This window comes from Okeania sp. SIO3I5 (assembly GCF_010672085.1).
Classification (GTDB): Bacteria; Cyanobacteriota; Cyanobacteriia; order Cyanobacteriales; family Microcoleaceae; genus Trichodesmium.
The window spans coordinates 1-57,671 of sequence record NZ_JAAHHT010000003.1 but is presented as its reverse complement, the minus strand read 5'-3'; the positions used below and the strand labels follow the sequence as shown (position 1 = coordinate 57,671).

The 57,671-nt window shown below is 34.8% G+C and carries 46 protein-coding genes (1 of these 46 running past the window's edge); 20 read left to right on the top strand and 26 right to left on the bottom strand.

The window, feature by feature from the left end; genetic code table 11:
• From F6K40_RS01235 to F6K40_RS01225, 3 genes are all read right to left on the bottom strand, one after another.
• Positions 1-178: the 5' portion of a prevent-host-death protein gene (locus F6K40_RS01235; RefSeq protein WP_293130257.1), read on the bottom strand. The gene continues 113 nt to the left of window position 1, outside the view; 178 of the gene's 291 nt are visible here — the first part of the coding sequence; it begins with the start codon at positions 176-178; the stop codon falls past the left edge of the window.
• 178 nt (positions 179-356) lie between these two features.
• A complete protein-coding gene (locus F6K40_RS01230; protein ID WP_293130254.1) occupies positions 357-599 on the bottom strand; it encodes a hypothetical protein in 243 nt (80 codons plus the stop codon).
• 36 nt (positions 600-635) lie between these two features.
• Positions 636-2,186 (bottom strand): GUN4 domain-containing protein, encoded by a 1,551-nt coding sequence (locus F6K40_RS01225; RefSeq protein WP_293130251.1) that lies wholly within the window; start codon positions 2,184-2,186, stop codon positions 636-638.
• Positions 2,187-2,823: 637 nt separating this feature from the next.
• On the opposite strand from F6K40_RS01225, the gene F6K40_RS01220 reads away from it, so the two are divergent.
• On the top strand, positions 2,824-3,003 hold the full coding sequence (locus F6K40_RS01220; protein WP_293130248.1) for a hypothetical protein: 180 nt from the start codon (positions 2,824-2,826) through the stop codon (positions 3,001-3,003).
• A gap of 375 nt (positions 3,004-3,378) precedes the next feature.
• Here the strand turns inward: F6K40_RS01220 and F6K40_RS01215 are convergent, their stop codons facing one another.
• The 4 genes from F6K40_RS01215 to F6K40_RS01200 all read right to left on the bottom strand — a co-directional run bounded on the left by F6K40_RS01215 (position 3,379) and on the right by F6K40_RS01200 (position 9,084).
• Positions 3,379-4,014, bottom strand: a complete 636-nt coding sequence (locus F6K40_RS01215) for a hypothetical protein (protein ID WP_293130245.1) — start codon at positions 4,012-4,014, stop codon at positions 3,379-3,381.
• Between the two features lie 115 nt (positions 4,015-4,129).
• A complete protein-coding gene (locus F6K40_RS01210; protein ID WP_293130242.1) occupies positions 4,130-5,011 on the bottom strand; it encodes a succinate--CoA ligase subunit alpha in 882 nt (293 codons plus the stop codon).
• A gap of 211 nt (positions 5,012-5,222) precedes the next feature.
• Positions 5,223-6,440, bottom strand: a complete 1,218-nt coding sequence (locus F6K40_RS01205; RefSeq protein WP_293130239.1) for a succinate--CoA ligase subunit beta — start codon at positions 6,438-6,440, stop codon at positions 5,223-5,225.
• A gap of 1,117 nt (positions 6,441-7,557) precedes the next feature.
• The gene (locus F6K40_RS01200) at positions 7,558-9,084 is read right to left on the bottom strand and encodes a glycosyltransferase family 2 protein (protein WP_293130236.1); all 1,527 of its coding nucleotides are present in this window, start codon (positions 9,082-9,084) and stop codon (positions 7,558-7,560) included.
• Positions 9,085-9,558: 474 nt separating this feature from the next.
• Between F6K40_RS01200 and ebsA the strand changes: the two genes are divergently transcribed.
• On the top strand, positions 9,559-9,930 hold the full coding sequence (gene ebsA, locus F6K40_RS01195; RefSeq protein ID WP_293130233.1) for a type IV pilus biogenesis protein EbsA: 372 nt from the start codon (positions 9,559-9,561) through the stop codon (positions 9,928-9,930).
• A gap of 980 nt (positions 9,931-10,910) precedes the next feature.
• Here the strand turns inward: ebsA and F6K40_RS01190 are convergent.
• On the bottom strand, positions 10,911-11,126 hold the full coding sequence (locus F6K40_RS01190) for a hypothetical protein (protein WP_293130230.1): 216 nt from the start codon (positions 11,124-11,126) through the stop codon (positions 10,911-10,913).
• Entirely contained in the window at positions 11,105-11,245 is a 141-nt protein-coding gene (locus F6K40_RS01185; protein ID WP_293130227.1) for a hypothetical protein, read from the bottom strand. Before F6K40_RS01185 ends, F6K40_RS01190 begins: the two co-directional genes overlap by 22 nt.
• A 64-nt stretch (positions 11,246-11,309) precedes the next feature.
• Here F6K40_RS01185 and F6K40_RS01180 point away from each other — a divergent pair, with 64 nt between their 5' ends.
• Entirely contained in the window at positions 11,310-12,386 is a 1,077-nt protein-coding gene (locus F6K40_RS01180) for a phosphotransacetylase family protein (protein WP_293130224.1), read from the top strand.
• Positions 12,387-13,114: 728 nt separating this feature from the next.
• Here the strand turns inward: F6K40_RS01180 and F6K40_RS01175 are convergent.
• Positions 13,115-14,572 carry a carotenoid oxygenase family protein gene (locus F6K40_RS01175; RefSeq protein WP_293130221.1) on the bottom strand — a complete coding sequence of 486 codons (1,458 nt, stop codon included), beginning with the start codon at positions 14,570-14,572 and terminating at the stop codon, positions 13,115-13,117.
• A 92-nt stretch (positions 14,573-14,664) separates the two neighbouring features.
• Here F6K40_RS01175 and F6K40_RS01170 point away from each other — a divergent pair, with 92 nt between their 5' ends.
• From F6K40_RS01170 to F6K40_RS01160, 3 genes are all read left to right on the top strand, one after another.
• The gene (locus tag F6K40_RS01170; protein WP_293130218.1) at positions 14,665-15,168 is read left to right on the top strand and encodes a DNA recombination-mediator protein A; all 504 of its coding nucleotides are present in this window, start codon (positions 14,665-14,667) and stop codon (positions 15,166-15,168) included.
• A 17-nt stretch (positions 15,169-15,185) separates the two neighbouring features.
• Positions 15,186-15,608 (top strand): MAPEG family protein, encoded by a 423-nt coding sequence (locus F6K40_RS01165; RefSeq protein WP_293130215.1) that lies wholly within the window; start codon positions 15,186-15,188, stop codon positions 15,606-15,608.
• 381 nt (positions 15,609-15,989) lie between these two features.
• The gene (locus F6K40_RS01160) at positions 15,990-16,481 is read left to right on the top strand and encodes a YajQ family cyclic di-GMP-binding protein (RefSeq protein WP_293130212.1); all 492 of its coding nucleotides are present in this window, start codon (positions 15,990-15,992) and stop codon (positions 16,479-16,481) included.
• 433 nt (positions 16,482-16,914) lie between these two features.
• Here the strand turns inward: F6K40_RS01160 and F6K40_RS01155 are convergent, their stop codons facing one another.
• Positions 16,915-17,118 (bottom strand): hypothetical protein, encoded by a 204-nt coding sequence (locus tag F6K40_RS01155; RefSeq protein ID WP_293130209.1) that lies wholly within the window; start codon positions 17,116-17,118, stop codon positions 16,915-16,917.
• A 341-nt stretch (positions 17,119-17,459) separates the two neighbouring features.
• Positions 17,460-18,635, bottom strand: coding sequence for a tetratricopeptide repeat protein (locus F6K40_RS01150; protein WP_293130206.1), 1,176 nt, complete (start codon positions 18,633-18,635; stop codon positions 17,460-17,462).
• 459 nt (positions 18,636-19,094) lie between these two features.
• Between F6K40_RS01150 and F6K40_RS01145 the strand changes: the two genes are divergently transcribed.
• The gene (locus F6K40_RS01145; protein ID WP_293130203.1) at positions 19,095-19,811 is read left to right on the top strand and encodes a hypothetical protein; all 717 of its coding nucleotides are present in this window, start codon (positions 19,095-19,097) and stop codon (positions 19,809-19,811) included.
• Between the two features lie 432 nt (positions 19,812-20,243).
• Here the strand turns inward: F6K40_RS01145 and hemL are convergent, their stop codons facing one another.
• Entirely contained in the window at positions 20,244-21,542 is a 1,299-nt protein-coding gene (gene hemL / locus F6K40_RS01140; protein ID WP_293130200.1) for a glutamate-1-semialdehyde 2,1-aminomutase, read from the bottom strand.
• A gap of 558 nt (positions 21,543-22,100) precedes the next feature.
• Between hemL and hisIE the strand changes: the two genes are divergently transcribed.
• The 4 genes from hisIE to F6K40_RS01120 all read left to right on the top strand — a co-directional run bounded on the left by hisIE (position 22,101) and on the right by F6K40_RS01120 (position 27,758).
• Positions 22,101-22,757, top strand: coding sequence for a bifunctional phosphoribosyl-AMP cyclohydrolase/phosphoribosyl-ATP diphosphatase HisIE (gene hisIE / locus F6K40_RS01135; protein WP_293130197.1), 657 nt, complete (start codon positions 22,101-22,103; stop codon positions 22,755-22,757).
• Positions 22,758-23,370: 613 nt separating this feature from the next.
• Positions 23,371-23,814, top strand: coding sequence for a lipocalin-like domain-containing protein (locus F6K40_RS01130; RefSeq protein WP_293130194.1), 444 nt, complete (start codon positions 23,371-23,373; stop codon positions 23,812-23,814).
• 535 nt (positions 23,815-24,349) lie between these two features.
• Complete coding sequence (locus F6K40_RS01125; RefSeq protein ID WP_293130191.1) at positions 24,350-25,819, top strand: alpha-amylase family glycosyl hydrolase; 1,470 nt, start codon at positions 24,350-24,352, stop codon at positions 25,817-25,819.
• A 655-nt stretch (positions 25,820-26,474) separates the two neighbouring features.
• Positions 26,475-27,758, top strand: coding sequence for a DUF7453 family protein (locus tag F6K40_RS01120; protein ID WP_293130188.1), 1,284 nt, complete (start codon positions 26,475-26,477; stop codon positions 27,756-27,758).
• Positions 27,759-27,810: 52 nt separating this feature from the next.
• Here the strand turns inward: F6K40_RS01120 and F6K40_RS01115 are convergent, their stop codons facing one another.
• The 5 genes from F6K40_RS01115 to pedR form a co-directional block, all read right to left on the bottom strand.
• Positions 27,811-28,566, bottom strand: a complete 756-nt coding sequence (locus tag F6K40_RS01115) for a cobalt-precorrin-6A reductase (protein ID WP_293130185.1) — start codon at positions 28,564-28,566, stop codon at positions 27,811-27,813.
• A gap of 331 nt (positions 28,567-28,897) precedes the next feature.
• Positions 28,898-29,743: a hypothetical protein gene (locus F6K40_RS01110; RefSeq protein WP_293130182.1), complete on the bottom strand. Its 846-nt coding sequence runs from the start codon at positions 29,741-29,743 to the stop codon at positions 28,898-28,900.
• Positions 29,744-31,489: 1,746 nt separating this feature from the next.
• Positions 31,490-32,950 carry a hypothetical protein gene (locus tag F6K40_RS01105; RefSeq protein WP_293130179.1) on the bottom strand — a complete coding sequence of 487 codons (1,461 nt, stop codon included), beginning with the start codon at positions 32,948-32,950 and terminating at the stop codon, positions 31,490-31,492.
• 543 nt (positions 32,951-33,493) lie between these two features.
• Entirely contained in the window at positions 33,494-33,772 is a 279-nt protein-coding gene (locus tag F6K40_RS01100) for a hypothetical protein (protein WP_293130176.1), read from the bottom strand.
• Between the two features lie 660 nt (positions 33,773-34,432).
• A complete protein-coding gene (pedR, locus tag F6K40_RS01095; protein WP_293130173.1) occupies positions 34,433-34,711 on the bottom strand; it encodes a photosynthetic electron transport-dependent transcriptional regulator PedR in 279 nt (92 codons plus the stop codon).
• Positions 34,712-34,948: 237 nt separating this feature from the next.
• Here pedR and F6K40_RS01090 point away from each other — a divergent pair, with 237 nt between their 5' ends.
• From F6K40_RS01090 to F6K40_RS01080, 3 genes are all read left to right on the top strand, one after another.
• Entirely contained in the window at positions 34,949-35,938 is a 990-nt protein-coding gene (locus F6K40_RS01090) for a carbohydrate kinase family protein (protein WP_293130170.1), read from the top strand.
• A 308-nt stretch (positions 35,939-36,246) separates the two neighbouring features.
• The gene (locus tag F6K40_RS01085) at positions 36,247-36,765 is read left to right on the top strand and encodes a DUF937 domain-containing protein (protein WP_293130167.1); all 519 of its coding nucleotides are present in this window, start codon (positions 36,247-36,249) and stop codon (positions 36,763-36,765) included.
• A 594-nt stretch (positions 36,766-37,359) separates the two neighbouring features.
• Positions 37,360-37,560, top strand: a complete 201-nt coding sequence (locus F6K40_RS01080; protein WP_293130164.1) for a hypothetical protein — start codon at positions 37,360-37,362, stop codon at positions 37,558-37,560.
• Positions 37,561-38,107: 547 nt separating this feature from the next.
• On the opposite strand, the gene F6K40_RS01075 is transcribed toward F6K40_RS01080, so the two are convergent.
• Complete coding sequence (locus tag F6K40_RS01075; protein WP_293130162.1) at positions 38,108-38,602, bottom strand: gluconokinase; 495 nt, start codon at positions 38,600-38,602, stop codon at positions 38,108-38,110.
• A gap of 142 nt (positions 38,603-38,744) precedes the next feature.
• On the opposite strand from F6K40_RS01075, the gene F6K40_RS01070 reads away from it, so the two are divergent.
• Positions 38,745-39,233: a CYTH domain-containing protein gene (locus F6K40_RS01070; RefSeq protein ID WP_293130160.1), complete on the top strand. Its 489-nt coding sequence runs from the start codon at positions 38,745-38,747 to the stop codon at positions 39,231-39,233.
• A gap of 2,191 nt (positions 39,234-41,424) precedes the next feature.
• The gene (locus F6K40_RS01065; protein ID WP_293130157.1) at positions 41,425-44,784 is read left to right on the top strand and encodes an ATP-binding protein; all 3,360 of its coding nucleotides are present in this window, start codon (positions 41,425-41,427) and stop codon (positions 44,782-44,784) included.
• A gap of 873 nt (positions 44,785-45,657) precedes the next feature.
• Here F6K40_RS01065 and F6K40_RS01060 read toward each other — a convergent pair.
• Both F6K40_RS01060 and F6K40_RS01055 read right to left on the bottom strand, forming a co-directional pair.
• Positions 45,658-45,897, bottom strand: coding sequence for a hypothetical protein (locus tag F6K40_RS01060; protein WP_293130154.1), 240 nt, complete (start codon positions 45,895-45,897; stop codon positions 45,658-45,660).
• A 406-nt stretch (positions 45,898-46,303) separates the two neighbouring features.
• Positions 46,304-47,623, bottom strand: a complete 1,320-nt coding sequence (locus tag F6K40_RS01055) for a 3-isopropylmalate dehydratase large subunit (RefSeq protein WP_293130151.1) — start codon at positions 47,621-47,623, stop codon at positions 46,304-46,306.
• A gap of 395 nt (positions 47,624-48,018) precedes the next feature.
• Between F6K40_RS01055 and F6K40_RS01050 the strand changes: the two genes are divergently transcribed.
• Together F6K40_RS01050 and F6K40_RS01045 are read left to right on the top strand one after the other, a co-directional pair.
• Positions 48,019-48,360 (top strand): type III secretion system chaperone family protein, encoded by a 342-nt coding sequence (locus tag F6K40_RS01050; RefSeq protein WP_293130148.1) that lies wholly within the window; start codon positions 48,019-48,021, stop codon positions 48,358-48,360.
• A 219-nt stretch (positions 48,361-48,579) separates the two neighbouring features.
• The gene (locus tag F6K40_RS01045; RefSeq protein ID WP_293130145.1) at positions 48,580-48,990 is read left to right on the top strand and encodes a nuclease A inhibitor family protein; all 411 of its coding nucleotides are present in this window, start codon (positions 48,580-48,582) and stop codon (positions 48,988-48,990) included.
• 317 nt (positions 48,991-49,307) lie between these two features.
• Here F6K40_RS01045 and F6K40_RS01040 read toward each other — a convergent pair whose 3' ends face one another.
• Positions 49,308-50,117, bottom strand: a complete 810-nt coding sequence (locus F6K40_RS01040; protein WP_293130142.1) for a DNA/RNA non-specific endonuclease — start codon at positions 50,115-50,117, stop codon at positions 49,308-49,310.
• Between the two features lie 439 nt (positions 50,118-50,556).
• Between F6K40_RS01040 and F6K40_RS01035 the strand changes: the two genes are divergently transcribed.
• Positions 50,557-50,769: a hypothetical protein gene (locus F6K40_RS01035; RefSeq protein ID WP_293130139.1), complete on the top strand. Its 213-nt coding sequence runs from the start codon at positions 50,557-50,559 to the stop codon at positions 50,767-50,769.
• 283 nt (positions 50,770-51,052) lie between these two features.
• On the opposite strand, the gene sfsA is transcribed toward F6K40_RS01035, so the two are convergent.
• The 4 genes from sfsA to F6K40_RS01015 all read right to left on the bottom strand — a co-directional run bounded on the left by sfsA (position 51,053) and on the right by F6K40_RS01015 (position 53,473).
• Entirely contained in the window at positions 51,053-51,790 is a 738-nt protein-coding gene (sfsA, locus tag F6K40_RS01030; RefSeq protein WP_293130136.1) for a DNA/RNA nuclease SfsA, read from the bottom strand.
• A 329-nt stretch (positions 51,791-52,119) separates the two neighbouring features.
• The gene (locus F6K40_RS01025) at positions 52,120-52,956 is read right to left on the bottom strand and encodes an LPS biosynthesis glycosyltransferase (RefSeq protein ID WP_293130133.1); all 837 of its coding nucleotides are present in this window, start codon (positions 52,954-52,956) and stop codon (positions 52,120-52,122) included.
• 40 nt (positions 52,957-52,996) lie between these two features.
• Positions 52,997-53,251: a hypothetical protein gene (locus F6K40_RS01020; RefSeq protein ID WP_293130131.1), complete on the bottom strand. Its 255-nt coding sequence runs from the start codon at positions 53,249-53,251 to the stop codon at positions 52,997-52,999.
• Positions 53,252-53,272: 21 nt separating this feature from the next.
• Positions 53,273-53,473: a hypothetical protein gene (locus tag F6K40_RS01015; protein WP_293130128.1), complete on the bottom strand. Its 201-nt coding sequence runs from the start codon at positions 53,471-53,473 to the stop codon at positions 53,273-53,275.
• Positions 53,474-53,807: 334 nt separating this feature from the next.
• Here F6K40_RS01015 and murJ point away from each other — a divergent pair, with 334 nt between their 5' ends.
• Positions 53,808-55,427 carry a murein biosynthesis integral membrane protein MurJ gene (gene murJ, locus F6K40_RS01010; RefSeq protein WP_293130125.1) on the top strand — a complete coding sequence of 540 codons (1,620 nt, stop codon included), beginning with the start codon at positions 53,808-53,810 and terminating at the stop codon, positions 55,425-55,427.
• Positions 55,428-57,671 lie beyond the last annotated feature (2,244 nt).

Genomic DNA, 57,671 nt, shown 5'->3' with positions numbered 1-57,671 from the left:
TATCTGCTAAGGAAGGTTTTTGACGTTGCTTTTGCCATGCCAAAAATTCCTGAAATGTTTGGGGTGAGATAATAGCTGCTACAAGTTTTTCTTGTTCATAAATCATTTGTGGTTTTTGGTTTGTTGCTTTTATGAGGTCTGATAAATTTTGTTGTGCTTCGTGTATTTCCCAATTCAATGTTTACCTCCTATATTATTGATAATGTTGTTTATATTAGCATAGTTTGCAGGCGATCGCTATCTTGTTTTTGAGATGGTAGATAATCTAAATGTGAGAATCGCTTGATCGGTGATGATCATTATCATTTTCCATCATCCGTGCTAGACACAGATTCGGGCACGGATCAACGGATTAATTATTTGGCAAAATCCGTGTATCCGTGGCAAAATCCGTGTCTAGCTCTTTTCGATTTTAGGGAAACTCCAGAAATTTTGCCGTCACGCACCTTTTTTTGAGATGGCAAATAATCTGATGGTGCGTTACTGATAACTGATAACTGATTTGATGGTGCGTTACGGTTTCCTTTGGAATGGAGAAAAACTGATAACTGATTAACCGTGCAGCATTTTGGGAGAAAAATTGATAACTGAACTATCAAAAGCTGATAACTGATAACCGATCGCTGATAAGGCAGCTAAAACCCTTTAATGTTCGATTCTACAAGTCTCTGCGCTAGAGAAGAGAATTCCATATACAACAACAAAAATATTCTCTCTATCAGTCTAAATAATTCTTTCTGCGCGGGAACCCTAGGCAAGTGTCCCACATAAGGCGTGCTGATATCCCATGTTACGTTCTGGTAACTCCATCTTCCTTTTTGACGCCATCCAACTTTATCTCCAAAAGCATCCCATACTTTTGCGTTATATACCTTCGTACCACCCAAACTCTGATAAATTTGCTTCTGAACAGAAAAGCCAAACTTACCATTGCTATATTTGACCCAAAGTTTATCAATCGTAACTAAATCCTGGCAGGGAAAATTTTCTATATCCTTAATATCCAACCATCCTTCCGACTCCCTACCCGCGACTTTTAACATTACTCTTGCTGTTTCTTCGTCCGCTTTCCTCCACTTTCCCGCCGCCAATAAATCACGCAGCGTTGTATAGTCAACCCCTTTAACAGAAACCAGAGGTACATCTACAGACAACAGAGGTTTTACCTGTTGAGACTCAACTACCCCTTGCTTTTTCCCCTCCGCATCCTGTCTTTTGCGTCCTTCATTTTCTAACTGTCTTTGCGCCTCCCTCTGAACATTTTGCACCGAACTTAACCTTTCCTCAACATCTCCTTGTCTAAGTTGATCATTCTCCAGTCGCTTTTCCAACTCCCTCGCTCTCCCTTGAGGAACAACTTGTGGCGATTGAAAAAATCTCAACCCAAAAACAATACCACCACCAAATATCGCCCCACCACAAAACAATACCCACAAACTCAACCGAGAAATATCACCATAATAAAAGTCAGACTCCCGAAAGAAATTAATAGGTACACCCCAAGAAAAAGTTAAAGGTTGAACCCCATTAACCCTTTCCAAAGCTTGCTGAAAAGTCTGCCGTTCCGACTCAGACAAAGGTAGAGAAGCAAAAGTTTGCACAACGTCAAAATCACTCATTCCATGCACTGCCACAACCTCACCCCTCTCATTCATAACAGGCGCTCCACTCATCCCACCCACAGTCAATGCTTCATAAGAAACTCCATAACCCCGCGCCAAAGTATTCAAACCCGAAACCTTACCCTCAACAAACTGAGACACCACTATCCCACCCCGAATCGGAAAACCATCAATATAAATAGAACTACCTTTTCTCAGACTATCAGAATTACCTATTTTCAACGCCCGATAATTACAATTTCCTCTCTCTGGGCGAAAAGTCACCAAAGCTAAATCTACACCATTGGAAAATATTTCCACCCCAGCAGCATCCCAGACTTCTCCATCCTCAGTCCGTAATAATCTTTCCCCTTCTTTTTTAACAACATGAGCTGCCGTTAGTACAGTACAGACACCCGGTTCTCCACGGACAAAAAAACCAGTTCCATGTCCTGGTTGACTTCTATAAAATACTTTAACAATACTACGTTCTAGTCGAGAAGCTATTTGTTCTGAGGATAAAGAACAATTTGTCAGAATTAGAGATAGGAAAGTTAGACCAAGGATGCGGGGTAGAGATTTCATTTTTTTCAGAAGTTCAGAAATTTGAAAATATGATTTTTGATTTTATTTTATAGATATTCAAGCTTAAATAATTTTTGTATTGGATAATCAAGGGTAGGGGTTTGGTCTCCAAACCCTCCTCCAAAACCTCCGTTTATTATCAAAGGTAGGGGTTTGGTCTCCAAACCCTTTTTTCAGAAGTTCAGAAGTTTGAAAATATGATTTTTGATTTTATTTTATAGATATTCAAGCTTAAATAATTTTTGTATTGGATAATCAAGGGTAGGGGTTTGGTCTCCAAACCCTCCTCCCAATTCTCCAAACCCATACAATTATTTAACCTCTAAAAAAAGAGCCACTATTTTTCTACAATACTTATTTAATTTCAAAATAGAACAAGTTTTTCTGGTTGTCAAGGAGCGATCGCTTCATTAGTATCATTTTTTTCTATCAAAGGACTTATGCAGAAACAGTTGATGTGCTAGGGGGCGAATGCCATTCGCCCCTACATAAGGTGTATGATTTCGTGTTTTGCGTAAGTCCTGTTTCACTTATCAAGAAAAAATACAACCAGAGATTCAAATTCCGTCGTTGATTCTCAAGGGGTTAGGGTTGGGAGACCAAACCCCTACGGTTACTTCAAAATTTAACAAGTTTTTTGGGTTGTCAAGGAGCGATCGCTTCATTAGTATCATTTTTTCTATCAAGTTTAAATACAACTAGAGGTTCAAATTCCGTTGTTGATTCTCAAGGGGTTAGGGTTGGGAGACCAAACCCCTACAGTTACTTCAAAATAGAACAAGTTTTTTTGGTTGTCAAGGAGCGATCGCTTCATTAGTATCATTTTTTTCTATCAAAGGACTTATGCAGAAACAGTTGATGTGCTAGGGGGCGAATGCCATTCGCCCCTACATAAGGTGTATGATTTCGCGTTTTGCGTAAGTCCTGTTTCACTTATCAATAAAAAATACAACCAGAGATTCAAATTCCGTTGTTGATTCTCAAGGGGTTAGGGTTGGGAGACCAAACCCCTACAGTTACTTCAAAATTGAACAAGTTTTTTTGGTTGTCAAGGAGCGATCGCTTCATTAGGAAATGGTAGGGTGTGTGACGGTATCCTGTTTTCCATTTTAGGGAAACTCCATAAATTTTGCCTCACGCACCTTTTTCTTCATGGTAGATAATATGATGGCGCGTTACATTTTCCTTTTGATTAGTTACTTTGAAGCTGAAACAAATAAATAACCATAAAGTTATTTATAAGCCATTTATCTTCATCTTTTATAAGCTCTACTTGAATCTGAGCTAATCCTTTTTCAAAAGCTGCTTCAGCAATATAATAATTGTTGACTATCCTTATACCTCTATACCCTCTAAATTTACCCAGATTAAAAAAATGATAATTAAAACTTCTTTCTGGCTCCCCTATTTCTAGGGAGTTAAGAAACTGTTGTGTGGCATTTATTCTCAAATATTCAGGGTTCCAGTGATATAAAATTTGTGGAATTGAATTATTAAAATAGTTCATTCCATCCTTCATATTAGTAATTTGTTTTTTGAACAAACTTCCCAAAATTGGAAAATTATAAAAAGCATCAAAAGGATCAAAATTTTCAATATCTGAGGTTATTACCTCAACATTATTCTTGCTCTGATTCAATCTCTTCTTAGATTTCCTATTAGACTTCCTATTAGACTTCCTATTAAATTTCCTTAATACACGTAATGACCATATACGGACAAGCAACAAAAAGACTGCTAGGAGAAATACTAAACCAAGAAAAATACTACCAAATATTGTCGGAACTATAGGAAATGCCAGACCAAGAAAAATAATACCAAATAGCATCAAAAGTAGGGTAAGCATAGTCATAATCAAATGTCTTTAAAACTAAACTTAATGAATATATTCTAGCTTGAATCTTCTAGCCTTGCCAACTAATAACCATTCAACTAAATAAGTATTAAAAATATCTCTTATCTAATAAATTTCTGACTAAATTTGGAATATCAGAAGGTCGTTTTGCTACTGGAATATTAACTGCTTCAAAAGCTGCTATTTTACTCTCAATTTCACCAGCAACCCTAGCACTAATTAAACAATTAATATGACTGTAATTTTGATTTATAGGAACATAAGTACCAGCAATATAAGCAATTACAGGTTTATCAATTGTTTCTGAAATATAAGAAGCTGCTACTTCTTCACTTACGCCACTAATTTCTCCCACTAACACAATTAACTCTGTACGCTCATCCTCATCTAATATTTGCAACCACTGGAGAAAAGAAGAACCTACAATTGGATCGCAACCCAGACTCACAGAAATAGACTGCCCCAACCTTGACTTCGTTAGTTCCCACGCAACTTCATAAGTCAAAGTATTACTACGACTAATAATACCAATTGGACCTGGAGTATAAAACTGAGTTGGGTGAGTACCCAGTAACAACTGATCTGGAACAATAATACCCGCACAGTTTGGTCCAACAATCAAAGTTTCTGTCGCCTCAGCTTTTCTCAATAGCTTAACCATATCCAACGGAGGCACACCTTCTGTAATAATCACAATTTGTTTAAGCCCCGAAGCGATCGCCTCTAAGGCAGCATCTAATACCTGATAAGCAGGCATAACTATTACGCTAGTATCAATCACACCTACCTTTCCGACTGCCTGTTCTACCAAACTATATACAGGAATACCATGCCATTCTTCTCCCCCTTCTCCAGGACTAATACCTCCTACCACATTTGTCCCACAAGACTTCATCATTAAGGCTATCTGGGTAGATATTTTTTCTGTAACACCCTGAACTATAACTTTGCTATCTCGAGTTAAATTCATCTTAAATAATTAATAATTAATAATTAATAATTAATAATTGATAATTGATAGTTGATAATTGATAATTAGTCCCCAGAGGTTTAAAGCGTCTCCTTAATTAAGGAGAAAAAAGAAATAAGATTTCTGTACTTGATTCAATCCGATGGTTTTAACCAGAGGTAATTATTCATTATTCATTATTGATTATCCATTATTCATTATTACTATTCCCTTATCTTGACAGAGAAACAGCCTTATTAACTGCATCCTCAAAGTTTTCCATAACTTCTACTGGTAGACCTGATAAACGTTCCCTAGCTCTGCCAATTCTACCTCCTAATAAACGCAGTACAAATTGAATTTTTTCCCGATCTATACTTTTTAATTTATTCAAATATTCATATACTATAGTAATTAACTCATCACTTGTCTGAACTATACCTATCACATTTATTAAAACCACTTTAACATTATCTTTTTGACTAACTAAATCCAAAGCTGTAAACATTTGCGATCGCAAACTATCCTTAACTTCCAAATAATCACCCAACCTAATATTCAAAAAATTAGCTGGTTTTCCCTGAGCTTGTATTACCATGTCTACAGTAGCCATTGTTAAACCCTCACCATTACATACAATTCCAATATTTCCCTGTAATTCTGTAAATTTTAGTTGATAATCAGGAATTATTTTTTCATTGTTAGCAACATTAATATTGCTCGTCGCTAATAAAGAATTATTATCTATTTCCTTAATTTCTTCCTGTTGAATTTTATAATTATTACTAAGATTTTTACCAACTAAACTAACCAAATCTGGATGACGACCTAGAGCATAATCATTAACACTAACCTTACCATCTAAAGCCATTACTTCTCCACTCGGACTAACACCCAGAGGATTAATTTCTACCAAATCTAAATCCTTTTCCACAAATAACTGATACATTTTTTCCACTATATGACTTACTGATTCTATCAGTTTTCCTTCCAATCCAATTTTCACCATTAAACGACGTGCATAAAAAGGAGAAAATTCTTGATTAACAACCACCTGCTGCATCTTTTTCATAGCTGTTTCTGCATCAATACCCCCTTGTCCTGAACCCAAAAGTACAGGGCGACGTACTATTGGATCTAAAACAACTGCGAGGTATAATTCTTGGTCAGCATTATACTTTGCCTCTGCCAATAAAACTGCTGGATACTCATCTTTAATTGGCAAATTAAAAATTGTCTGAGCTGCTGCCACAGCATCAATTGTATTTTCAACAAATTTAATACCGCCTAAGCTACTTCTTTCGCCAGTATGAACTTGAGACTTCAGTACAACTGGATAGGGAATTTTTAATCTTTTTAAATCTTTAGGATAATCTATTCTTTGAGATGGTAAAACAGGTATTCCCATCTCACTAAACAATGCCTTTGCCTGATATTCTAATAAATCCATATCAACTTAATTTTTGATTTTCTCTAGTTAATAAGGTTTTGGGATATTTGATTTTAAGTATTACCAAATTTTTGATAAATTTAGCAAATATACTTTATCTAAATAATTGCCAATTAAATTGGTTTAATAATGAGCAGTTTATTAATATTTTTTGGGTACATCTCAATGCAAGAATAAAGCCAAAAATTTATTGGTTTTAGGGAATAGGAAAATAGGAAAAAAGTATTTTTGCATATATTGAGATGCACCCTATTTTTTTTTGACTAAAATAATTTCTTTGACCAATAAATTCCTCCCTCCATCATTTAGTTATACCAATTTGATTTTCATCACTTATTTTTGTTAGAGGTATGAACACATAAACATCATTCAAATATAGCAATTCTCAATTTTTAAAATTGTTATCCCGAGCGCTTTGAGTTCCACAATTTTTATTAACAAATAGTAATTTGGGTTAATCTTTGCTACGTTAAACTGTTTCCAACAATTACAGTTTTGTAGCATTGTTTAACCCAATTTCTGTTACAGAAAATTTATATTTCACAACGTAGAAATAGAATTGCTATATATTTCATTTCTGATGCTAATCTATTAAAAAAATTATCAATAGTTATAGAAAATTGTACCATAACTATTAAACAGGAGTTCTGAGAACAAAATAATACAGTGCTTTCCGTTATCTGTAAGGTAGATTCAATAATTAATAATTAATAATTAATAATTAATAATTACCTCTTCTGTAATAGACCTCTCCGGAAAAGAGGGAACAGGGAACAGGGAACAGGGAACAGGAAGAAGTAATTGATAATTTCTGGATAAGAATTGATTCCATTTTTAATTTTCGGAGAGGTCTAATATAATGATTGGTTAAAAGGAATTTTTTTCTTCTCTTGGTCGATTGGATATGGTTAGGAAACCTATACATCCCACCCTTCGGGAAACTTTCCTTACGGAATGCTTCGCAAACGTTAACGACCGCTTTTTTATCCTTAAAAGGAGAGACTTTCAACCTTTATTTTTCAACAGTACAGAAAGCAGGTTTTGAACTAACAAGCACACAACTGACTCTGCATTTTCAATTGAAAATTCTAAATTCTAAATTCTAAATTCTAAATTCTTAACTTTCCCCATCACCTGTATGAACCGTTTTTACCCATTTTAGTCGCTTAGGTAATACAGACATCCGAGGAATAGTAACACCCATAACCAAAAACCAATGCAACATATAAAAAGTACCCCGTACGCTTTCTAGGAAAGTTAGCAATAAAGACAATGAATGTTCTTTCCTAGGAGCTAGTTCTGTCACCTTTTCCTCATTTGCTAAACTCATCTGTCCTTTCCGAGTTCTACGTAAACCTATAAACATTCCTAACAAAGATACCATCACAGTAAACACAGCTAGGGGACTGGTTATTGGTAAACGACGTAAGATTATTGACATCAAAAAATCAGGTACAGCAGCAACTGATAATAGATATTGTGTGACCAAAAATTGCCATAAGTCCCAAGTTTTACCAAATCTCATCCGATTACGCAAAATCAATTTCCAGTAGTCTAAATACCGCTGATATCCTCCTTCTGCCCATCGAGAACGTTGATGCCACAAAGCTATGGGGTTAGTTACTCCCTCCTCCATTACTGCCGGAAAAGCCAGAAAATCTATATCCCATTGATTTAAGTGTAGGCGAATAGTTAAATCTAAATCATCAGTAATAGTCTCTTCGTTCCACCCCCCACATTCTTCTAAAGCATTCAGACGCACAAACTGGCCATTTCCTCTAAGTTCTCCAATTCCACCAATAGCAATTCGTTGTTCCTGAAAAAAACCATCCACAACCATTTCTGCTGATTGTCCCTTTGTCCAAAAATTTAGACCTGCATTAGCGATCGCTTTTCTCAGTTGTACTGCTCCTACTTCTTCCCTCGCAAAAAGTGGTACTACCTTTCGGAGTAAATCGGGTGTTACTTGTGCATCTGCATCAAACACTCCTAAAATTTCTCCCCTTACAAAAGGTATAGCAGTATTTAAAGCACCTGACTTACCACCCCCAGCATCTGGACCTCTTGTTATCACTTTTAGCTGTTGATATTCCCGAGCCAACTGTTCTAATAATAGAGGAGTTTTATCTGTACTATTGTCATCTATTACCCAAAGTTCGTAATTATTAGTAGGATAATCTAAAGCACATATATTTTTTACCAATTTGCTAATTACAGCTTCTTCATTTTTAGCTGCCACTAACAGAGATATATAAGGCCATTCTGCCAAATTTTCTTCTGATAGAGGTTTTGGAGCTGATTTTGGTTTAGCAAATAGTATTCTCAAAAATTGAACTGATAGTAAACCTGTCAAACCCAGAATTATCCAATATCCCCAGGAAAGCAAATGTAGAATAATAGTAGTAGTCCAGATTAGCGATAGCATAAATGCTGCTTTACATCTACGACCACGACCATCGTAAATATTCTGATTAGTGAACTTTGTTGTTTCCACAACTTCTGTTCCTTGCTTTATTTGGTTAGCATCTGAGCTTTCCTGTTTTTTGACTATCCGAGCATTTTGATTTTCATTATCTGAGGTATAGTTTTGATAAATTTTGGTTTCCTCATAGTAATCGTTTTTTGGCCAAGAACTGTCAGGCATAATTCAACTAATCTTAAAAGATCCAACTACTAATAATTTTCTTATGTTTAAAAGACTAACCTAATTCCGCCTCAAAGACTATAGATATGATCTTTTTACCAAAAAATCAGGTCTAAAGCCTCCCCTTAGACCTGATTTTTTGGTAAGCAGTTTAATATTTGTTAATATTTCTTATAGCCGATAGATTGAGTAAATATATCGAGTCAACCATGAATTGTTATCAGATTATTTAGGATCAAAGTTAAAATATCGTTCTAATTTTTTTTAATAATAGTTGAAATTAGTCAAACCACATTAATTATGACTTGGTGAATCCTCAGACCCTAATAACATAAGACAATTCTAGAATGATAGTTGTATCAGCTCAAATCTGAAATATAATCATAGTATAAATATACTTGCTAAATTGCCTAGTCGATCGACATAAAATAACTAAACTGAAGTTTAGTAGTATTAATTACGGAGAGTATTAGGATGTCAATTAATCAATTAAAACCAGCAGAAAAAGGGGAAATAGCTGTTTATAATCCATATTACCCAGAAAAAAGACGTAAATATTTAGGTCATGCTATTAGCTTGTACAAACAAAAAAGTTTAGAAGGAGCAAGAAATATTGAAGGAGGAGACAATATTCCTTTTGTTATTACTTGGAATGTTTCTATATTACCTGCGGATATAACTCGTTGTCGAATGCAGTTTGATGGTAATCAAGAACTTAGTTATGAACTTATGATGGCTACTTATGAATTCGTTGATTTTTTAATTGATGTCTTACTGAATTATAATCGCACTCGCATAATAGATTTTTCTAAGAGTTTCTACAGCAAGCTACTCCGCTATGAATAATACCATTTATTTATCAAAAACTTTTCAACCCATATTTTGAGTGGAAGTAATGGAGTAGGTAGGGCTTGCTGAATAAATCTAAAAGCATTGAAATATCAATATTTCAGCCTTTTAAAGTCTCAAAAAGTGCCAGGTTTTAGGTGGTAATGGTTCAAAAATTTAGGATTTTAGTCAAGAGTTGAGTAGAACAATCTTGGGACAATTTTCCCGACTACCTCCTCGCTCCCAGACCCATTTCTCCTGTCTCCTGTCTCCTACCCCTACCATGCATACTTTTTCAGCAAACCCTAGGTAAGGACGTTGCTTGAGCATTAATGCGTTTAATGTCGCGTAGCGAAAACGTCCGTACGGGAGAAGTAAACATAAGAATAATTAGCACACTCCTGGCTAATAATTATTCAAAAGGTTCCATGTACCTGTGTTAATTACTTAATAATTGAAGTGTTGTCAAGTATAGCATTAATGCTTGGTCATTTCAGTTATCAGTTATCAGTTATCAGTACCTCTGCGATAAGGAAGCTTGACATAAGGAATAGTCTCTTTCTCTTGGTCGATTGGATATGGCTAGGTTTCCTCAGAATCCCACCCTACGGGAAACTGCGTTAACGACCGCTTTTTTATCCCTTTAAAAAGGGCGGTTTTAGACCACAATTTTTCGGTAATTAGTATAATTTTAAGTTGAATGGTCATTTATAAGAACTGACCCTGAACATTTGTGTTTCAACTATCACTTTTTAGAGAAAGTTTTGACTATTCTTATTTGAAACTTCACAATGTAAATTTCTGTGAATTTAATGGTTTTTAAACATCAGATCAGATAATTACCAAATAATTAATTATCAACAATCGCAAAAACCTAAGTATGTAACAAAAAGTAAAGTAGCTCTGAAACCTCTTCTCTTTTGTCTTCATCTAACGATAAATTTAACGTCTACCTACTTAAATAATTACAGCGCAATTTATTTAAGTAGACCACAAAACTATTTTGGGTTGTGCATCAGCAAAGTGTGGGATTCGTCAAGTAGAGCAGGCAAATAGAATCTAAAAGCACTGAGATATAAAGGTTGAGCGCATTTTTGGAGCGAAAAAAGTGAAAATTTTTCAGCCTTTAAGACCGAAAAGTTAAGACCAAAGGCAAACACTTCCCAAAAAGATACAGGTACAATCATTACTCCTACTTTACTCTGTCTTCCCACCCTTCACACCCTTCCCACCCTTCCCACACTCCCCACACTTCCCACCCTCCCCACACTTCCCACCCTTCCCACACTCCCCACACTTCCCAACCTATTTTGGGCCAGGAAATTTTTGGCAAACAGTAATCCTTGCCCTAAAAATGCGAGAATTATATAAAGTTTATTAATTGCAGGAGTGAGGATGTGCCATCTGCAAATTATTTGCTAATTGGATCGACTGAAGCTTACAGTGGCAAATCTACAATTACTTTAGGATTAGCCCATGAGTTACAAGCACAAGGTATAACCATTGCTTATGGAAAACCTTTAGGACATTGTTTAACTACAACATCTATTTCTACAGATACAGATGCTGATGTGCAGTTTATAACTGACACTCTTAAACTTTCAGAAAATCATGTTCGACCAACTTTGTTGATGCTCGACAAAAGTACCATAGAGAAGCGGTTGCTGGGAGAAGAAAAAACTGATTATCAAAAATCTTTAGCACAATATCTACAGATAGAGGGAGAAGGTTTAGTCATATTAGAAGGACCTAGTAATTTAGATGAGGGTAGTCTGTTTGAATTATCTCTACCACAAGTTGCTGAAATTCTTAATGCTGCGGTAATTTTGGTAATTCGTCCAAATTCACGTTCTTATATAGACTCTTTACTCTCAGCTAAACAACGTTTGGGCAGTTCTCTTCTGGGTGTAGTCATTAATGATGTGCCACTAGCAGCACAAGAAACAATGACTACTTTAGTCAGACCTTTTTTAGAAGCTAGGAATATACCTGTGTTAGGAATATTGCCTAGAAGTAATCTCTTGCGTAGTGTCTCGGTTGAAGAATTAGTAAAACAATTAAAAGCTCAGGTACTCTGTCGCGCCGATCGCCTAGATTTAATGGTAGAAAGCTTGACAATTGGTGCAATGAATGTTAGTTCAGCTATAAAATATTTTCGTAAGGCTACAAATATGGCCGTAGTTACGGGGGGCGATCGCACGGACATTCAGTTAGCAGCTTTAGAAACTTCGACCCATTGTCTAATTTTAACTGGACAACTTCCACCGGATGAGTTGGTATTACGTCGTGCTGAAGATGCAGAAGTACCTGTTTTGTCAGTGGAGTATGAGACCCTTTCTACAGTGGAAATCATTGATAAAACTTTTGGTAGTGTACGTTTACACGAACCTGTTAAAGTAGAATTCGCCAGAAAACTAATGGCACAAGACTTTGATTTTAAACCTTTGCTAAGTCATTTTCAGCTAGGAGCATAGATAGGAATTTATACTATTTCTGAAAAACTTTTCTAGACTTTCTTGAGTAGGGGAGTAGGGGAATTATTCAACAATTAATAATTAATAATTAATAATTAATAATTAGGACTTACTGATTAAATCTGAAAGTGTTTACAGATCAAGGTATTCGCGTTTTTAAGTCTTGAAAAAGTGCGCCTTTTTGAGTTAAAAAGTCTCAAAAAGTTAGCATTTTCAGCAAACCAGCGCCGAAAAATCAAGGGGCAATTCTTTCTCCTACCTCCTGTATAGTTCCCATTTCTCCGAGTCTCCTGACTCCTGACTCCTGAATCCTACCCTTACTCATAAGATTTTTTCAGCAAACCCTAATTAACTTCTTCCTAGCTAATATTTACTAATGACTAAAAAGGTTATTTGGCAGATATTAATTACTTAAGAAGCACTTAAACATTTTTGAGTTCTCAGTTCTAAAGATTACATATCTGTAACGTTGTAGTTTTTGAACCCTATTTTTGAGTTCTCAGTTCTAAAGATTACATATCTATAACGTTGTAGTTTTTGAACGCTGTATATACTCTATCTCAGTAAGTCCTGTTAATAATTGAAGAGTTGCCTAGTTATAGCATTACTTTTAGTAATAGGTATTATTTTTCGGTAGTCTTGCTAGCGTCATGGTGAAGATATATATGTTTTGTAATTTCTTCCCACACGGACCATACGGACCACACCTCCCGCACCTCCCACACCTACTATTTTTCTTTATTCCTCCAAGTACCATGAAAACCCATTGGTATAACTTCAGGTAATGCTAACCGACAAACAGGTTCAGCATCTAAGTGGGAAGCATCAAATATCCAGACCTCACTACGGTTATACTGACTGTCAAAGATAACTGTTAAGATCCATCCTTTCTGGGGGTATTCAGTATCAGCAGCATAAATAGGCTCCATTGGGTAGCAGTGAGATGATAAGTTGGTTGTAGTGAGAGTATTGGTTTTATGGTCAAAACGAGCGATCGCCCCAAACATCTCTTTACTTATATCTACTCCTGGTTTATGAACTGAGAGATAAGTAAAGCGAGATGAATTTCCTATTTCAGCAGAAGCAAGTGTGGGAAATTCGCAGGGAATATCTAGCAATTTATAACTATCAATGATCCGACCAGATAATGGTTCTAGATTTATCTGCCAGAAAATGCCTTGAGGAGCAGTATGAGTTTGACCACTAGCTACTTCCTGGAGGTAGTTATTTGTTTGGTCAAAATCTGCATAGCGGACTAAAGTAACTACTACTGTATCGTCTTTGTCTAGATAACCATTACCAAAATGCCACTGAAACCAAGGTTCAGTTTCTTGACGACTAATTAGTTGTAGGGATGAAGAGTCACAAATCAAAATTTGTGTACCTAATTCTGGTTGCCAGGTTAAAGCATCACTGAAGGTCTTTATCTTTGTCAAAGCTGGCAATAGTTGTAAACGTACAGGGGAAATGAAAAATATCAGATATGGGCCAGCTAAAACAAAATCGTGAATTAGGGGCATACCAGAGATTGGAATCAGACCTTTTTGCTGAATTTTTCCCCTACTATTACTACGGTAGATATTTAATGAGCTATTTATTCCAGGAGTAACTCCAAAATTATAGATGTCTCCTGTAATACTATCTATTTTCGGGTGAGCTGAATAGCTTTGGTGATTTTCTAAACCCTCTAAATTTTCTAGACCTAAAGTTTCTAAAGTCTGTAAGTTAAGACAATAGGGATGCCCACCTTCCCACAAAGCTAAAAGTCGATCTGGCAAAGCCAAAACTGAAGTATTGGCAGCATTTTTTACAGGTTTAGTAAGTTTATCCCAGAGGTTTCCTGGAGGGTTTGTTCCATAAGCACCAAAAATATATTTTCCTTTTTGTGTCTCAGCTTGATATTCTGCTGTTTGCACATAACGGTAAATAGCATGGGGTTCTTGACCCCCCAAAACAGATGAATTAAAATGCACAGCTAGGATAGCCCCATCTCCATCAAACCAATGTCCTACTTTTTGTCCATTGCGGGATAATCTAGCAGGCCCATTCCTATATAAAGTTCCTTTTAATCCAGGGGGTACTATACCGGAAATAATGGGAAGGGGAGTCAGGGGAAATTCTGAAGGTGCTAGTTCTAAAGCTTTGGACCATCCTGATGTTTCTATTGAGCGATTTTTAAGAGTCAATTTTGATTTTTCCGATAAAAAAAATAAATGTACAAAAATATATTTAATTGCTATAATCCTTTTGGCAGTTTTATTACGTATAGATAAAATCTTTGAGTCAATCAATTGATATACCCAAGGTAGATGATTTTTTAGAGGAACTTTTAGCAATCCAACAAACAGGTTCTAAGAGAATTGCTGTGTTGGGTTCTCGTCATGTTCCTATTACTCATCAACAATTAATTGAGTTGTTAAGTTATGCCTTGGTTTTAGGTTCAAATAATATTATTACATCAGGAGCAACTGGTACTAATTTAGCAGTAGTTCGGGGGGCAATGAGGGCTGACCCTAATTTGGTTACTGTAATTTTACCTCAAAGTCTGGAACGGCAACCAAGAGAATCTCGTAAAGAGTTAGAGAAGGTAATTCATGTGGTGGAAAGTCCTAAAAACGATCAATTATCTTTAGCTGAAGCGAGTTCTATTTGTAACCAAGAAATTGTTTCTAGATGTCAACAGTTAATTTGTTTTGCTTTTCACGATAGTCATACTTTATTGAAGACTTGTCAAGATGCAGAAGAACAACGTAAAGTAGTAACTCTATTCTATTTTGATTAGTTAATTTTACTAAAAAAATGAGTCTGTTGGAATTACCACCATCTTCAATCTTTTTAGATTGTATAGTTTTAGGATCAATACTGGTCTATGCACCTTTTTTAGTAGTAGCCTACGGTCGTGTTAAAGTAGGCTATGATTTGGGTGCGCCTCGTACTTTGTTTGAAAAGTTGCCTGATTATGCTAAGAGGGCAACTTGGGCACATCAAAATTCTTTTGAAACTTTTATTTTATTTTCAGCAGCTTCTTTTATGGCTTATTTGACAGAACAAGATTCTGTATTAGCTATAGGAGCAGCAGTTGCTTTTGTGATTGGACGATTTTTTTATTCGATATTCTATATTTTGAATGTACCTATCGGGCGATCGCTCATGTTTGCTATTAGTTCTTCTGGTACAGCTATTTTGTTTATTCTCAGTTTAATTAGTGTTAATAATTTGTAAGTATTCAGCTATTAGCTATTAGCAGTCAGCTCTCAGCTTATTGATAAATTAAGCAAGTATTAGCTTAACTTCTACTACTTTTTTTAACCTATAATAAATTGAAGCAGAAGAACGATTTGCAAAAGTTAAAGGTAATGAAGCTGATAGCTAATAGCTGACTGCTGAATGCTGAAAATAATTTTTAGTCATCTATTTTTGTGACATAAATTTTTATTAATTAAGTAAAATCTGCACCAAAACCAGAAAAAAACAAGAAACCGGGTTTATTGCCCTAATTATTGTTCTTTATTAGGAAATTTCGATAAACCCGGTTTCTACTTAGGTAAATGCTTACGATAGGAATTTTTATTAAGTAAAATTAAAATAATATCTGAAAAAATTATGGCATCTACATCATCATTTGATATAGTCAGCGATTTTGATAGACAAGAATTAGTGAATGCTATAGATCAAGCGGAGCGAGAAATTAAAGCTCGCTATGACTTGAAAGATTCTAATACAACTTTAGAATTAGGCGAAGATACAATTACGATTAATACGAGTAGTCAATTTAGTTTAGATGCGGTTCATACTGTTTTACAAACTAAAGCTGCTAAACGGAATTTATCGTTGAAAATATTTGATTTTGGTAAAGTAGAATCTGCTAGTGGTGGTAGAGTTAGACAAGAGGTTAAATTGCAAAAAGGTATTAGTCAAGAAAATGCTAAAAAAATTACTAAGTTGATTAAGGATGAATTTAAAAAAATTCAAGCATCTATTCAAGGTGATGCGGTGAGAGTTACTGCTAAGTCTAAGGATGAATTACAGGAAGTAATTCAAAGATTAAAAGCAGAAGATTTTCCCATGCCATTACAATTTACTAATTATCGTTAAAAGAGGGATTCAATAATTAATAATTAACAATTAATAATTAACAATTAATAATTACCTGTTTTTTTTAATAAGAGGATTGGTTAAAAGAAATTTCTTTCTTTTTTCTCCTTGAAAGGAGAGGCTTTATACTTTGATTTTTGGGTAAGGGAGTAAGGGAGTAGGGGAGTAGGGGAGTAGGGAACAAACAAAAAATATTTACCCCGTCAAAAGTATAGATATTTGACCTCATAATAACGCGAACCTCTGTGTTATATAATCTGATTCTATTCTAAGTTTAGAATGTCAAAAAAACTTTCTTTAAAAGTTTGCATTTTAGTCAGACAAGAGTGGAAAAATCACTCTAAAAATTCTTATTCCTATCTCCTCTAAATTCCAATTTATCCTGACTTCTGACTGCTACTATTACCAAAAAAAAATTTTGAGTAAATCCTAATTAATCATCCGGAAATTGCCAGCAAGAAATCCGTTCAATATGATTACTATTACAATTAGGGCATATTCCTTCCCAAGATGAATCTACCCACTCATGTTCACAGCTATGACAATGACAAAATATATTGTTAATATTAGCGTCTTGAATTTTTTTCTGCCAGGCTTGCAATAGAGAAATATCTTGTTGTTTGTTATTTTTTGACATTTTTACTCTAATTATCTTTTTCAAGAACTATAACGTTGCAGTTTAGGGTACAACCCCTCATTTGTTCTCCAAACCTCATATAAAATTAGGTTAAACAATTAATTATATATTTGTGGGAAGATAGGGAGATGAGGAGATTGAATCTTGAAGTTAAGTCCGAGAATTATGAATAGACTTTATATAACCAGATTCTATATCATCCAAAAATTCCAATAACTATAACGTTGCAGTTTAGGCTACAACCCCTCATTTGTTCTCCAAACCCTCATATAAAATACAGAAATCATCAATATTTTTTCCCCTTACTTTCTACTGCCTACTCTCTCTTGGAAATTTTTGGGTTAATCAAGTTTAATTTCCCTTGCCTTCTCCCAACTTTTGTTAGCCTCATTTATCAAACCCAAATCTCTCAAAACATTTCCTCGTTCATACCAACCATTATAAAAATTAGGCTTAATTTCTAACGCTTTGTCATAAGAATTAACTGCTTCTCTCAAATTTCCCAAACTAACCAAAAAATTAGCCTTATTATACCAAGCCAAATAATAACCAGAATTAATTTCTAAAGCTTTGTCACAACTAGCGATCGCTTCTTCCCATCTCCCCAATTTTCCCAAAGCTTCTCCACGGTTATTCCAGGCCAAATAATCATCAGACTTAATTTCTAAAGCCTTGTCATGGCTAGCGATCGCTTCTTCCCACCTTTCTAACTGTACTAATGCCTTGCCCCGATTGTACCAAACTTGATGATAATTAGGCTTCAAAGCTAAAGCACTTTCCCAACTATCAACCGCTCCAGCTAAATCTCCAGCTTTTGCTTGCTCCAAACCTAACTGAGCAAATATTTCCGAATTTTGCTCCGCAGACTGTTGTTGATTTTCTACTCCCACCCCAAGTTGACTAACCATTTTCTGAATAACTACTCTTGGATCGCTCGTTTGTACCCCCAACTGTTGGGCAACGGTAGCTAATAAATTAGGATTTTCCTGCAACTTAACTACCAAATTTTCCAAAGCTTCATTTTCTTGATTTTCTCCTAAAGATGGTTGAGGAGAAGGAGAGACACCACCATCAGGTCCATCATATTCCCAAATTGCTCCACTATTATCCCGACTTAAAAGTTCACTACCAATATTATTAGCCAGAGTTCCTAGAGATTCTAGAGAAGGGAGCGATCGAGTCAAACCAGCAAACCTAACCATTCTTTGAGCTAATTCATCATTGGGTTTCGGAGATGCTAATAATCTTTCTCCAAATCTTTGTAGCCATTCTTGCCAAAGTTCAGGTTTACCTCGGTCTCCCAGGTCGTCAAAAAAAATCTTTACTCTTTCAGGAGACCAACCTTGGGCAATACCTTCTAAAAGTTGACCGAAGAGAAAATCATAATCTGTATCTGTTAAAGGTGGGAGAGACTGAGATAGTGGTTGAGTTTCTGAAAGGTTTGTTTGAGGTTGAGAGAATAACCCCAAAAATTTTTCCCATAAATTTTTCAGCCATTGCCAAATTCTGCGAAACATTTTTTGGTTAGTATTGTAAAGTTTTATTAATTTTATAGAAAAACATAGGAAAACAACTAAAAATATCTTAGACTGAGAAAGGATTGCAGAACAGATCGTTAAATGTTTACAGGAGGGATAATACAGTTAATAGAACGTACTATTATTAAAAAAAATCATCTGGTGTCAAATACAATGAGTCATGTCAATGGAAGTTTAAACACCGATGCGAAAAGTAGTCCCAAACGCTTTTAGCAATGGGATAGAGGGTGTTGTAGTTCACCCCGTTAAGGTAACACTTAATTAAAACTAAGTCAAGGAATATTTTTCTATAGATTTAGTAACTATTTACAGAAATCAGTAAAGCAGTATTTCCAGAAAATCAAAATGTAAATTTTTGTTAAATATTTGAGGAAGAACACTGATATTTGATGAAGAGCACTGTTAAGAGTAACAACACGGAATAATTAGGAGCTAATCGTGAAAAAAATTAATCCATTCGCTGCAACTCTTTTTTTGATTTCAAGTTTATTAATACAGAACAAAGCCAATGCTTTTACGGTAACAGCGTATTCTCCAACAGATTTTTCTGATGAGTTGGCTGGAATCTCTGGATTTACAATTGAAGACTTTGAGGATACGACATTAATACCCGGTTTGAGCGTTGAATGGAGTGGACCACAGACAGGACCTTTTACAACTTTACCGAGAATAATTAATAATTCAGATTACTGGTTTACACCTAATAATGCTTGGGACGGAGAAAATATGTTAGGAAATTTCAACCCTAGCGGTGGATATGCTGATATTACAACACTTAATTTTGCAAATAATGCAACTTCTGTAGGAATTGGCATATCAAATTATCAATATAATGGAGCTACTCTTCAGATTAATGGCAATATCTATGGTGGTCTTTCAGATTTTAATCCGGTAATTCGAGGATTAGGTAAAAACGTATATCTCAAAATAGATGCTCAAGAAGGTGAAGTTATTAACTCAATTGGTATTGATGGTCTTTCAGGAGATTTCATCGGATTCGACCATGTAGCTGTTAATAGTAGCGATAACATTACCCCAGTCCCTGAACCATCTTCGACAGCTACAATTATAATGTTGGGAAGTTTTGGAGCGATCGCCACCTTCAACCGAAAAAGAAAACAACAAAACAACAAATTCAAATCTAATAACCTTTAAAACCAATAGGAATTACGTATGAACACTATTGGTAGGGTGTGTTTCCGCTAAGAGCGGACATGAAAAGCGCGCTTAGTAACGCACCAATACTCTACAGGACTTACGCAACAGCACTAATGATAGTGGTTATATCACGATTAACGACTAAGTTATACACTATATATAGTTGTACTGCGTAAGTCCTGACTAATTGTAAGAATTTAGTGGAAAAATAAAAATTACAGATTCCTGTAATGCTTTTGTAGCATTAACAGAAATATATAAGGAAAAAATATTTGCTTTATTTTCTTGGGTAAATTTGTAGCAGGATTCTGGAAAACCAACCTCAAACTATTGGGAATTTTTTTTATATTTACCATCTCAGATTTTACTGATAACCGAAGAAATGGGTAATAGAAAAATGACAAATCATCCATTACCCATGACAAACTCTTAAAGACTCGATATTACTTCTTTTGCAGCAGCCAAAGTCCGGTCAATATCCTCCTCAGTATGTGCTAAAGAAGTAAACCCTGCCTCAAACTGAGAAGGAGCCAAATAAATTCCACGCTCCAACATTCCTCGGTGGAACTTGCTAAACTTGCTCAAATCAGACTTTTTCGCATCTTCATAATTGTGAACAGGTCCTTGATGGAAAAACATACCAAACATTGCACTAATATTCCCACCACAAATAGCATGACCAGTGTCTTTTCCGATCGCCAATAACCCATCAGCAAGCTTCTTAGTAATCTTGTTTAATTTTTCATAAGTACCTGGTTTATGTATCAATTCCAGAGTCTTAATACCAGCAGTCATAGCCAAGGGATTACCAGAAAGAGTACCAGCTTGATACATCGGACCTGCTGGAGCTACCATTTCCATAATATCTTTACGACCACCATAAGCTCCCACTGGCAAACCACCACCAATAATTTTCCCTAAAGTTGTCAAATCTGGAGTAACATTAAATTTTTCCTGAGCGCCACCATAAGCAATACGGAATCCAGTCATCACTTCATCAAACACAAGCAAAGCACCATTATCCTCCGTAATCATCCGTAACCCTTCCAAGAAACCTGCATCTGGGGTAATAAATCCAGAGTTCCCCACCACAGGTTCCAGGATAACACCAGAAATTTGGTCAAGGTTATCAGCAAATAGTTGCTTAACTGCCTCTAAATCGTTGTAAGGAGCAGTTAAGGTATTGCTAGTCACAGACTTAGGCACTCCTGGAGAGTCTGGCAGACCGAGAGTTGCCACACCAGAACCAGCTTTAACAAGAAACATATCAGCGTGGCCATGATAACAACCTTCAAATTTAATTACTTTATCTCTACCTGTAAAAGCTCGCATCAGACGCAATACAGCCATACAAGCTTCTGTACCAGAGTTAACAAAGCGGACCATTTGGATACTCGGTACAGCATCAATAACCATTTCAGCCAAAGTATTTTCTAAAGCACAGGGGGCACCGAAACTTGTGCCTTTTTCCAAAACTTCTTTCAGAGCGTTTAATACTTCTGGGTGAGCATGACCACAGATAGCAGGTCCCCAAGTGCCAACATAGTCAATATATTGGTTGCCATCGACATCCCAAATGTAGGCTCCCTTAACTCTGTCAAATACGATAGGTTGGCCACCAACAGATTTGAATGCTCTGACTGGAGAACTAACTCCTCCAGGCATGAGTTTTTGAGCTGCTGCAAAAATTTCTTCGGATTTAGTGGTATTTAGTGTAGTAACTACCAATTTTAGTCTCCTTAATTTGTCTTTAATTTCAATCCCGATTTGGGGATTTTATGTTAACAAAATAATATAAACCTATATCTATATTTTGATAATTGTATCATTGCAGTGGGTGTTTTTTTTACAGTAAATTTTAGAGAATTATGAAGCTATTTTTTGACAATTTATATGTTTTATGATAGATGCTAAAAATGGGTGCATCTCATATTGCAAAAATACTTTTTTCCTAGAGTGTGTCATCAATTAAATCTGAAAGAGATACATGGCAAGAGTTTTGGGATGCTAGGTCAAGAAATACTTTACTTCGCTCTCTACCAAGACTTACAAAGCGTTTAACCTCTAATTGATGACAAACCCTAATTCTCTGTTCCCTGTTCCCTGTTCCCTGTTCCCTGTTCCCTGTTCCCTGTTCCCTGTTCCCTAAAAGCAATAAATTTTTGGCTTTCTTTAAAATTGAGATGCACCCCTAAAAATAAATTAAAATTTAAGATTAAACATTCAGAAAATACTTAAAAGATATCCTAAACTCCGAATATACAAATAAATTTTTTGGGGCACATAATGTCTACCTCCCAACCAGTAGCTTTAAGTCAATCAATTCCAGTGGAGCAGGTTCGTTACAATGAACGGGGACTTGTGCCTGCTATTGTCCAAGATTATTTAGATGGTACGGTGTTGATGATGGCCTGGATGAACCAGGAATCATTACGAAAAACTCTCGAAACCGGGCAAACTTGGTTTTGGAGTCGTTCTCGGCAAGAGTTTTGGCATAAGGGGGCAACTTCTGGTCATTTTCAAAATATTAAGTGGATTCGCTATGACTGCGATAGCGATACTTTATTAGTGGGAGTTGAACAGGTGGGAGATATTGCCTGTCATAAAGGGGAAAGGAGTTGTTTTCATCTGGTGGATAGGAAGGTTGTGAAGCCACCGGCGGATATGTTGTCTCAACTTTTTGATGTGATTAGCGATCGCCGTGACCATCCCCAGGAGGGTTCTTATACTTGTAAGTTGTTTGCTGGAGGAGATAATAAAATTCTTAAGAAAATTGGGGAAGAGTCGGCAGAAGTGGTAATGGCGTGCAAAGATGATGAGAAAGAGGCGATCGCTTCAGAAGTGGCAGATTTGTTTTACCATACTTTAGTTGCTCTTGCTCACCATAATGTTGAGTTGCGGGATGTCTATCGGAAATTGGATGAACGTAGACCACAAAAATAGCGTTGCTGAATACTGGGATGATTGAGGCCGAAACGGGGACGCGGGGACGCGGAGACACGGGGACACGGAGACATGGGGATTATGCTCGATGCTCGATCGACAAAATCATCCCACAATTATACAATGCCAAAAATAATTAGGACTCTGAAAAAAGTAGAGTGTTGGGAGGGTTGGGAATCGAATCTTGTCTGCTCATGGATATCAAGATACATGAACTTTAACGACTGAAAAGCTGGCTCTTTTTTTCACTCCAAAAAAGACACTTGCCTTAATTGTTGGGTTGCTGAATCATTGTATGATTTTTAGAATCACCCGTACAGTAGTCAGTAGTCAAAATAGCTTTTTTCCTTACTATCAATCTTACTTAGTAGTCAATAGTCATCTCCAGAAAAGAGGGAACAGGGAACAGGGGGGAGTAATTGATAATTTCTGGATCAGAACTGAACTTGTAATTTGTTAAATAGATCCCAAATTGGTTCTATAAATCTCCCCACACTTCCCACACTTCGCACCCTTCCCACACTCTTTTTACACCAATGCTACGGGATTTGATATTATTTCTGCCTACTCCCTCTTTTCTGTTAATTTCTGTAAAACAAAATCAGGAACTAAAATGACACAAAATCAATTTGTTGGAACTTGGCAACTGGTATCTTTTGAACTCAAAGATGTAAATGGTGAAGTAAGCTACCCTTATGGTAAAGATACGATCGGGTATCTAATGTATGCAGAAGATGGATATATGTCAGTAGTAATTATGGCTGCAAACCGCTCCAACTTTTCTTCTGAAGATTTTTTTGGAGGAAGCACACAGGAAAAAGCTAATGCTATGGAAACATATCTCTCCTATTGTGGTAGGTATGAAATTAAAGATAAAAAAGTAATTCATCATATTAAAGCCTCTTTATTTCCCAACTTGGTTGGTATAGATCAAGAACGTTTCTTTGAATTTACAGAAAATTATCTATCATTAACTACACCTTCCTTTAAGAAGAGTGACAAACGGTTGACTGCACATCTGATGTGGGAGCGTTGTACTAAAACAATACCAACTTGATATTTAGATACAGCATTAATAACCTTCTGGGCAAAAATGATTAAAAACAGATCGCTTTGCCAGTGAAAGATTTGTTTGATCAGACCTTATATCATGTTCGGATAAACACTAACTATAAAGTCATTGCGACTTACACTCGTGGAAGATATATCTCAATGGTTTGAGATATATCTTCCATCTATATCCTAATTATAACTATTCAACCGAACATGATATTAGTTATTTTCAGCTTTCCTTTCAAAATGTTATAAATAGTTTTAGGTAGTGGTGTACAAGTAATGATACTTGGAATAAAAAGTTAACTAGGGAGCTTAGATTATTATACATTAAACAGGACTTATGCAAATTGACTTTTAAAGCACCATTTGTAGGAGCTAATGGTATTCGCCCTCCCTATATGTAGAGTTTCTGCCTAAGTCCTGTTAAATCTAGAATTTAATTGCTTTTCTGTTCCCTATTCCCTGTTCCCTTCCTCCAGCTTAAATCACTACATTTATAGGACTACCTAATTTTAGACTCTCAAATATGAAATATTATGATTAATCCTTTCCTATATCAAATAAACACCCGTGTTTGGCTAAATAAATTATCCCAAGAGTTTGGTCGTCGCGCCACCTTAGATGATATTCCCGATGCAGAATTAGACCAAATAGCAAAGTTGGGATTTAACTGGGTATACTTTTTAGGAGTTTGGCAAACAGGAATAATGGCGCGAAATATCTCTCGTGCAAACCCTGATGTGCAAAAGGAAGCTATGGAACTTTTTGGTGATGAGTTCCAAGAAGATTATATTTGTGGGTCTTGTTTTGCCGTAACTGGTTATCACATCCATGAAAACCTAGGTGACAATGCAGCTATGTTCCGACTGCGCGATCGCCTCCATCAACGGGGGCTCAAACTCATGCTTGATTTTGTCCCCAACCATACCGCCCCCGATCATCCTTGGGTACAAACAAATCCTGACTTTTATGTTCAGGGAACTCACGCGGATCTAGAACGAGAACCCTACAACTATATACAGGTAGAATTGCCAGCAGGTAGCCAAATATTTGCTCACGGAAGAGACCCCTATTTTCCAGGTTGGTCTGATACTTTGCAACTGAACTACGGCAACCCTAAATTACAGGAGGCGATGTTAGCAGAGTTATTCAATGTTGCTCATTTGTCTGATGGCGTTCGCTGCGATATGGCAATGCTAATATTGCCAAATATTTTTGAGCATACTTGGGGTATTTCAATACAACCGTTTTGGTATGATGCAATTTCCCAAGTTAAAGAGCAACATCCAGGTTTTGTCTTAATGGCAGAAGTATATTGGAATTTGGAGTGGGAACTGCAACAGTTAGGATTTGATTTCACTTATGACAAACAATTATACGATCGCCTCCATCAAAAGCAGGCAGTTCCTGTTAGACAACATCTTTATGCTGGTCTTGATTTTCAAAATAAGTTAGCACGCTTTATGGAAAATCACGATGAACCCAGAGCAAATAAAGATTTTCTACCAAGAGTGCATGAAGCTGCTGCCATTTTGACTTATTTTACCCCTGGTTTACGTTTTTTCCATCAAGGTCAGTTGCAAGGTTGGTTTAAAAAAATTTCGATGCACTTATGTCATGCTCCTGAACAAGCTACTGTTTGCAACATAGAGAGATTTTACCATCAATTATTAAATTCTTTAGCTCTGGATATTTTCCATGAGGGAAATTGGCAATTACTTAAATGTGTACCTGCATGGGAAAGAAATTTCACATGGAATAATTTTATTGCTTTCACCTGGGAAGGAAAAGATGAGCAACTGTTGTTGATAACTGTTAACTATGCTTCTTATCAAGGGCAATGTTACGTTCATTTACCATTTGATACTCTCAGAGGTAAAACGTATCAACTGCAAGATTTAATGAATGATGTTAGTTACGATCGCTTGGGAGATAATTTGGTTTCACGAGGTCTATATTTGGATTTACCTGGATGGGGTTATCACGTTTTCGATCTTATTAGTTAGGAAATAGTCGTAGTCGTAGGTTGGGTTAAGCGCTAGCGAACCCAACACACCTAATACCGTTTTATAAGATGGGGACTTAGGCAAAATATTAATCATATCAAATCCGCTTAATTGTGTATAAAAAAATGCTCCATATTCACGAATTACCAAATCTTTCTAGCTCTTTCCATCTCCCCACACTCCCCACCCTCTTAATATCTAATGACACCGATACTACCGGATTTGATATCATACATCATCTGTAGGGGCGAACAACCGTTTTGCTCCGCAACATGAAACGCCCCTACTACATAAGGTGGTTCTACGTAAGTCCTGAAGATATAAAAACTTTGATCGACAATAATTTCAGTTTCTAAAGTTTGCAGTGACTGTAACTATTGGAAGGAAGCAATTTCAAAAGTTTTAGAGATTGCTTCCCTTTGGTCGAAATTGATATGATGTCTGCCAAATTACCCATAATATCAAATCTCAAAAAGTTGGCTATATATCCTTTGTAACTCGGAGATAGGGAGATGGCAGTCAAATATAGCATTATTATTCAGAAATGTAATATGTCTTGACCATTATAGTTTAGCATGATATAAGTAAATATATTTGGACAGTTAAGCTTTCTTAAACTGATCATACATACTTTTCATTACCTTTAAATAAGATTATGGCTTTTACATTTACTCGCATTACTAATACCGATACTCCAATTCCTAACGATACAGAAAATTTTGCAGGTTTTGGTTATTACATTGATTTTACAGATTTTAGTGATTTAATGGGGCCTGCTATTAATGATAGTGGAGGTATAGCATTTTTAGGAAGAAATTCTGAAAATCAGACTGGTATCTACACATATATTGATGGCTTCAATGTTGTTGCTGACACCAATACTCTAATTCCAGATAATCCAATCCCTGATGAAACAGATACTTTTGTGAGTTTCTTGCCTCCCACAATTAATAATAATGGAAATGTAGCATTTACAGGTATTTTAGCATTTAATGATTTTGGGATACCAACTCTTTTCGATACAGGAATTTACACAAATATTGACGGATTAAACCGAGTTGTTGATATTAGCACTCCAATTCCAGGAAGCACAGAAACTTTTGACAGCCTAAGTCTATTTGCCACCTTAAATGATAATGGAAATGTTGCTTTTAGTGGTATTTCATATAACGATGAAGATAGTTTTCCTACAATATCATCTGAGGGAATTTATACTAATATTGGAGGTATCAATCTAATTGCAGATACAAATACTCCCATACCAGGAGAAACAGATAACTTTGAATCTTTGGGCTTCGTTTCTATTAATAATAATGAAACTGTAGCATTGACGGGTTATAATTCCAATTTTTTTCCAGCAATTTATAGTTATTCAGAAGGTGATTTAACTGCTATAGAAAATCACTTCATTGCTCCTGTTCTCAATAACAACGATGAGATAGTATTCAATAGTGGTTATGGCATATTGACAAATATTGGAGGAATTAATTTAGTAGCAGATATAAACACATCTATTCCAGATGGTATTGGTAACTTTACTGGATTTACCTCTGAAGTTTTTGATCCGTTTAACTCTATTGAATCTGACGCATACTCAATTAACGATAATGGAAAAGTCGCATTTGTCGGAGTAGGAACAAATGAACAACAAGGTATATATACTAATCTCAATGGTATATTAGAAAAAGTTGTCGATCGCAATACACTCCTAGACGGCAAAACTATCAAGGATTTAGCTTTTGGTCCAAAAGGTTTAAATGAAAATCAAATCGCCTTTACAGCTCTATTCACCGATGGTACTGAAGGCATTTATGTTGCTACTAATACTCCAACTTTACCTCCACCAACACCAGAAACCGTCCCAGAACCCAGTATGATTCTAGGTTTGATTGTACTAGGTAGTTTAATCCTAGGAGGCACAAGAAAGTTTAAACACTGAATATTAAAGATTAATTGAGGAGAGAGAGGACTTTTCCTTTTTCTCCCTATAGTCAATCACTATAATTTCTCAACCAAGACACTGCACTTTCTACATCAGTAACTTTTTCTCCTTCAGGAAGAGACGGACGTTGTATCATTACCACTGGAATACCTAATTCCCGCGCAGCAATAATCTTAGGGTAAGTAGCATCACCTCCACTATTTTTACTGACGATCACCTCAATTTCATATTTTTGCAAAAGCGATCGCTCTTCTTCCAGAGAAAAAGGTCCCCGCTCAGTCAATATTTTTCCTGGGGGTGTAATATCTGGTTGAGGTTGTTCAATCATCCGCATCAGAAACCAGAAATTTTTGAGGTGAGCATAACTTCCTAGCTCTTGCCTACCAATACTCAGAAATATTCGTGAACCTAATTCTGGTAAAACCTTGACAGCAACTTCGTTATTTTCAACTTCTAACCAGCGATCGCCTTCCATCTTTTTCCAAGCAGGACGGACTAACATTAAACGGGGAATATTTAGTTGTGAAGTAGCGATCGCTGCATTCCAGGAAATTTTAGATGCAAAAGGATGAGTTGCATCAACTAGCAAATCTATTTGCTGTTCTCGTAGATAATCTATCAACCCAGATACACCACCAAAACCACCAATTCTTGTAGGAGTGGATTTCATAACAGGTTGACGAGTGCGACCCGCAAGAGAATTTATTACCTCCAACCCTGGTATAGTAGAAGCTAGAGTTGTTAATTTCAAGCTATCCCCAATGCCACCTAGAATTAGCACTCGTTTGTGTTTTGCCACAGTCATTTCAGTTATCAGTTATCAGTTATCAGTTATCAGTACCTCCGAATAAGGATTTACATGAACGTAGGATGGGATGGCGTTAGGGGAGCTGCTCTGCAAGAGCGGGTTTCCCTCATCTAGTCGCTCGGAAGTACGCCATATCCAATCTTCCCTTGAGAAGAAAAAAATTGCTTTTAACCAAATCCTTCTATTGTAGAAGACGTAATTTTAAATTTTAAATTTTGAATTTTGAAAAATACCGATGCTACCGGACTTGATATAAAAGGGGCAGGAGACCTGATTTTTTCGTCAGAGATGAATTTTAAATTTTAAATTTTGAATTTTGAATTGTAGACTATCTTTCTACTGCACTAGGAGCAAACCGAACTTCTATCCGTCGCCGACTCTGATCGGGATTTCGATTTGCCCCAGCATAATCTCCACTCGGATTATACAATTGTGCAGCAGAATAAGCTCTAAATTTTAAACCCAATTTTTGCAGACGAGGATTTTTTTGCAGTCTTTGTACCACTGCTAGAGCGCGCATTAAACCTAAATCTGCATTCGATCCTGCGGCTAAACTACTAACAGCTCCATTACCTTTAGCAACTTGTTCTAACTGGGTATCTAAATTACTAATACTTCCTTTATTTACCTGACCGTCTGTATGACCAATTACTTCAACAACATAACCCTGATATTCTTTAGCAAAATTCTCAATTTGCTTAACTAAATCTTCCTCGATAAAACCTTTTAAATTTCCCGATATTTCGGCACTTCCTGATTCAAATCTCCGAGACTGAGAATCTCTAATTACTATCACAGGTGGAGACTTTAATTTTTCAATTTCTGTTTGTAATTCTGTCACCCTATTTGATTTTTGGTTTAACTCTTCTTTGGAAGTAGTTACTAATCCTTGAAGTTGTGTAGCTTGATTTTGTAAATTTCCAATTTTTCTTTGTAAACCTGTCACTTCATTCGTCTTTTGTTGGAGTTGATTTTGTAAATTAGTAATTTCTTTTTGTAGTTTTATAGCGCGATTTTGATTCGCATCAGAAATTGATTCTATAAACAGAGATTTAATAATAGCTAAGAGTAATAACAAACTTAATATCATAAAAGAATTAGACATTAAATCTGTAAACGCTGGCCAAACTTCTAGGTCGCGATTATCTTCAATAATTCGTGAACGATGACGCATAGTTAAATTAATTCCTATTTTTTAAGGAGTATCCATTAATGAATAATGAATAATGAATAATGAATAATGAATAATGAATAATGAATAATGAATAATTACCTTTGGTTAAAACCGTGAGGGAATTGAATATAAGGAAATATCCTAGCACTTTTCTCTAGTTGCTCAATTGGATATGGCTAGTTCATTAATGGATAATGGATAATGGATAATAGATAGTTATCTCTCCCTTTTAGGGAAAGGATTGACTAAAATGAAAAAATTTATCTCCCTTTTATTGGGGAGGCTTTAAAGCTGAATTATTTAATTATTTAATTATTTAATTATTTAATTATTTAATTATTTAATTATTTAATTATTTAATTATTTAATTATTAATTATTTCGGTAATCCATCTATCCCTCGACTTCCCCTTTACTGGAGAGGCTAATAAAGCTGAATTATTTAATTAATAATTATTAATTATTGGGTAATTTTAGAAACGCCATATCTTCAATAAAATATAGCTAGTTTTTGATAGAATTCCTAACAGTATCTTTTACATTCATTTTCCTTTCTACAGTATTAGCGGTCGCGTTTATATGCGTAGTAAAGGGGAACTGAGTTCTATCGCTAAGAAATTCAACTTTTTTAGTTGAATAAAAAGTCATGCACATAGGCGAATTAGCCCAGTTAATCTTTATAATATCATAAAAATTTTGAGGATGCAATCGAAAATCCTTTGAGGCGCTGAATTTTTTGGAAGCTTCAGAAAATGACAATGTGATTGATTTTCCACCCTAGGAGCGATCGCTCTTAAAGATTTGATAACAGGGAAAACAACCATATATCTTTACGATCAGCTCCAAAATCAACTATACTTTTTTGGGGATTGAATAAAAAGTCATGCGCATGGGCGAGTTACCCCAGTTAATCTTGATAATATCACAAAAATTTTGAGGATGCAATCGAAAATCCTTGATTTTTTTGGAGCTTCAGAAAATGACAATGTGATTGATTTTTCACCCTAGGAGCGATCGCTCTTAAAGATTTGATAACAGGGAAAACAACCATATATCTTTACGATCAGCTCCAAAATCAACTATACTTTTTTGGGGATTGAATAAAAAGTCATGCGCATGGGCGAGTTACCCCATTTAATCTTGATGATATCACAAAAATTTTGAGGATGCAATCGAAAATCCTTGAATTTTTTTGAGCTTCAGAAAATGACAATGTGATTGATTTTTCAACCTAGGAGCGATCGCTCTTAAAGATTTGATAACAGGGAAAACAACCATATATCTTTACGATCAGCTCCAAAATCAACTATACTTTTTTGGGGATTGAATAAAAAGTCATGCGCATGGGCGAGTTACCCCATTTAATCTTGATGATATCACAAAAATTTTGAGGATGCAATCGAAAATCCTTGAATTTTTTGGAGCTTCAGAAAATGATAATGTTATTGATTTTCTATCCTAGGAACGATCAATAGAAAGAAAAGATTTGATAACACGAAAAACAAGGATAAGAGAAATAGGGTTTATATGAAATTCCCTACTATACTAATATTTATAATCTCCCATAAAGTCGGTTTCCGATAAAACTTCCATTGCAAGCGGATTTGATATTCCACGGTTTTAGTTAGCAAGAAATTTAAGATATAAAACTGCAACTTTTACTTCCAAGGATATAAAAAAGGAAATTTCCGATTTTCCTGCCTCTTAAATTAGCCGGAAGTACTGATAACTGAAATGACTTATCTATTTATTTATTTGCCAGTTTATCAATAGTTTGTGTCAGGCGATAAATTTCATTTTTAGTTGCATTCATTTGATTAATATATTCCTGTAAATTTGTAGCAATAACACTTAAATGGGAATTATTAATATTAGCTTGGGTACTGATACCTTGATTTATTTGGTCTCCCAAAGATTTAATACTTAGACTAATACCATCTGTAGAATTATTCAAAGCATCTGCTAAAGTTTTGATTTGAATTTGTACTTCCTCTAAATTATCAGCTTTAGATACCACTCTTCTTTGTAAAGTATCCAAATTACCTACAGCTAAATGAAAACTTTGTGATGCTTCCTGTAATTGCCTAATCATCTCAGCAAAAGATTGTTGATTACTTTGATGAGACTCTAAAAGTCTGAAGGAAGTTTGATTACTATTAGTAATTTGTTCTCCAAACTTAGCTAGTCTCTTACTATATCCCTGGAGTTCAATTACTACTATTTCAATAGCTTGAACAGCAGCAGCTAGAGTAGAAGTTGACTGAGAAAAATTACTTTGAATATTGGCTAATTCTGCTGTAGAAGTAGCTAACTTTTGCGGAAACTGACTATGTTCAAATGTTTGTGCTACCTCTAGAAATTTATCGGAAGCTATCTGAAAATCTTTAGAACTTTTAGCAATAGTAGCAGCAGCTTCTCCTAATCTTACAAAAGTCTGTTCTGCTAATTTACTCGTCGTAGCATTAGCGTTATAAATTTCTTGAATCTTATCTTGTAGAGCTGATTCTACTCCTACCCTAACTGTTTGACCAAATCTTGTTAAAAATCCTTCAAAAGAATAGGCAACAGCTTTTACTACTTTATCAAGTTGAGTTTGACCTTCAATATTTTGTAAGTAAATATTATCTAAATAGTCTTCTAGTAAACTTATTAATCTAGTTTTAGCAAGGCTAGTATTGAAAATCAAATTAACTGATGTAACTACAGCACTAAATAAGATTGCTACTAAGCTGCTCGTAAAAGCAATTCCCATACCTTGTAATGGTGCCGCTAATTCCTTGAGCAAACTACTAACATCGGTAGCATTAGTATCGCTAATTGTTTGGCTTAAAGAAGTTAAATTAATAGTAATACCGATAAAAGTTCCTAATAATCCAAAAGATACAAGTAGATTTGGTAAAATTCGACAAAAATATTCTATTTGTTCATAAGAAACTAATCCTAATAATCGCTGTCTACTATAAACTTGATCGATTAATGCTCCTGTATTAACTTGCTCTAGTTTACTGCTAGCATCAGCAAATCTGCTCTCTAAATATTCAATAAATCTTGGCTTATTTACTGACTGCTGATTAATGAGTCTTCTAACTTTATTTCCCTGACTTGCTAAGTCAAAATAAAGTACCATCCTTAATAAAATTGCTACAAAAGATGGTACAATTACTAGAATAATTATTAGAGGTATTAAATAAGATGGTATTGGTGGCATAGCAACATCTCTGATGTTTTAATAGTTATAGCATTTTTAATGCAGGTAATTTATATTACATATTCCCTGTTTCCTCTTCCTAAGAATTTTATTTAATATTTAGAGGGGTTTTGAGGCGAAAAATTAGAACAATATTACTAAAAAAAATCAAAAGAGGGGACTTTTAATTAGGGTTTGCTGAAAAAGTCTTTTTTAAGGAGTAGGTAGGGACGTTGCATAACAAAAATGCGAACGTCCGTACGGGAGTAGGTAGGGACGTTGCATAACAAAAATGCTTTTCATGTCGCTGAGCGTTAACGTTTGCCGAGCATGACCTCAGGAAAGTTGTGCGCTAGCTCAACGTCCGTAGGGGAGTAATTTTTTTGCCCAACAATGTACCAAAAATGATAGCTTTTTGAGCCTGAAGAACTGAAACAGGCGTACTTTTTCAATACCTAAAAACGCTAAAACCTTTATCTTTCAATGCTTTTAAATTTATTTAGCAAGCCATAATTAGTCCCTGGTATTTAACCAATAGACATCTCGATCATTAGTAGGTATCATCTAATTTTCTTCCCAATGACCAAATATTTCCTCATAGTAGGCCAAGATTTGGTCTACTTTTTGACGAATAGCATCTTCAGCATCTTCAGCATACTCTAGCCATAATCCTCCTACTTGACTTTTGTTGTAGTCAAATAGCTCTGAGGAAGGAGGAGAAAATAAACCCACTTGTACCTTGCCAGCTTGGCGTAAATGAGCTGCTACTTCTTGATAGACTGCTAGTGGGAGTCCCTGACAGCTAAATTGATAACGTTGTTGTTTATGTTTGGCAGTCTCCATTCTAGTATTTACCTCTGACAAACTATTGACAGACTATATTGAGTTGACTAATCAGTTCTACTAAAATTACCGAATAATTATTAATTATTAATTATACTGACCCTGCTTTGTAACTTACCTTCTTCACAGGCTTAAAATCACTTGAAACTCAAGTTATTGATGTACATAGTTTCCTAAATTGACAGGAGAATTCAAGTCGTACCTCTGCAGTATAACAATAAGTATTACAAAATATTTTATCTCAATTGGTCATTTACTTGTGATAATTAGTTAGACAGGTATCAGATTATATTACTTCAAATGTATAAATGTATAATTATATCTAATATTGTCCAACTATTTAATTTCAGTAGTTAGCCCTGAATCCCTGACAAACACTAGCATTATATGCTATTGCAATTAGACTTGTTCAGTAGAATAGGTACGAAAATAAAGTATCTAACAAAAACTAGAGTAACTCTCAAGCCTCTTTCCTTCAGCATAGCTGCCCTCTGCCTCCTACCTTCCTAAACACGATAAATTTTAACGCCTACCTACTTAATAGCTATTTAATCAAATCACTCAATTTATTTATTGGTTTTCATTCATCTCACCACTAACTCCATTGAGGACTTACTAGATTCTTCTGAGGACATTGATTAAGAGCAATGATTCTCCGAACTATGATGTAGTATCTATATCAATTGGCTGTTTTACATAACAACAATTGATATTATCTAAACATACTTTGCCCCACTGTAAAGCCCACCGAACCAGTTCGACTCGATTATGAGTAGAAGTTTTATTGAGAATATTACTAATATGGTTATCTACAGTTCGTTTACTAATTTCTAGCCTCTCAGCGATTTTTTCATTGGTCAATCCATCTGCTACTAGCTCTAGAACTTGCACTTCCCTTTCAGAAAGAGATATCTGGGTTTTCGACTTACAACCAGTCATAATTTTTTCCTATATGTGTATATCTGCTTAATTATAATTTTAGAGACATCTTGACAAAAATTACGTTAATGACAATCTATTAAGTGGTAAAACTACAGGAAAGCTTCCAGAGAGTGGAATAAATTTCTTTTTGTCATTAATATCTAAAGAAATTTTTGATTTTGATAGTAATCAAAATATTTAATGATTTTATCTTTTTGATTACAAATTTATAATTTTTCAGATACTTAAATCAATATGACCCATCCCTATGCTATTTGCCTTGGTGAAATTTTATTTGATTGTCTAGCAGACCAACCTGAGAAAACTTTAAATCAAGTTGATTCTTGGACAAGCTATCCTGGTGGCGCACCTGCTAATGTTGCCTGTGGTTTAGTCAAGTTGGGTACAACGGCCGCCTTGATTAGCTCTGTAGGTGAGGATACAGAAGGTAAGAAACTGCTACAACTTTTACAGGAGATAGGGGTAGATACTTTAGGTATTCAGGGACATCCTTATGCACCAACACGAAAGGTCTATGTTTTACGTTCCACAACTGGGGAGCGTGAATTTGCTGGTTTTGGAGAACATCCAACAACAGACTTTGCTGATACCCACCTCAAAGCTGAACTTTTGCCAAAATCTCTATTTTTGAATGGTGAATTTTTAATTTTAGGAACTCTAGGACTAGCTTACCCCGAAACTAGACAAACTATTTATCAAGCTCTTGATTTGGCTGACCAATATCATCTTAAGATTATGGTAGACGTTAATTGGCGTCCTTCATTTTGGCCTAATCCTGATGATGCCAAGCCACTTATACATTCCTTACTAAAAAGAGTGGATTTTGTCAAGCTTTCTGTAGAAGAAGCTGAATGGCTATTTAATTCTACCGACCCTGGTGCAATTACTTACAGATTAGATTCGGTAGAAGGTACATTAGTAACAGCAGGTCACCAAGGCTGTGCTTATTACTTATCAGAAAATGAAGGAAATGTACCTGCTTTTTCTGTGGATGTAGTAGATACGACTGGTGCAGGAGATGGGTTTGTGGCAGGTTTTATACATCAATTACGCCAATATGGTATTCGCCGTTTACAGCAACCAGGGGTAGCAAAGCAAATTGTTACTTATGCTAGTGCTGTGGGAGCGTTAACTGCTACTAAATTAGGGGCAATTACGGCTCAACCTACTGCTGAGGAAGTAGAAACTTTTTTAGGTATCTATTTACCGAAAAATTGGGTCTAAAGCTTCGCCCTTCCAGGGCGACTTTTTGATTGATTGAGCAATGAAGATATAAGTTATAGTATTTTTGTCGCGGGTGGCCAATCCGAGATATATCACGACATGGAGAGAAGTGTAGGACTACCGTCAAGGTAGCAGCACCATAAGAAACATCAACCCATTGAAGAGCGAAGGCTCAGTAGGAATCCCCGCACCTAACAGTCGGGGAGGATGTCAAATCGTAAAATGCAGAATAGATAAGGGTTCTGTGAGGCTAAAATACTCTGAACTTTTTGTTAACAACTTACAACAGTTAATTATAGTTTAAAGATATGGGACTTTTCGATCAAATTGTGGGCGCTATTAATAATCCTAATCAAGAGGGTAGTAATAGTCAGTTGGGTAATATTCTTGGCACAGTGCAGCAATTAAGCGGTAATCTAGGAGGAGATGCCGGGGCAACTCAAGCTGCTATGTCAATTTTGGGGGGTCATGTACGTTCAGCTTTGCAACAAAAGCGAGAGGAGTCAGGTAGTACAGGAGTTCAAGAATTTATCAATCAATTTGCAGGTACAACTCCTAACCCCCTAGCGGTTGCTTCTCTATTTTCCTCTAGTCAAATTACTGATATTGTTCAAAGTATATCGGAAAAAACAGGTTTTGATATCTCACAAATTCAGAATTTACTACCTACTTTAGTTCCTGTAATTCTCAATTTATTAAAAACTGGTAATGACCAAAACTCTGATCAAGCATCTAATAATGTTTTAAATAGCTTTTTGGATGCTGATGGGGATGGAGATGTTGATATTGCTGATGTAATGGGAATGGCAGGTCGTTTTCTTGGTTAACTATCTGGGCTGTTTCATTCTCTAAGTTTAGTCTCGAAAATATGGGTATTAAAGTAGTTTTTTTGATTGCTGGAGTGGTCTTTATTTTTAGAATGAAACAGCTCTAATTAAGAGTTTATTTAAGTATTCAGCAGTCAGCAGTCAGCTATCAGCTTGATTAGATTTAATTATATGGGTTGAAAACTCAAACTCCTGGTTCTTGTGCTTCAATTGTCTAGTTGAAAATGTAGTAGATAGTTAAGCTAATTCTTACTTCATTCATTTTTATTGCTGATAGCTGATAGCTAATAGCTGAAAGCTTACGAGTTTATTTGTAAACTTAGCAGAAAATTTAGAGCAGAGTTTCCATAAATAATAAGTATAAGAAATAACTTTAAAGATGTCACAAATAGTTTACAACTTTAAATGTGAAATAATTTCCTGAGATTATTGTATAGTCAAAGTTTTGAGATTTTAAAATCTTACTTTTAACTTTTGATAGTCAGATTTGGGTCTTACATTCTGAATTTCCTTCAGAATTAGGCACTCCATGCCTAAATTTTGACTTCCGTGAAACGCTATATAACAATATAAAATACTAAGAGGGTCGTTATAGTGGCTAAGAAAAAACCATATTTTGCTCAAAATAAAAAACTAGATGCTTATAACCATCGTGCTAGGCATTTTTGGACATTAGAAGAGGCTGAAGCATGGTTAAAGTCAGAAGGTGGGGGAACTATCAAAAAACGCAATGCAAAAGTAGTATATGTTTTTGGTGAACCGATAAGAGTTTGGGGTGAGGTATTAAATGTTTAATTAGGGTTGGCTGAAAAATTCCTTTCAGGGAGTAGATAGAGACGTTGCCTGTAATTTCTGTACAGAGTTAGGAGAAATAGGAATTATAGAGGAGATAGTCGGAATAATTTTACCTTGATTTTTCTTTCTTTCTCTGCTCTAAATTATCACATTTTGCAGCTATGGGTAGTTCAACAATGAATAATGAATAATGAATAATTACCTCTCCTTGAAACTGATAGGATTGACTAATCATGAAAATGTTTATTTATTATCCCCTATCCAAGGGGAGGGTTTAAAGCAAAATTTTTCGGTAAGCATTCAGCAGTCAGCTATAAGCTATCAGCTATTGCTTTTAGTTTTGCTGATAAAAGTTTTATTATTGAGAATTAAATCTTACTATAGAAGTCAGTTTTCAAGTCGATATTTATTTAAACCTTTTCCTTAAGGTTGAGCTTTTATTGCTGTTTGCATAGCATTCCCTTAGAAAAGCTGACAGCTAATAGCTGAATGCTTAAATGGGTAGCAAAAAACTTGCACTTTTTTAGCAAATACAAAGGCTAAAGCATTAACAGATAAATATGCACAATTTTTGACTAATATAATTGACAATCTCTTCTGGAGATTTTCCAGCATCTACTATTATTGCTTGTTTTGGTTCCTCAAGAATATCAAATTGACTCTGGAGCATCTCAAGTTTCATAAAGTGATTTTTTCTAGCTTTTAGTCTTTGGGCAAACAAATCAAAAGACCCTTTTAAATAAACTATTTTGACATTTTTTGTATTTTTTACCAGGCAATGACGATAAGTTTGTTTAAGAGCAGAACAAGCTAATACGACATTTTTATTATCAGCTAAACATTCATCAATTGCGTTTCGTATTTTTTCTAACCAAGGAATTCGATCAGCATCATTTAAAGGAATTCCATTGCTCATTTTTTTGATATTAGTTTGGGGATGAAAAGAGTCTGCATCAAAAAAATACCAATCTAGAGATTTTGCTAGTAATTCTCCAATTGTAGATTTACCAGAACCAGAAACTCCCATTATAATTATAATCATTAAGAAGTAGAGGGAATAGGGAACAGGGAATAGGGAACAGTTAGAAAAATATTTCCGCTGTTTAAGATTAATAATTAGTCTATCTCCTAACCAATTTTTTCCTAACTAAAATATTAATTCTCAAGATTTCTGAAGTATTGAAATGGCAATAGAGATAGAACGCAAGTTTTTAGTTAAAGGCAATGGATGGCGAAATCAAGCTGTTGGACAAGTATATCGTCAAGGTTATATGTCTACGGAAGATGGTATAACATTAAGGGCGAGAGTGGCAGGTGATAAAGGTTATTTAACTATTAAAGGACCTAGTTTTGGTAATTCTAGAGCGGAATATGAGTATGAAATTCCGGTTGAAGATGCTCAAGAGATGTTAAATAGTTTATGTGGTTCTCCTTTAATTGAAAAGGTTAGGTATAAGGTTTATCATGGTGAATTTATTTGGGAGGTTGATGAATTTGCAGGGGAGAATCAAGGTTTAATTGTGGCTGAAGTTGAACTTAATGATGAGAATCAAAAAGTTGAATTACCTGATTGGATAGGGGAGGAAGTTTCTCACGATAAGAGATATTCTAATTCTAATTTATCGAAAAATCCCTGGAAAAATTGGTCAAAACAATTCAAAATTATTAATTAAAAATTCACGTATTACCTCAGTCTGAAGTCTGAGACTTGGATTCAGTAATGAATAATTAATAATTAATAATTAATAATGCAAGAATTCTTTAATTAGGGTTTGCTGAAAAAGTCTTATGGGTGAGGGTAGGAGTTAGGATTAGTAGGGGCGAACGGCCGTTCGCCCGTACAGGAGGAATGGGGAATTTAGAGAAGGCAGGAGGAAGAATTATCCGTTGATTTTTCTGCCATAGTCAACCTAAAATTCTAACTTTATGCAGCTCTTTAGAACGGAAACCTTGTACTTTTTATAGACCTAAAAAAGCTCAAACCTTTATCTGTAAATGCTTTGATATTTAATCAGCAGAGCAATAATTAACAATTAATAATGCAAGCATTCTTTTAATAATTTATAATTAGAAGTTTATAATTAGAGATATATAGCAATCCTCCGCATATTCATATCAAAAATCTTACTGCTTTTTGGGAATAGGTTGAGAGGCAATTTGCAATTGATAAGAGTTTCACAGTTTATTTCTAGTTTTTGAATTGTTACGGCCTATTTAGGATTGCTATAGCAATCCTCCGCATATTCGTGTCAAAAATCTTGCTACTATTTGGGAACTAGGTTTGGAGGCAATGTGCAATTGGTAATATCAATTACCAGGCATTAACGTTATCCTTCAGTTATACTTCAACACCTAAATAGTTACTAAGATTTAAAGTCTTTTTTTGACAATTATTAGTCAGTTAGTAGGAAAAATTCATACTTTTAATCTCTGCCCCCACCTTCCATACTCCCCACACTTTTCCATCCAATCAAATATAGGAAGAATGCCTGAGAAATGGTATAAGAGTTTCGGAGTTTATTTCTAGTTTTTGAATTGTTACGATCTACTTAGGATTGCTATACTTTTCATTATCCATTATCAATAGGAGGTACTAACAACTGATAACTGATAACTGATAACTGAAATAAGCTTTATGGCTTTAAAATATCTGAGTAAATTAGTTGCTCAAATTTTTGGAAAAGTTCCTCTTTTTGGAAAAGTTCCTCTTAGTATTACTAGGTAATACCAATTACCAGGCATTAAAGCTATCCTTCAGTTATAGTTCAACATCTAAATAGTTACTAAGATTTAAAGTCTTTTTTTGACAATTATTAGTCGGTTAGTATGAATTTTTCCTACTTTTAATCTCTTCCCCCACCTTCCACACTCCCCACACTTTTCCATCCAATCAAATATAGCAAGAATGCCTGAGAAATGGTATAAGAGTTTCGGAGTTTATTTCTAGTTTTTGAATTGTTATGACCTACTTAGGATTGCTATACTTTTCATTATCCATTATCAATAGGAGGTACTAACAACTGATAACTGATAACTGATAACTGAAATAAGCTTTATGGCTTTAAAATATCTGAGTAAATTAGTTGCTCAAATTTTTGGAAAAGTTCCTCTTAGTATTACTAGGTAATACCAATTACCAGGCATTAAAGCTATCCTTCAGTTATAGTTCAACATCTAAATAGTTACTAAGATTTAAAGTCTTTTTTTGACAATTATTAGTCGGTTAGTATGAATTTTTCCTACTTTCAATCTCTTCCCCCACCTTCCACACTCCACACACTTCTTCATCTAATCAAATATAGCAAGAATGCCTGAGAAATGGTATAAGAGTTTCGGAGTTTATTTCTAGTTTTTGAATTGTTATGACCTACTTAGTATTGCTATACTTTTCATTATCCATTATCAAGAGGAGGTACTAATAACTAATAACTGATAACTGATAACTGATAACTGAAGTAAGCTTTATGGTTTTAAAATATCTGAGTAAATTAGTTGCTCAAATTTTTGGAAAAGTTCCTATTAGTATCACTAGGTAATACCAATTACCAAGCATTAACGCTATCCTTCAACACCTAAATAGTTACTAAGATTTAAAGTCTTTTTTTGACAATTATTTAGTCAGTTAGTATAGATTTTTCCTACTTTTAATCTCTCCCCCCAGTTCTCCATCCAATCAAATATAGCAAGAATGTGTAAGCAATGGTATAAGAGTTTCGGAGTTTATTTCTAGTTTTTGAATTGTTACAACCTTTAGGATTGCTATACTTTTCATTATCCATTATCAAGAGGAGGTACTAATAACTGATAACTGATAACTAATAACGAATAACTGATAACTGATAACTGATAACTGAAGTAAGCTTTATGGCTTTAAAATATCTGAGTAAATTAGTTGCTCAAATTTCTGGAAAAGTTCCTCTTAGTATCACTCTGATAGTGCCGTTTGTGGTGCAAATTTTTGGGGTGGTAAGTTTAGTGGGATATATTTCTGTGAAAAATGGTCAAAGAGCTGTTAATGATGTAGTTAGTCAACTTTTGAAGGAACAAGTTATTAGGGTTGAACAAAATTTAGAAGCGTACCTTCGTGTTCCTCATCAGGTTAATCAAATTAATGCTACTTTTATTCGTAATGGTCAATTAGATTTAGAAAATATTCCTCAATTAGAAAGTTATTTTTGGCAACAACTACAAATATTTGATGTTCTTGGTTTTACAGGATTAGGATTAGAAAATAAGGTTAATTTGGGAGCGGAAAGATTTGACAAAAATACTCTTCATCTTAGAGTTTCAACTCAAGAAAGTAATTTTATTTTTGAAACTTATTCTACAAATCAATTTGGTGAGCGAGTTGAATTATTAAGTGGTATTAAATTCGACCCACGTACTCGACCTTGGTATAAAGTTGCTGTAGCTAGTGGTCGATCTACTTGGAGTGAGATTTATCCTAACACTGCTGGTCTGACTGCTTATCTTGGTGCATCTATGCCTTTTTATAACGAGCAGGGAAAGTTGCAGGGTGTATTACTAACTAATATTAATCTTTCACAAATTGGCGATTTTTTAGGAAGTCTAAAAATTGGTAAAACCGGACAAATTTTTATTCTTGAGCGATCGGGAATGTTGGTGGCAACTTCTACAGGAGAAAAGCCTTTTCGGACTTTAAATAAAGCATACGGAGCTGAGAGAGTTCAAGCTATTAAAAGCCAGAACTATTTGACTCAAGCTACAGCTAAATATTTAACTACAGAATTTGACTTAAATCAATCAATTAATGCTCGACAAAATCTGCAATTTGAGATTGATGGTGAACGGCAGTTTATTAATATCAAACCTTTCCAAGATAAGTATGGTTTAGACTGGTTAATAGTAGTAGTAATTCCAGAGACAGATTTTCTGGATAGCATTTATAAACAAACTCAAATTACAATTCTACTTTGTCTATTGGCATTAGTTTTAGCAACGGGAATTGGTGTATTAACATCTCGTTGGGTTGTGCAACCTATTTTGACACTAAAAAATGCAGCTACAGCATTATCTGAAGGAGAATTTAATCAGAAAATTGAACTTAATCGCGATGATGAAGTAGGGGTACTTGCTAAAGCTTTTAATTCTATGGCTTTTCAGTTACGAAGTTCTTTTGATATCTTGACCGCTAAGAATCAACAACTAGAACGTTTAAATCAATTAAAAGATGAGTTTTTAGCTAATACATCTCACGAACTTCGTACTCCTTTGAACGGAATTATTGGTATTACAGAATCATTAATAGATGGGGCAGCAGGAGAATTATCTTCCCAGGTAAAAACTAACCTTTTTATGGTTGTTACTTCTGGCAGAAGGTTGTCAACTTTAATTAACGATATTCTTGATTTTTCTAAACTTAAACATCGCAATCTTGAATTGCAATTAAAACCTGTCGGGGTTAGAGAAGTAGTAGAAATAGTGATTACTTTTTCTGATTCTATGATTGGTAGAAAGTCTTTACAACTAATTAATTCTATTGGTTACGATACACCTTTTGTTGATGCTGATGAAAATCGACTTCAGCAAATTTTTTATAATTTAGTCGGTAATGCAATTAAGTTTACTGAGTCAGGTAAGGTAGAAGTATCGGCTAAAGTATTGGAAAATCAACTAGAAAATTCTAGTGATGAAATTTCTCTATTAGAGATTACTGTTACTGATACAGGTATTGGTATTCCATCAGATAAATTAGATCGAATTTTTGAATCATTTGAACAAGCAGATGGCTCTACTTCTAGAGAATATGGTGGTACTGGTTTGGGTTTAGCTATTACTAAACAATTAGTCGAATTACATGGAGGTTCTCTATATGTTTCATCAGAAGTAGGTGTGGGTTCTCAGTTTAAATTTACTCTCCCAATTTCTCAAAATCAAGTAGTTACTTTTTCACAAGTTTCATCATCTTTATCAATACCATTCATGAGAGGATTAGAAGTAGAAAATCAAGAGATTGTTATAGAAAACTTAGCAGCAGAAAGGGGAGATTTTACAATTTTAATTGTGGATGATGAACCAGTTAATTTACAAGTTGTTAGAAATCATTTGGTTTTGCAAAATTATGCTATTACTCAAGCTAATAATGGAATTGAAGCATTAGAAATAATTGCAAATGGCTTGATGCCAGATTTAATTTTACTTGATGTAATGATGCCTCATATGACTGGTTATGAAGTAACAAAAAAACTACGGGAAAAATATTTACATAGTGAATTACCTATTATCATGTTAACGGCAAAACCATTAATTTCTGATTTGGTAGAAGGTTTTCTCTGTGGAGCAAACGATTATTTAATCAAACCTTTTTCTAAACCAGAATTACTTGCCAGAATAAAAATTCATATTCGTCTTAGTAAAATAAATTGTGCTTATGCTCGTTTTGTTCCCCATAATTTTTTGTACTTCTTAAAACGTGAGAGTATTGTGGATGTAAAGTTGGGAGATCATGTTCAGCAAAAAATGTCTATTTTGTTCTCTGATATTCGTTCTTTTACAACTTTAAGCGAAAGTATGACTCCAGAAGAAAATTTTCAGTTTATTAATGCTTATTTATGTCACATGGAACCTGCTATTTTAGATAATGAAGGGTTTATTGATAAGTATATTGGTGATGCTATTATGGCTCTTTTTGCTAGAAAAGCAGATGATGCAGTTCAGGCAGCAATTAATATGTTGAAAAATTTGGCAGATTTTAATCGGGAGCGTCAAGAATTATCTCAAGAACAAATTAAAATTGGTATTGGTATTAATACAGGGGATTTGATGTTGGGAACTGTGGGAGGAAAGAGAAGAATTGATAGTACGGTGATTAGTGATGCTGTTAATTTAGGCTCTCGCTTAGAAAGTTTAACTAAGTTATATGGGGTAGATATTTTAATTAGTCAAAATACTTTATTGGAGCTAGAAGAAGCAGATAAATATAATTATCGTTTTCTGGATAGAGTCAAAGTGAAAGGGAAGAAAGAACCGGTTGGAGTGTTTGAAATTTTTGATGGAGATCCAGAAGAACAAAAAGAATTAAAACAACAAACTAAAGCTAAATTTGAAGAGGCAGTTTTACTTTTTTATCAACAAAAGTTGGCTACGGTTCAACAAATAATGAGGGAAATTTTACAAACCAACCCAGAAGACAAAGCTGTACAATTTTATCTCCAACGTTGTGATGAATCTTGGGTTAATGGAGGAGTTAAAGGTGGGGAATAATATCTAAAAATTCAAAATTCAAAATTCAAAATTCAAAAGGTTAGAAAAGAACAAAAATAACTGTACCTCAGTAACTTGAGAAACGCTATATATGTAGCGATCGCTCAAGTATCGATCTGGAATCTATATTTGAGAGAAACTCCAACGTTTGAGTTTTTAGATTTTAGATATTTCTGTGGTGAGGTCTAGCTCTAATTTCCATTTGGAATCTATGCGTGAGAGAAACTCCAACGTTTGAGTTTTTAGATTTTAGATATTTCTGTGGTGAGGTCTAGCTCTAATTTCCATTTGGAATCTATGCGTGAGAAAAACTCCAACGTTTGAGTTTTTAGATTTTAGATATTTCTGTGGTGAGGTCTAGCTCTAATTTCCATTTGGAATCTCTGCGTGAGGGAAACTCCAACGTTACAGTTTTGAAACTTTAGAAAAATAATTTGCTAGGGGTTGCCCTAGTCAATATTATTTATTTCTCTAGAATTTATCAAAAAAGTAGTCATTTATTAGTTCTTTTACAGAAAAAGCATAACCAATTCCAACATTTGCAGACCTTTCAAGCTTGTAAGTCATTTCTAACATTTGACTTTGACTTTCTATAAAAGCTTCAGTAGGCTCGATATTTTGTATGAATATTCTGTATTGACTTTCAGAGAAAATTTCAATATTTCTTTTTAGAATAGAGCGAAAATATTTAAACCCTTAAGTTAGACCAGTTGCTTTTCTATTAAAAATACCAATAACTTTTCCTGTCTCTAGATCGATTAACAGACCTCCTTAATTACTATGGTTTACACTTGTATCAACTTGAATAACATCGATATTTTTACTTTTATAAAAAGACGATATTATTCCCGAATGACAGAAAAGGTTAAATTTTTAAAATGGATATCCGAGAAAAAAAATATCATCTCCAATTCGCTTTCCTAAGTCTGAATAATTAGATAGTTCAAAGTTGTAAAGTTTTTGTTTTGATAATTCAGGTATATCAAGGACTATATAATCACAACCTTCTTTATCAGAAGCTGTTTTTGTTCTTTTTAAGAAATCATAGTTTGTCATAGAAAAGCCCTCTTTAGATAGTTCAACAGAGTTATAAATATATGGTTCTAATGACAACAACAGAATCAATGGGAGGAGTATAAGCAACATGATAATTTGTCACTAATAATCCTTCAACCATAAATCCAGTTCCAGAAGAAACTCTATTTCCATATTTCAAGCCTCCGACTTCAGTCGGAGGTTAACTGATAACTGATAACTGAAATGACCCTACTCTCCTAATATATTCATAACAAATCAATTAACCTTAAAGTTTCTCTCAGTAAACTGTTGTAATTTTTTAGAAAAATAGAGTAGTCAGGAGGCAGAATTAATTAAGACTGTATCTGCTGAATTTTCCACTAATCAAATACCATTAAATATAAGATTTGGTAGAAATTTTCAAGCAATATACTAATCTACATCCTACAGATAAAATTAAATTCTGACTCCTGAATTCTTAGTTAATAAACTACCAGTAAATCTAAATAAATTCTCGTGGATCTGTCACATATCCAGTCAGTGCTGAAGCTGCTGCTGTGTAGGGAGAAGCTAAATAAACTTGTGCTTGTTTATTCCCCATCCGACCAGGAAAATTACGATTAGTTGTAGAAACACAAATTTCTGGTTGATTTAATCGCCCAAATGTATCTTTTGGTCCGCCTAAACAAGCAGCGCAAGATGGAGCTGCAGGTTCAATACAACCAGCATCTAAAAATATTTCTGAGAGAGTTTGACCATCATGTTTGACAGTAAATAAATCCTCATAAACTTTCTGAGTTGCTGGTACTAAATAAGTCGGAACTTTCACTTTATGACCTTTAATAAGTTTTGCTGCATGAAGAAAGTCAGAAGTTTTTCCACCTGTACAAGAACCTATATAAACTCGGTCAATTTTAACATCCTGACAGTTACGAGCAAGTTCTTTATTATCTGGAGAATGAGGTTTAGCTACTACAGGTTCTAGTTTTGTCACATCGTAAGAACTGTCGCTATAAAACGTGGCATTTTCATCAGTATAAAAAGACTCAAATGGTTTATCGGTTCTCCCCCGCAAATATTCAAAGGTAGTCTCATCCGGAGCGATGACTCCATTTTTACCCCCCGCCTCAATAACCATATTACAGAGAGTCATCCGTTCTTCCATTGTCATTTGTCCGACAGTTTCACCAGCAAATTCCATTGTTCTGTAGGTAGCACCGGCAACAGAAATATCTCCAATAATTTGTAATATCAAATCTTTTGCCAATAAATAATCTGGCATTTCACCATTCAAGACAAACCGCATAGTTGCTGGAACTTTTACCAATAATTTGCCTGTACCTGTAATAAAGGCAGCATCTGTATTACCGATACCTGTGGCAAATTCTCCAAAAGCTCCCGCATTACAAGTGTGGGAGTCGGTGCCAAATAATACTTCTCCAGGACGAGTATGACCTTCTTGAGCGAGGGCAACATGACAAACTCCTTTGTAGTCTGGGTTTGCTTTAAAATTTGAACGGTCAATAATGTCGTAGAAGTATTTGATATTTTGTTCTTGGGCAAAGTCTCGCAAAATATCTACGTTGCGGTTTGCCCGTTCGTCGGCAGTGAAAATATAGTGGTCTGGAATGAGGACGATTTTTTCTTTGTCCCAAACTTTAGCATTTTCGCCAAATTCTCGTTTGAAAATACCAATAGTACCAGGACCACAAACATCATGGGTCATTAATACGTCTACATTGACCCAAATATTTTCTCCTGGGGTAACGGTAGATTTTCCTGATGCTTTGGCCAGGATTTTTTCAACCATGGTCATTGCCATAAGCGATCGCTCCTCTTGGTAGTTTACAATTGTATTTTAGACAACCTATAGCAATCCTATTCCAGTTGTAATTTTTTGGTGGTAGTTAGGAGTCAGGAGTTAGGAGTCAGAAGTCATAATTTCAAAGGCTTTCAGTTGAAATTAACTGTCACAAAACTTTTCACAATCTATTTAGGATTACTATATAGTTAAAAGCAGAAAACAGAAGGAGAAAGGTTAACTATTAATATTGCTTGATTTTGGCAGTTTTGAAAGCTAAATTTTACAGATATAAAAAGTTGATAGCTGAATGCTAAAAGTTGATAGCTAGTTAACAGGTAGTTATTGAGAGTTAGTATAATTATGTTCAAGGAATATAAGGTTTCTAAATAACTTTTGTTGGGGAGATGATAAATATGGAATTTCAAACACCAGCTCAAGCAGAATGTTATCAAAAAGTTGATGGATGGATGAAAGAATTATTTAGTGATTATCCTTGGGAAAAACTTGATGAACCAGGGTTTAGTATATTTTTGGGTTCTGCTTGGGTAGAAGTGAGAATTTATCCTTGGGGAGAGGATAGTATTATTAATACTCGTTCTACTGTGGTTATTGGTGCTGAATTAAAGTCTGATTTATTAGAATTTTTATTGCGAGCAAATAGTGATATGCAGTTTGGTGGTTTTTCTTTAGATGCTAATGGAAATATTTTATTTCAACATAGTATAGTTGGTTTTACTTGTGACCAAAGGGAGTAGGAGGAAATAATTGATGATTTTTGCACAATAATTTATTTGATTTTTTATTATTGGAGATGTCTAATAGTTTATTGAGGAAAAAAGAAACAAGAAGGAATAAGGCAGAAGGAAGTTGGGAAATATCCATAAGTTATTCTTTAAAATAGGGAGTAGGGAGTAGGAGGAAATAAATGCTAAAATTAAAGATCAAGTTGTTGATTAATTTTAAATTTATATAAGATGACTCTAACTAATTTAGAAATTTTTGAGCAATTACATGAAGCGGCAAAAGGTTTACTATGGATGAGTGAATCAGATTATCCTTTTGAAGCTTTAATTTGGGAATTTGGTGAAAAAATTTTACTGGATAATGAAGTGGTTTTGAAAATTACTAAACATTCTTTGGATACTCCAGTTAAAGTTATGGAATTTGATACCTTTTTTAAAAATGCAGTTACTCATCAAGATTGGCATAATTCAGAAGAAGCTGATACCGTGAATAGATATCAGGAACTTGTCAGGATAATGAAGCAATATTTAAACGATTTAAAAGTCTATAAAGTGGGTGAAATTGAAATTGATGTTTATATAATTGGTAAGACTGATGCTGGAGATTATGCCGGTCTAGCTACAGTTTCTATTGAGACCTAAAATAATGGATAATTGATAATGAATAATGAATAATGAATAATACAGCAGTTTCCGAAGTTATGAGATACATATATTGACGGTTTTCGATAGATAGGGAGATAGGGAGATGGAAAATAAGCAAAAAATATTTACCCTGTCAAAATTTTGGTTATTGTACCTCATCAAAATAGGAAGCATTTTAAATAATTAATAATTACCTATTCTTAAAAATAAGAGGATTGGTTAAAAAGGAAATTTTTTTATTTTTTATCCTTTAAAAGAGAGGCTTTAAACCTTGATTTTCCCCTAAAATATATCTCCTAATTATCAATTATCAATTATCCATTATCAACTCGACTTTCAATCGCATCTTGAATTTCTTTTGGAACTTTTGAAAGAAAATCATAACCAGTAGCAGATTCAATTTTATCTACAGAAACTCGGTAAGCTTTCCAGTCACTTCTAATCCGATTAGAATTAGGCATATCCACTGCAATAACTCTAGTATTTTTATTAACTCCTCTCACACCACTACCTGGTTTTAAAACTACTATAATTTTCCATGTCCGACTGGGAATAGTTACCTTACCATCAGCAATATTTCCTTTTTTTCTATACCCTCCAGCAATAATATAAAGTTCATTTCCTGCCTCTACAAGTTCGCGAGAATATTGCTCTAACTCGCGCCAAGTTTCCCGATTATTATCAGGACTTTGAGGAATGATATTTGTCATTAAAAATGTAGCTGAATTATCTTTTTCATTAGCAGTCCGATCTGCTGAAGGAATTAAATGTCCTCGATCATAACCACTATTTCGATAATTACTTGGTCTAACATGATACCAGTCTTCAGGTAAAGTCTCATCTGGGCGAAAATCATCCTGTCTTTCTACATTTCCTAACCAAGATTTATTGAGTTGCCAACTCACCCAATTTGCTGTTCCTTTATTTCGGTTATATGACAATACATACTGGGGTTTTTCCATTAAATAATTATCTGAATTTTCGATAGAAGTTGTGGCATTACTTGGGTTGCCTAAAGTGATATGAACTTTCGGAGAAGGTTTGAGAAGTAGAGAACATCCACTGGTAAGTGTGAGTAAAAGTATTGTGATTCCTAGAGCGATTTTCCGAGATAATCTTAGCATTTGTTTTTCTTTTGTGTATGTTAGTTTTACTATAGCGTTTTTATTTGATATACGGAAACTTAAGTTCTCTTAAAAAGGTATGTAGGTTTTGGGAAATAGGCAATAGAAAAGAATTAAAAACAGCATTAATTAAATAGTGAAAAAAATATAATTATGACTCAATAAGTGCGTTTTTTATTAGAAACAAATACGGTCTAGATTTATAGATAATTTGAAAATACTATAAACTATTTTGAATTATCAGTTGTTAGACTAATGTTCTTATGAAGTAACAATAAGTAGTTTGCATTTTAGGAATTTCCTAGTTGAGAGAGGAAAAACTTAACACTTAACTGAGAAAAGAAAGTCAACAGGATGTGTAATTAATTTTGCATAGGAAGTTATGATCCATTTTAAGTTAAAATCTAAATTGTTCAACTAAAAGCAAAAACCAAAAACTATGAATATAGAAAAAGCAATAATTAAGGAATACGCAGACAAACCTATCAAAGAAATTGTCGATGCTCCTGTTTGGGCAATTAAAGGAATATCTCAATCAGATGCGGTTTTACTAGAGCAAGCATTTGGAGTAAAAACAGTTGGAGATTTTGCTAATCTTAAATATTTTAAGTGGGCACAAGCAATAGTATCTTTATCAGAAGTAGAAGTTTAGAAAAAAGGGTGCATCTCAATGCAAGAAGAAAGCCAAAAAATTATCGCCTTTAGGGAACACTTAACTGGGAACAGGTATGGAGGAAAAAGTATTTTTGCAAAGCAAATATGAGATGCACCCAGAGAAAAAGCTTTTAGCAGAATTAATTCCTCAAATTTTAAGTAAGGTAAAAAATCAGCATTTCCTTGATTAATTAACACAGCTAGAATAAGCTTTTTGATAATTATCAGCTAGAAGCGTGTTAATTATTCTTGTTTTTACTACTTTCCGACTCCCCTACTCCCTACTCCCTAATAATAAATTCTGCTATACCCAAATAGTGAATTTCTTGGGGAGTAACTGTAAATCTACAAGGCAAAATTTCTACTCCTTTTGTAACAGCTTCTCTCAAAAGTTTACCATAATCAGGGTCGGCAACATCTCCAGGGGCAAACTGATAACAATCACCACGATTTATAAAAAATAAACATACCGCCCTTCCTCCTTGTTCAACTACCTCTATTAATTCCCGTAAATGTTTTTGCCCCCTCTCTGTAACCGTATCTGGAAATAAAGCAACTCGTCGATCTGACCAAGTAGTATTCTTCACCTCAAGATAAATATTTTGAGTCTCACTAATTAACTTAAAATCTACCCGACTTTTCCTTTCTTTCCCATAAACAACTTCCGTTTTAATTTCCTGATAATCTCCCAATTCAGGAAACAAATATTCTGCCAAAGCTAATTTAATAATTCGATTTGGTAAAGCTGTATTAATGCCCACCCAAGTCGGTTCATTATCGGTTACTTCAATTAATTCCCAAGTATAAGCTAACTTACGTTTTGGATTATTACTATGAGAAACCATCACATTACTTCCTGGAGTAGAAACTCCAGTCATCGGACCTGTATTTGGGCAGTGAGCAGTAATAATTTCTCCAGACTTTAACTCTATATCTGCCAGAAATCTTTTATAACGTTTAATTAAAATTCCTGGTTCAAGAGTGGGATATTTATAAGAAAATTTTGGTGGATTATTCATAATTATTTGAGAACAAATCTTATGGATTTTAAGTCAATAAGTTTCAGATAACACAAAAATTAATCAGAATAAAAACATTAATACTAGCTTGAGGATGACACACAAAAAAATTTAAAGTTATTATTCTTGGTTAAACTGGCAGAATATTCAGCTATTATTTTTCTAATTCAGAAGCATATAAGTTACCTTTTTCAACCTGATTCTCTGGTTTATAGTTAGGAAGAAATAAAATTTTAGCTATAACTTTTGCAGTTACAGCGCTTTCTGTTTTTATGAGGTGCATATATTTAGGGAATAGGGAATCTGCTCTAATTCTAAAATTCTAAATTCTAAATTCTCAAAGATAATTGTCGTAAAATTGCAAAGCGAATTAGCCTGAGAGGAAAACTAGAATTCCTGACAATTGCTAATCGTAAATACTTGCCAACAAGTAAACGTAATATACCTTTTAATCTTGCCTGGAATCTTTCTCCAAATAATCTCCAGATTTGAAATTTATCTACGCCAGCATAAATTGGCATAAAAGCTAATTTATCGTAAAGAATATCAGCTCGATGAACTTTACTTAAACCAAAGCGGGAATGTTCTAAATTAGGTAAACCTCCATGTTCCCCATAATTCCGAAAAGGAACAAAATTTTGGAAATTTCTACTTCTTAAAAATTCATCAATAGTAGAATCCCATGTTGAATAATTATCAGTTCCAGAATTCAGACGAACCTCATTTTCTAATTCAATTAACTGAAGAGCAGCTCCTGGTGTAAGAATATAAGCTACCGCAGAAGTTGAAAAACCTTGAGCATAATTCTCATCAGAAACAGTATAGATTTGAGGAGCGCAAGTGTAAAGCCAAGCTATACCCACATTATGATTTTCCAAATTAAATGGTAAAGGTAATGAACCAAAATTTATAACAGGAACAAAATCAGCTTCAATAATTAGACTTGGTTTCTCTTGTTCACTTGCTTTTATCCAAGCATTCTTATGATTTAGAAGAGTCAGATAACTGGGAGAATAACTTTTATATTCTGGCTGATGTTTTTGCCTCATAAGTTCATAATTAAAACCTTTTTCCTGTAAAATTTTTTCCAGAATTGTTGTATCTTCTTTATAAGCAATAATAAACACACTAGAGATACTCTCTATTAAGCTATTTTTATTTGACATATAGCAATCCTATTTAAGTTGTAATATTTTGGCGTAGGGGCTAACGACAGTTCGCCCGTACAGCAGTCATAATTTCAAAAGTTTTGAGATAAATCCCAGTTTTACTCGGATTAATAATTCCTTTTTTTAATTGCCTCTTGCTGATGGCTTGTGTGGTATAAACTACAATATTTATTCCTGTTATTTTATTTTTATATCTAGTCAGACGAGGACGAGATTTAAACTTTAATTGGTTATGTTTATAAACTTCGTTTGCTGCTAAAAAATTCTTCCAATTTTTATCTAAAATCATCAATATTTGTTGAGATACTTTAGCTCAGATTGCTTGATAATCTGATTGAGTAGAGAGTGTTTTTTGTAGGTCATAATAGGATATATTTGTCTTTTCAAATATCCAAGACTGACGAACTAAATAATTAGCATAGTTATAGAGATTCTTCGACAAAAAACACAGTCGGTCAATTTCAACATAAAACCGATGTTTCGGTTGAATAATATGTCTCTCAACTAATCTCATAAATCAAGGAGTTAAAATTATATTAGGATTTGAGAATTTATGAATCTTTAATTATGGTTATTTAGCCTTTAATTTTCAGCCAACGTCGATTATACCATGAAAAATAATGATTGATAGTTATTAAACTTTGTCAAATATTTAGTAGCTCTTTTGTACAAATTAACTAAGATATTTGACATTCTTTGAATACATAAGACTATATTTATTTACAACGTTTATTATACCTAGTTAAATCCTAAATTGAAATAGATAAAAAAAACTAATATCCGGTTCCCTATCCCTGAATACTGAATCATGATTAAACTTATTTAAACAACATTATTATATTGTACTCGTGTCTGAATCAGAATCACAAAAAACTTCTCGCTCTCTTGCCGGAATAGCAGGTATCGTAGCAATAGCCACATTAATAAGTAAAATATTTGGCCTGGTACGTCAACAGGCGATCGCCGCAGCCTTCGGAGTAGGTGCAGCAGTGGACGCTTATAATTATGCTTATGTTATCCCTGGCTTTTTATTAGTCCTATTAGGAGGAATTAACGGACCATTTCATAGCGCTATAGTCAGCGTCTTAGCAAAGCGAGACAAATCAGAAGCAGCACCACTAATAGAAACCATTACCACATTAATTGGTGGAGTCCTCTTATTAGTAACAGTAAGTCTGATTTTTTTTGCTGATCCTTTAATTGATTTAGTAGCACCAGGTTTAAGCAAAACTCCAACAGGTTTAGAAATTCGAGAAATTGCCATTCAACAATTTCAAATTATGGCTCCCATGGCTTTATTAGCAGGATTAATAGGTATTGGTTTTGGTGCCCTTAATGCTGCGGATATGTATTGGTTGCCTTCTATTAGTCCGTTATTTTCTAGTGTGGCTTTATTAGGAGGAATTTTTATCTTAGTCTTACGATTAGGAGAAAAAATTATTCAATCAGAATATGCCATGATGGGAGGCTTAATTCTAGCCTGGGGCACCCTTATCGGAGCAATATTACAATGGTTAATTCAAGTTCCCGCATTGTGGCGAGCAGGTTTAGGAAAATTACGTTTAAGATTTAATTTTCGACACCCAGGAGTACAAGAAATTACCAAAGTAATGATACCTGCAACTTTATCTTCTGGAATGTTACATATTAATGTTTATACAGATTTATTTTTTGCTTCTTATATTCCCCAAGCTGCTGCTTCCTTGGGTTATTCTGGTTTATTAGTACAGACTCCTTTGGGAATTATTTCTAATGTAATTTTAGTTCCATTTTTACCAATCTTTTCTCGATTAGCTGCACCGGAAAATTGGCAAGATTTAAAATATCGAATTCGGCAAGCTTTGGTATTAACAGGAATTACAATGTTGCCTTTAAGTGCAATTATGGTGACGTTAGCTTTGCCTATTGTGAGAGTAGTTTATGAACGTTATGCTTTTGATTTATCGGCTTCAAAATTTGTCGCTTCTGTATTGATGGCTTATGCAGTAGGAATGTTTGTTTATTTAGGAAGGGATGTTTTAGTCAGAGTTTTTTATGCTTTGGGAGATGGAGAAACTCCTTTTAAAGTTAGTGTCTTTAATATTTTTCTGAATGTTCTGTTAGATTATTTGTTAATTAATGCTTTTGGCGCTCCTGGTTTGGTATTGGCAACTGTGGGAGTAAATTTAATTTCAATGATAATTTTTCTCTTATTATTAGATAGAAAATTAGGGGGTTTGCCTTGGGGAGAATGGTTGATAATTTTTGCTGGTTTAATTGTTGGAACTTTGGCAACTGGTTTTGTTTGTTGGAGTGTGCTTTGGGGTTCTCAGTTAGTGTTGGGAACTGAGGGATTTTTTGTGCAGTTATTGGAACTTGGTTTAGCAAGTTTTTCGGGGTTGGGTATCTTTGGTTTGATAGTAATGAAAATGAATTTGCCAGAGGTTGATATTTTTGTTACTCGAATTAGACAGAAATTGGGAATTTGATTTTACATCTTTGTAGCTTTTATCTTTGTTTTTTCAGCTAACAAGGCGATCGCTAGTTCAACTATTACCGGTAAGTCAAAAGCTAAAGGTATTTTTAAATAAGTTCTTCTGACAGAAATATTAAATAGGTGATGCTGTGTATCGCATTAAGAAAAAGGTTGATATAGCAATCCTCCGCATATTCGTGTCAAAAAATTCGTTGCTTTTAGGGAATAGGGAATAGAGAAGAAGTAGGAGTTTCAAGAGTTTTATCTACTTTTTTATTTTTCACAACATAAGCGCGGATTGCTATATTTTTTATTCCTTTGTTGCTACTACATCTATATATATAGATATATAGTTCAAAAGCGGAGTGCTTCATTTTGTGAAGCTGCTATTTCCCTATAGGTAATAGTCAGAAAATTCGCAACGAACCTTCCGAGTCGAGTGCTTCAGAAAATGAAACTGCTATTTCCCTATACGCAATAATCAGAAATTTGCAACGAACCTACCGAGGCGAGTGCTTCAGAAAATGAAACTACTATTTCCCGATACGCAATAGTCAGAATTTCCCAACGAACCATCCGAGTCGAGTGCTTCAGAAAATGAAACTGCTATTTCCCTATACGCAATAATCAGAAATTTCGCAACGAACCGTCCGAGGCAAGTGCTTGAAAAAATGAAACTACTATTTCCCTATAAGCAATAGTCAAAAATTCGCAACGAACCTTCCGAGTCGAGTGCTTCAGAAAATGAAACTGCTATTTCCCTATACGCAATAATCAGAAATTTGCAACGAACCTACCAAGGCGAGTGCTTCAGAAAATGAAACTACTATTTCCCTATAAGCAATAGTCAAAAATTCGCAACGAACCATCCGAGTCGAGTGCTTCAGAAAATGAAACTGCTATTTCCCGAGCAGCAATAATCAGAAATTTCGCCACTCACCTCTGATGTGGAATTTTTCATTCCCTGAAGCTCCTATTTACTAGAGGCAATAGTCGAAAATTTCCCAACGAACCATCCGAGTCGAGTGCTTCAGAAAATGAAACTGCTATTTCCCTATACGCAATAATCAGAAATTTCGCAACGAACCTACCGAGACGAGTGCTTCAGAAAATGAAACTACTATTTCCCTATAAGCAATAGTCAAAAATTCGCAACGAACCGTCCGAGTCGAGTGCTTCAGAAAATGAAACTGCTATTTCTCCATAGGCAGTAGTCAGAAAATTCGCAACGAACCTACCGAGACGAGGGCTTCAGAAAATGAAACTGCTATTTCTCCATAGGCAGTAGTCAGAAAATTCGCAACGAACCTACCGAGACGAGTGCTTCAGAAAATGAAACTGCTATTTCTCCATAGGCAGTAGTCAGAAAATTCGCAACGAACCTACCGAGACGAGTGCTTCAGAAAATGAAACTGCTATTTCTCCATAGGCAATAGTCAGAAATTCGCAACGAACCATCCGAGCGAGTGCTTCAGAAAATGAAACGGCTATTTCCCGATAAGCAATAGTCAGAAATTTCGCAACGAACCTACCGAGTCGAGTGCTTCAGAAAATGAAACGGCTATTTCTCCATAGGCAATAGTCAGAAATTTGCAACGAACCATCCGAGCGAGTGCTTCAGAAAATGAAACGGCTATTTCCCGATAAGCAATAGTCAGAAATTTCGCAACGAACCGTCCGAGTCGAGTGCTTCAGAAAATGAAACTGCTATTTCCCGATAAGCAATAGTCAGAAATTTCGCAACGAACCGTCCGAGGCGAGTGCTTCAGAAAATGAAACTACTATTTCCCGATACGTAATAGTCAGAAATTTCGCAACGAACCGTCCGAGGCGAGTGCTTCAAAAAATGAAACTACTATTTCCCTATACGCAATAGTCAAAAATTCGCAACGAACCTACCGAGGCGAGTGCTTCAAAAAATGAAACTGCTATTTCCCTATACGCAATAGTCAGAAATTTCGCAACGAACCGTCCGAGTCGAGTGCTTCAGAAAATGAAACTACTATTTCCCTATACGCAATAATCAGAAATTCGCAACGAACCTACCGAGTCGAGTGCTTCAGAAAATGAAACTACTATTTCCCGAGCAGCAATAGTCAAAAATTTCGCAACGAACCGTCCGAGTCGAGTGCTTCAGAAAATGAAACTGCTATTTCTCCATAGGCAGTAGTCAGAAAATTCGCAACGAACCTACCGAGACGAGTGCTTCAGAAAATGAAACTGCTATTTCTCCATAGGCAGTAGTCAGAAAATTCGC

Bases quoted from the DNA above. Each gene is read 5' to 3' on its own strand.
- F6K40_RS01210 (WP_293130242.1), bottom strand. From the start codon at position 5,011: ATGAATTTAACTCGAGATAGCAAAGTTATAGTTCAGGGTGTTACAGAA.
- F6K40_RS01150 (WP_293130206.1), bottom strand. From the start codon at position 18,635: ATGTTTCGCAGAATTTGGCAATGGCTGAAAAATTTATGGGAAAAATTT.
- F6K40_RS01090 (WP_293130170.1), top strand. From the start codon at position 34,949: ATGACCCATCCCTATGCTATTTGCCTTGGTGAAATTTTATTTGATTGT.
- ebsA (WP_293130233.1), top strand. From the start codon at position 9,559: ATGTCAATTAATCAATTAAAACCAGCAGAAAAAGGGGAAATAGCTGTT.
- F6K40_RS01105 (WP_293130179.1), bottom strand. From the start codon at position 32,950: ATGCCACCAATACCATCTTATTTAATACCTCTAATAATTATTCTAGTA.
- pedR (WP_293130173.1), bottom strand. From the start codon at position 34,711: ATGACTGGTTGTAAGTCGAAAACCCAGATATCTCTTTCTGAAAGGGAA.
- F6K40_RS01040 (WP_293130142.1), bottom strand. From the start codon at position 50,117: ATGCTAAGATTATCTCGGAAAATCGCTCTAGGAATCACAATACTTTTA.
- F6K40_RS01045 (WP_293130145.1), top strand. From the start codon at position 48,580: ATGACTCTAACTAATTTAGAAATTTTTGAGCAATTACATGAAGCGGCA.
- F6K40_RS01130 (WP_293130194.1), top strand. From the start codon at position 23,371: ATGACACAAAATCAATTTGTTGGAACTTGGCAACTGGTATCTTTTGAA.
- F6K40_RS01075 (WP_293130162.1), bottom strand. From the start codon at position 38,602: ATGATTATAATTATAATGGGAGTTTCTGGTTCTGGTAAATCTACAATT.
- F6K40_RS01025 (WP_293130133.1), bottom strand. From the start codon at position 52,956: ATGTCAAATAAAAATAGCTTAATAGAGAGTATCTCTAGTGTGTTTATT.
- F6K40_RS01165 (WP_293130215.1), top strand. From the start codon at position 15,186: ATGAGTCTGTTGGAATTACCACCATCTTCAATCTTTTTAGATTGTATA.
- F6K40_RS01070 (WP_293130160.1), top strand. From the start codon at position 38,745: ATGGCAATAGAGATAGAACGCAAGTTTTTAGTTAAAGGCAATGGATGG.
- F6K40_RS01200 (WP_293130236.1), bottom strand. From the start codon at position 9,084: ATGCCTGACAGTTCTTGGCCAAAAAACGATTACTATGAGGAAACCAAA.
- F6K40_RS01205 (WP_293130239.1), bottom strand. From the start codon at position 6,440: ATGGATTTATTAGAATATCAGGCAAAGGCATTGTTTAGTGAGATGGGA.
- sfsA (WP_293130136.1), bottom strand. From the start codon at position 51,790: ATGAATAATCCACCAAAATTTTCTTATAAATATCCCACTCTTGAACCA.
- F6K40_RS01120 (WP_293130188.1), top strand. From the start codon at position 26,475: ATGGCTTTTACATTTACTCGCATTACTAATACCGATACTCCAATTCCT.
- F6K40_RS01125 (WP_293130191.1), top strand. From the start codon at position 24,350: ATGATTAATCCTTTCCTATATCAAATAAACACCCGTGTTTGGCTAAAT.
- hisIE (WP_293130197.1), top strand. From the start codon at position 22,101: ATGTCTACCTCCCAACCAGTAGCTTTAAGTCAATCAATTCCAGTGGAG.
- F6K40_RS01155 (WP_293130209.1), bottom strand. From the start codon at position 17,118: ATGTCAAAAAATAACAAACAACAAGATATTTCTCTATTGCAAGCCTGG.
- F6K40_RS01115 (WP_293130185.1), bottom strand. From the start codon at position 28,566: ATGACTGTGGCAAAACACAAACGAGTGCTAATTCTAGGTGGCATTGGG.
- F6K40_RS01215 (WP_293130245.1), bottom strand. From the start codon at position 4,014: ATGCTATTTGGTATTATTTTTCTTGGTCTGGCATTTCCTATAGTTCCG.
- F6K40_RS01015 (WP_293130128.1), bottom strand. From the start codon at position 53,473: ATGAGATTAGTTGAGAGACATATTATTCAACCGAAACATCGGTTTTAT.
- F6K40_RS01225 (WP_293130251.1), bottom strand. From the start codon at position 2,186: ATGAAATCTCTACCCCGCATCCTTGGTCTAACTTTCCTATCTCTAATT.
- F6K40_RS01035 (WP_293130139.1), top strand. From the start codon at position 50,557: ATGAATATAGAAAAAGCAATAATTAAGGAATACGCAGACAAACCTATC.
- F6K40_RS01110 (WP_293130182.1), bottom strand. From the start codon at position 29,743: ATGCGTCATCGTTCACGAATTATTGAAGATAATCGCGACCTAGAAGTT.
- F6K40_RS01100 (WP_293130176.1), bottom strand. From the start codon at position 33,772: ATGGAGACTGCCAAACATAAACAACAACGTTATCAATTTAGCTGTCAG.
- F6K40_RS01050 (WP_293130148.1), top strand. From the start codon at position 48,019: ATGGAATTTCAAACACCAGCTCAAGCAGAATGTTATCAAAAAGTTGAT.
- F6K40_RS01065 (WP_293130157.1), top strand. From the start codon at position 41,425: ATGGCTTTAAAATATCTGAGTAAATTAGTTGCTCAAATTTCTGGAAAA.
- F6K40_RS01085 (WP_293130167.1), top strand. From the start codon at position 36,247: ATGGGACTTTTCGATCAAATTGTGGGCGCTATTAATAATCCTAATCAA.
- F6K40_RS01055 (WP_293130151.1), bottom strand. From the start codon at position 47,623: ATGGCAATGACCATGGTTGAAAAAATCCTGGCCAAAGCATCAGGAAAA.
- F6K40_RS01160 (WP_293130212.1), top strand. From the start codon at position 15,990: ATGGCATCTACATCATCATTTGATATAGTCAGCGATTTTGATAGACAA.